The organism is Curtobacterium sp. ME26 (genome assembly GCF_903970945.1).
GTDB lineage: Bacteria > Actinomycetota > Actinomycetes > Actinomycetales > Microbacteriaceae > Curtobacterium > Curtobacterium citri.
The window spans coordinates 1-55144 of the sequence record NZ_CAJCKG010000009.1; the positions used below are offsets into that span (position 1 = coordinate 1).

Here is a 55144-nt window from a genome sequence, read left to right on the forward strand (position 1 = left end):
CTCCGACGCCGTGCTCGTCGGCCCCGGGCTCGACGAGCCCGACGGCGCCCGCGACCTCGTCGCCGGCATCGCCGATGCGGTCGGTCCGGAGGCGTTCGTCGTCCTCGACGCCTTCGCGCTCGGCGTGGCCGCGGACGTCGAGGACCGCCTCGCGCCCCTGCACGGTCGGCTCGTGCTGACGCCGAACAGCGGCGAGGCGGAGCGCCTCCTCGGGCGGGACTGCGGGGACGACGACGTCGCCGACGCCCGCGAGATCGCCGAGCGGTACGGCGCCGTCGTGGCGCTGTCCGACGTCATCGCCGCGCCGGACGGTCGTGCCTGGGTGAAGGGCACCGGTTCGGGCGGCCTGGGGACGAGCGGCAGCGGCGACGTGCTGTCCGGCGTGGTGGTCGGGCTGCTCGCCCGTGGAGCCGGACCCGCGCAGGCCGTCGCCTGGGCGTCCTACGTGCACGCGGCCGCGGGGGACCGCCTGGCCGTGCAGGTCGGGCCGCTCGGCTACCTGGCCAGTGAGCTCCTCGCCGAGATCCCGCGCGTCCTGGTCGAGCTCGGCGCCTGAGGCGGGGTGGACCCACCCCGCCTACGCACGCAACGACTCCACGGCCTTCTCGACCCGGCGCTGGCGCGTCTCCGGCGCCTTCGCCGCGAGCACCGGGTCCACGAGCGCCCGCTGCCGTGAGGCCGACAGGGTCTCGTAGGCCGCCCGGACCCCGGCCTCGTCGAACGCCGCCGCCAGGTCCGACGGCAGCTCGACCGTCCGCGGCAGGGTGTCGACCTCGAGCGTGACCTCGACGGTGTCCCCGGCGGCGATGCTCGCTGCGGTGCGGTGGGCCTCGGACAGCGGCACCAGGAACTGTCCGCCCATGACCCCGACCGTCGACCGGTAGGTGTAGCCACCGTCGATCGTGACGACCACGGCGGGGCGCTTCCCGGAGCCGAGGGCGTCGATGACCTCCTCGGGAACGGGCAGACCGGTGGCCGTCTTCCGTGCCTGCAGGACCGTCGTCGTGAACTGCACCCGTGCCTCCCGGCTGTCCGCGGTCGCGACCGCAGCGTGCGCCGCAGACGCGACCGACCATCACCGGGGACCGTCCCCGGCAGCGAAACCGTACAGCCGCACCCGCTGTTCCGCCACCGTTCACCGCCGCAGCACGACCCCGAAACCGGCCGCGTCCACGATCGTGCCGAACCCGGACCCCCGGACACCCGAACCCCCACAGCACCCGGAAGGCACACCCCGTGCAGCACACCCGCACCCTGGCCGGCATCGCCCTGGCCGCAGCAGCAGTCGTCACCCTGGCCGGTTGCTCGGCCACGAGCTCGGCGAGCACGAGCACCGGTTCCGGCGACACCGACTGGAAGACGGCCACCAGCGCCGAGGCCGCCGGCGGCATGGACGCCCTCGTGAAGGCCGCGAAGGCCGAGGGCCAGCTCAACGTCATCGCGCTCCCGCCGACGTGGGCGAACTACGGCAAGATCATCGCCGGCTTCGAGAAGCAGTACGACATCAAGGTGAACTCCGCGAACCCGAACGGCTCGAGCGCCGACGAGGTCGCCGCCGTGAAGTCGCAGCAGGGGCAGTCCACCGCCCCCGACGTGCTCGACCTCGGCAACGCGGTCATGCAGCAGAACCTCGGCCTGCTCACCGACTACAAGGTCGCGAACTGGTCGGACATCCCGGACACGCTGAAGGACGCCGACGGCAAGTGGACGCGTGACTACACGGGCCTGATGTCGATCGGGTACGACTCGTCGAAGATCCAGGACGCACCGAAGGACCTGAACGACCTGCTCGGCAGCGAGTACAAGGGCAAGGTCTCGATCGCCGGCGACCCGACGCAGGCGAACCAGGCCGCGAGCGCGGTGTACCTCGCGGCGCTGGAGAACGGCGGCTCGGCGGACGACATCACGAAGGGCGTCGACTTCTTCGGCAAGCTGAAGCAGGCCGGCAACTTCCAGAACGTGCTGCCGTCGCAGGCCACGGTCGCCTCGGGCGAGACCCCGGTCGTCGTGCAGTGGTCGTACAACAACCTCGCGTGGGGCCCGGCCGCCGGTGCCTCCGGCAACGAGAACTGGAAGACCGTCGTCCCCGAGGGCCAGGCCCTCGGCTCGTACTACTCGCAGGCGATCAACAAGGACGCCCCGCACCCGGCGGCGGCGCGCCTCTGGCAGGAGTACATCGCCAGCCCGGACGCGCAGAACCTGTACCTGCAGGCCGGCGCCTTCCCGTCGACCCTCGCGGCGATGGAGCAGTCGGGCAAGGTCGACAAGGACGCGCTCGAGGCCGCCGGCGGCATGCCGAAGGACTACGTCGAGCTGACGGACGCGCAGGTCACCGAGGCCGCGAAGGTCCTGGCGGCGAAGTGGTCCGCCACCATGGGGTCCTGATCCCGTGGCCCGCGCATCGGCCCCGAGCGGCGGCAGCGCGACCGTGCCGGGGCAGGCACCCGCCCCCGCAGCGACCAGTGCTGCGGCCACCAGCGCCGTCGGCTCGGTGGCCGATGCCGGCGGCACCCCCGCCTCCGGTCTGCAGGCCGCCCCCGGTCCGCAGCCCAATCCCGTCGCCTCGCACCCGCGGAACGGCCGGGGCCGCCGCGCCGGCATCGCCTGGCTCGGCCTCACCCCGTTCGCCGCCTACGTGCTGCTGTTCCTGGCCGTCCCGGCCGTGATCGCGGTCGGCAGCGGCTTCCTCACCGGCGACGGTGCGCTCACCGTCGCGAACCTCGCGGCCTTCACCGACCCGTCCGTGCTGCGCGCCTTCGGTGGCTCGTTCGGGCTGTCGGCCGTCTCCGCCGTGATCGGCGCGGTCGTCGGTGCGCTCGTCTGCCGGGCGCTCGCGGCGCTCCGCCCGGACGGACTCGTCCGCTCGGTGATCGACGCCGCCGCGAGCGTCCTCGCGCAGTTCGGCGGTGTCATGCTCGCGTTCGCCTTCATCGCGACGATCGGGGCGCAGGGCCTGGTCACGACGTGGCTCGTGTCCACGTTCGGGATCGACCTCAACGCCGACGGCACCTTCCTCTACACGGTCCCGGGGCTCGTCATCCCCTACGTGTACTTCCAGGTCCCGCTGATGGTCCTGACGTTCATGCCCGCCCTCGAGGGCGTGCAAGCGCAGTGGGGCGAGGCCGCGGCCACCCTCGGGGCCTCGCGCGCGACGTACTGGCGGCGCATCGCCGTCCCGGTCCTCGCTCCGGCCTTCTGGGGCTCGCTGCTGCTGCTGTTCGCGAACGCGTTCTCGTCGTTCGCCACCGCCGCCGCGCTCATCTCCCAGGGCGGCATCGTCCCGCTGACGATCCGCGCGCAGCTGACCAGCGAGACGATCATCGGCCTGCAGAACGTCGCCGGGGTGCTCGCGCTCGGCATGGTCGTCGTCATGGCGGTCGTCATGGCCCTGTACTCGCTGCTCCAGCGCCGGGCCGCCCGGTGGCAGCGGTGAGCGCCGTCGTGCGTCCGGCGACCCGGCCGGGAGGCGCTGCTCGCCCCCGCCGCTTCGGCGTCGCCCCGTCGCGGGGCACCGCAGCGGTCGTGCTCACCCTGGTCGGACTGGTGTTCGCGGTCCCGCTGGTCGCCCTGGCACAGTTCACGTTCCGGCAGGGCACCGACGGCGCCCTGACCCTCGACCACTACGCCGCGATCGTCGACCCGGCGAACGCCGTCACGTACCAGCCGGTCTTCGACGGCCTCGCCGCGTCGCTGCTCATCGCCGTCATCACCGTCGGGATCGTGCTGCTCGTCCTCCTGCCGGCGCAGATCGTCACGGCACTGCGCTACCCCCGCCTGCGTCGCGTGCTCGAGTTCGTGTGCCTGGTCCCGATCACCGTGCCCGTCGTGGTGCTCGTCGTCGGGTTCATCCCCGTCTACCAGGTCGTGGCCCAGGTCTTCGGCTCCGGCGCCTGGACCCTGGCGTTCGCGATCGGCGTCGTGTCGCTGCCGTTCGCGTTCCGTCCGATCGCGGCGGCCCTGACCGCGGCGGACGTCACGGTGCTGTCCGAGGCGGCGCGGTCCCTCGGCGCCTCGTGGTGGACGGTGACGTGGCGGATCCTGCTGCCGAACCTCCGCCGCGGCATCACCGCCGCGTGCTTCCTCACCGTGACGGTCGTCCTCGGCGAGTACACCCTCGCCTCGTTCCTCTCCCGCACCACGTTCCAGACCGCGCTGCTGCTCGTGCAGTCGACCGACCCGTACGTCGCAGCGGTCTTCTCGCTCGCCGCGCTGCTGTTCGGGTTCGTCCTGCTCGTGCTGATCGGCCGGGTCGGGACCGGCCGCCGGCGCACCCCGAAGGAGTCCGCATGACCACGACCGCCCCCGCCGCCCCGGCCTCGCTCTCGACCGAGGGCGCGACCGTCGAACTCGAGGCGGTCGAGAAGCACTACGGCACGCACCGGGCACTCGCCGGGCTGTCCCTGCGCATCGAACCCGGTGAGTTCGTGTCGCTGCTCGGCCCGTCCGGCTGCGGCAAGACCACCGCGCTCCGGGCCCTCGCCGGGCTCGAGACGATCGACGGCGGCGCCATCCGCATCGACGGCGCGGACGTCGCCTCGGTCCCGGTCGACCAGCGGGACATCGGGATGGTGTTCCAGCAGTACTCGCTGTTCCCGCACATGACCGTGCGGCAGAACGTCTCCTTCGGCCTGGAGATGCGTCGGGTGCCTGCGGCCGCACGACGCGAGCGGGTCGTCGAGGCCCTCGACATGGTGCACCTCGTCGACTTCGCCGACCGGTGGCCGCACCAGCTCTCCGGCGGCCAGCAGCAGCGCGTCGCCCTCGCCCGCGCCCTCGTCACCCGGCCCCGCGTGCTCCTGCTCGACGAGCCGCTCTCCGCGCTCGACGCCAAGGTGCGGGTCTCCCTGCGCGACGAGATCCGGCGCATCCAGACCGACCTCGGCATCACCACCGTGTTCGTCACCCACGACCAGGAGGAGGCGCTCGCCGTCTCCGACCGCATCGCCGTCATGAACGCGGGCGACATCGAGCAGGTCGGTACGCCGGAGGAGCTCTACCGCCACCCGGTGTCGGCGTTCACCGCGGACTTCGTCGGCCAGTCGAACCGGCTGCGCGGGGACCTGCGCGACGGTGACGTCTTCGTGTACGGGTTCCGGGTACCGGCCCTCGACGCCGGGACCGCCGACGGCCCGGTGACCGCGTTCGTCCGGCCCGAGGACGTCGCGTTCGCCGCCGAGGGCGTCACCGGCACGGTCGTCGCGTCGAGCTTCCTCGGCTCGATCCGCCGCACGACTGTCCGACTCGACGACGACACGGTCGTCACGGTGCAGCACGAGGTCAGCGACCGCCGCACCACGGGCGACGCCGTGGCCCTGCGGCTGCTCGGTGCACCGGTGGCGGTCGCGCCGCTCGCCTGACCGGCGACTCGGCCCGGGCCCTGCCCGTGCACCCCGCCGGCCTGGAGGCGCGTGGCGGGGCCGCCACGCGCCTCCCGTCCGCTGCGGTCAGCGCTCGAAGCGCGCCTCGCGCTCGTCGGCCAGGCCCGCCTCGACACGTGCGCGCATGTCCGCGGACATCGCGGGCAGGGCGTCGAGCCGGGCCCAGGTCGCCTCGGTGTTCTCGCCGTCCGCCGGGAACGGGTCCCCGGAGACGTACCGGCAGGCGAAGACGAGGTCGAGGTACTGCGCGCGGTCGCCGTTCGGGTACGTCATCTCGGGCAGGGTCTGCACCCACGCCAGGCGCTCGGCGACCGCGACGACGTCGGCCTCCTCGAGGACCTCGCGCTCGGCGGCCACCGCCGGTTCCTCGCCCGGGTCGACGATCCCCGTCACCGGCGTCCACGCGCCGGTGTCCGCGCGTCGGACGACGAGCAGCTCGCGCGCGGCGCCCTCGCCACGGGTGACCACGGCGGTGACCCCGGTCAACCAGAGCAGGTCGGTGCCGATCTTCTCGCGCAGGGACAGGACGAAGTCAGGGGTCGGCATGGGTCCACGCTACCGATCACCCCTGTCGCCGACTGGTCATGACCAGTAGGGTGGCCGCGTGGAGATCATCATCCTGCCGACGCCGGCCGAGGTCGGTCGTGTCGCCGCCGCCAAGATCGCCTCGGTCGTCGCCGAGAAGCCGTCCGCCGTCGTGGGACTCGCCACCGGCTCCAGCCCGCAGGGCATCTACGCAGACCTGCGCCGTCGGGTCGAGGCCGGCGAGGTCTCGTTCGCGGCCGCGCGCGGGTTCGCCCTCGACGAGTACGTCGGGATCCCGCTCGAGCACCCCGAGTCCTACGCGTCCGTGATCCAGCGCGACGTCGTGGAGCCGCTCGGCTTCGACCCGTCGCGCGTCCGCGTGCCGGACGGCCGCGCCGGCGACCTGGCGTTCGCGGCGAAGGAGTACGACGCCGCCATCCGCGCGGCCGGGGGAGTGGACGTGCAGATCCTCGGGATCGGCGCGAACGGGCACATCGGGTTCAACGAGCCGACCTCGTCGTTCGCGTCGCGCACCCGCATCAAGACGCTCGCGCCGTCGACGCGTGAGGCGAACGCGCGCTTCTTCGACTCCCTCGACGACGTCCCGACGCACTGCATGACCCAGGGGCTCGGCACGATACTCGAGGCGCGTGAGCTCGTCCTCGTCGCGCAGGGCTCCGCGAAGGCCGACGCCGTCGCGGCTGCGGTCGAGGGCCCGCTGTCGTCCTTCGTGCCCGGCTCGGCCCTGCAGCTGCACGAGCACGCGACCGTCGTCGTCGACGAGGAGGCGGCCGCCGGCCTTCGCCTGGCCGACTACTACCGGTACACGTACGCGAACAAGCCGGAGTGGCAGCGTTTCGAGTGAACGGCGGCGCGCCCGGCGGGCCGCGCTCAGCGGGCTGAGGCCAGCCGGGTGAGCCCCTCGCGCAGCGTCTCCTCGGAGCAGCCGAAGTTGAGCCGCACGTGGCCGGCGCCCTGGCGCCCGAAGTCCCGCCCGTCGGACAGCGCCACCGCCGCCCGCTCGAGCAGGACCACGGCGGGCCCGTCGCCCCACGGCAGGGCGCGCAGGTCGATCCAGGCGAGGTAGGACGCCTGCGGCTGCCGGTACCCGGCGCCGGGCAGGGCTGCACCGAGTTCCTCCGCGAGCACCCGTCGGTTCGTCGCGAGCTCGCCGAGCAGCGACGCGAGCCACGGTTCGCCGTCCCGGAACGCGGCGACGCTCGCGGTGTAGCCGAGGATCCCGGTCCGCTCGACGACCTCGACCGGCAGCCCGTCGAACCAGGCACGGGCCCGTTCCGATGCGCCGACCATGAGCGCGCACTTCGTCCCGGCGAGGTTCCACGCCTTGCTCGCGCTCGTCAGGGCGACGCCGTGCTCGACCGCTTCGGGACCGCACGTCAGGAACGGGGTGAAGGCGGCGTCGGCGTGGGTGAGCGGCGCGTGGATCTCGTCGGACACGACGACCGCGTCCCACTCGGCGGCCAGCCGTGCGAGCGCGACGAGGTCGTCCCGTGCGTGCACCAGGCCGAGCGGGTTGTGCGGGTTGCAGAGCAGGACCGTGCGGGCACCGCCGGCGAACGCCCGAGCGATGCCGTCGAGGTCGATGCGCCAGCCCGCCGTCGTGTCGAACGGGTCGGGGTCACCGTCGGGCGCGCGGAGCGGGACCTCGGTCACCGTGCCCCCGGCCTCGCGCACGTACTCCCAGAACGGCGGGTACACGGGCGGCATGACGACGACCTGGTCGCCCGGCTCGACCACGCGCCGGAGGACCTCGACCGCGGCCACCGACACGTCCGTGGTCGTCCGGACGAGGTCGGGATCGACGTCCCACCCCCACCGGCGTCCGGCGAAGTCGGCGAACACCTCGGGGAGCACCCGGGTGTGGCCGACGTAGCCGGTGTCACCGTCGCGGACCGCGCGCTCGAGGGCCTCGCGCACGGGCTCCGCCGGCACCGAGTCCATCTCCGCGACGAACATCGGCAGCACCTCGGGCGGGTAGGCCGTGTACTTCTCGCTCGTGCGCGTCCGCTGTGCTTCCGAGACGCTGACCATGACGCTCATGCGCACAGCCTGGCAGGCGGACCGCTCGCGTGTCGTCAGCGGACGGGTGCGCCGAGCAGCTGCTCCGACAGCTCCCACACGCGTCGGGCGTCCTCGGCGCTGCGCAGCGGCTTCCAGGGGTCGAGCGTCCCCGGTGCACCGCCGGCACCGCCCGGGCCGGTGGGGCCCACGAAGCCGCCGTCGCGCACGGCCGGGTCGGTCGCGGCGACGAGTGCCGGCAGTCCGGCGGTGCGCGGGGTCCCCACGAGCAGCCCGCGCCCGGACAACCAGCGGATGACCCGCACCGACGCGGTGTCGCCGCTCCGACCGAGTTCCGGACGGGCGGCGAGCAGGCTCGTCGGTGCGACGCCCGGGTGGGCGATGTTGCTCGTCACGCCCCACCCGTGCTCGTGGCTCCGCCGGGCGAGCTCGAGCCCGAACAGGCCGAACGCCAGCTTCGACTGCTGGTAGGCGCGCATGCCGTCGTAGCGGCGCTCCCAGTTCGGGTCGTCCCAGTTCATCCGACCGGTCCGTGCCGCCACGCTGATCTGGGACGTGACGTGCCCCCGTGCTGCGCGGAGCAGCGGCAGGAGCCCGCGGACGAGTGCGACGTGCCCGAGGTGGTTCGTGCCGAGCTGCAGCTCGAAGCCGTCCACGGTGGTCTGCCGCTCGGGCGGCGTCATCACGCCGGCGTTGCCGACGAGCAGGTCGACCGGGGTGCCGTCGGCCACCATCGCGCCGGCGAAGGCGTCGACCGACGCGAGCGAGGACAGGTCGAGCGTCCCGAGCGAGACCCGCGCGTCGGGGTGCGTGCGGAGGACACGGTCGCGTGCGGCGGCACCCTTCGCGGGGTTCCGGACCGGCAGCACGACCTCGGCGCCGGCGCCGGCCAGTGCGGTCGCGATGCCGAGTCCGATGCCGTCGCTGCCGCCCGTCACGACGGCACGGGTGCCGTCCAGGCGGGGGAGGGTGATCTCGATGGGTCGTCTCGGCACGGTGGTCTCCTCGTCGTCGTCGCCCGCGGACCGGGCCGGTCTCAGCCTGCGACGCCGCCGCACCGTGAACCAGGACCTGACGAGCCGTGGCTGCGGGGGCCGCGGACCCGGAGGATGGACGCATGACGGATCGATCGGAGTTCGGCGCCTTCCTGCACGGCCGACGGGAGGCGCTGCAACCGTCCGACGTCGGCCTCCCGCCCGGGCAGCGGCGCCGGACCGCGGGCCTCCGGCGCGAGGAGGTCGCCTCGCTCTGCCACATGTCCGCCGACTACTACGCCCGGCTCGAGCGGGGGACCGGACCGCAGCCGTCCGAGCAGATGGTCGCCGCGATCGCGCAGGGGTTCCACCTGACGCGGCAGGAGCGCGACCACCTCTTCCGCCTCGCCGGGCACCGGCCGCCCGAGTCCGGCGTCGGCACCGATCACGTCGGGCCCGGCATGATGCGCATCTTCGACCGGCTGGTCGACACCCCGGCCGAGGTCGTCTCGGAGCTCGGCGAGACCCTGCAGCAGACGCCGCTCGCCACCGCGCTGTTCGGTGACGCGAGCCTGCGCACCGGACACGAGCGGTCGAGCGGGTGGCGGTGGTTCACCGAGCCGGGCGCGCGCGACCTGTTCCCGGTCGAGGACCGCGAGGCAACCTCCCGGCTGTACACGTCGTCGCTCCGCGAGGTCGTTGCACGGCGCGGCCCGGACTCCGCCGCTGCCCGGCTCGCGGACGACCTGCTCGATCGCTCCGACGAGTTCCGCGCGCTCTGGGACCGGCACGAGGTCGGACTCCGGCCCGGCACCGTGAAGCGGTACGACCACCCGGTCGTCGGCCGGCTCGAGCTGCACTGCCAGGTGCTGCTCGACCCGGAGCAGGCGCACGTGCTGCTCGTCTACACCGCGGTCCCGGGCACCGAGAGCCACGACCGACTCCGCCTGCTCTCGGTGGTCGCCGCCTGAGGACGGTTGCGTGATCGTGACCATGCGCCGCCGCGGCATCGGCGACCATGGAGGCGTGCGACGGCGAGCGGGGACCGGGCCGGCGGCCGGGTCGGTCGTGGTCGCAGTGGTGCTCACGGTGGCGCTGAGCGGGTGCTCGGGGTTCTTCCGGGTGGCGTGCACCCTGCAGGGGTGGAGCAACTCGGTGGAGGTCCGTGTGCCGGGCTCGGCGGACCCGGCATCGGGTGTCGAGGGCGTCGGCTTCTGCCAGGAGCGCGGTTGCACCCCCGGACTCGTGGTCCGGGCTGCGCCGGTGCAGCCGGACGAGCCGGGGGACGCGACCCCTGCCGGTCCAGCAGACGCACCACCCGCGCCGACCTCGACCCTGCTGCCGTCGACCACGCACGAGGGGGACGTCTGGATCGTCTCGACGTCGATGGCGACGGCGGAGCGCGGCCGCGTCGCCCTGTTCGGCGCCGACGACCGGGTGCTCGTGGAGCGGGACGTGGACCTCACGTGGGTGCGGACGGGCGGCTCCGAGCAGTGCGGCGGACCGTCGACGGCATCGGTGACCGTCGAGCTCCCCTGACCGGTCCGCGCGGCTGACCCGACCGGCTCCCGACCGCGTCGGGTAGGCAGGGGGTGCAGCATCCGACGCACGAAGGAGTGCCCCATGCCGGACCGCCCCGCCCGCCTCGACCCGGAGTCGCTCCCCGACCCGGTCGACGTCAGCGACAACACCGAGGCCCTCCGCGCCGTCCGGGCCGTCGTCGACGCCGGTCCGTTCGACGCGACGTGGGAGTCCCTCGCCGCCTACGAGCCGCCTCGCTGGTACGAGGACGCGAAGTTCGGCGTCTTCCTGCACTGGGGCGTGTACTCCGTCCCGGCCTTCGGCAACGAGTGGTACTCCCGCGAGATGTACCGGGAGGGCACCGCGGCGTACGAGCACCACGTCGCGACGTACGGACCGCAGCGCGACTTCGGGTACAAGGACTTCATCCCGTCGTTCACGATGGAGCACTTCGACCCGACCGCCTGGGCAGCGCTCTTCCGACGGGCAGGAGCGCAGTTCGTCGTGCCCGTGGCCGAGCACCACGACGGGTTTGCGATGTACGACACCGCCCGCTCGCGGTGGAGCGCCGCGCGGATGGGCCCGGAGCGCGACGTGTTCGGGGACCTCTCGCGCGCCGTCGACGACGCCTGGATGGTGCGTGGCGCGTCGTCGCACCGCGCCGAGCACTGGTTCTTCATGAACGGCGGTGCGCGGTTCGAGTCCGACGTGCTCGACCCCCGGTGGAACGACTTCTACGGGCCGGCGCAGCGCGAGGAGACCGCCCCGACCGAGCGGTTCCTCGAGGACTGGCTGCTCCGCACCGTCGAGGTCATCGATCGCTACCGGCCGCAGGTGCTCTGGTTCGACTGGTGGATCGAACAGCCCGCGTTCGCGCCGGTGCTCCGGACGCTGGCCGCCTACTACTACAACCGGGCGGCCGAGTGGGGCCGCGAGGTCGTCATCAACCACAAGTGGGACGCCTTCGCACCGGGGACGGCCGTGTACGACATCGAACGCGGAGCGACGGCGAGGATCGAGCCCGTGGTGTGGCAGAACGACACGTCGGTGTCCCGGACCTCGTGGTGCTGGGTGGAGGGGCACGACTACAAGAGCGTGCGGGAACTCGTCGCCGAGCTCGTCGACGTCGTGTCCAAGCGCGGGGTGCTGCTGCTCAACGTCGGGCCGAAGCCGGACGGCACGATCCCGGTCGAGGAGCAGCGCCTGCTCGAGGGCATGGGTCGGTGGCTCGCACTGCACGGCGAAGCCGTCTACGGCACGCGGCCGTGGGTCGTGCCGTCGGAAGGGCCGACCGAGGTCACCGCGGGTTCGTTCGTCGACGAGGCCGCTCCGGTGTACACGGCGGAGGACGTGCGGTTCACGGTGCGGCACGACGTGACCGGTGACCACCTCTACGCGGTCGTGCTCGCGCAGCCCGGTGACGGGGTCGTGCGACTGCGGTCACTGCGGTCTGCGAGCGCGCTGCTGGACCGGGCGGTCAGCGACGTCGAGGTGCTCGGCTCCGGCACCGTGACGCGGTGGACCCGGACTCCGGACGCGCTCGAGGTCGTCGTCGAGGGATCGACGGCCGAGGACAGCGGACCCGTGCTGCGGATCTCGCTCACCCCGGTGCCGACGCAGCCCCGGCAGGACTTCCTGCACCAGTGAGGCCGTGCAGCCCCCGGTGCGTGCCGGCCTCAGGAGCCCGGGGTCGCGGCGGGGTCCATCCAGAACGGCGACCAGTGGTACCCGTCCGGATCGTCGAACTGCCGCTGGTACATGAACGGGTACTCGTCGGTGTCGCCGATCCGCCCACCGGCCGCACGGGCACGCTCGACCAGCTCGTCGACGGCCTCGCGGCTGTCGAGGTCGAACGACAGCGTGACCTTCGACGGGGTGTCCGGTCCGCCGACCAGGTCCTCGGTGCCCCCGACGCTGGCGTACGCCTCGCGGCTGCTGAGCATGAGGAACTGGTCGGTGCCGAACGCGATGCACGAGACGTCGTCGCGCGACATCGACTCGACCAGGGACCAGCCGAGCGCGGTGTAGAAGGCGGTCGCACGTTCGACGCTCTCGACCGGACAGGCGATGTAGAGGCTCATGCGGTGATGGTCCCGCCGCACGAACCCAGTGGTCAAGCGTCGGGTGGAGTCAGCTCGCGTCCGGCGCCCCACACCCGACGCACGTCGAGCGACGGGGACAGCGCGACGAGGTCGGCGGCGTACCCGGGGGCGAGTCGACCCAGGCGGTCGCCGAGCCCGAGCGCGGCGGCGGGCACGCTGGTCAGGGCCGCGACGGCCTGCGGCAGGGTCCGGCCCGCGCCGTCGACGGCGTTCCGGAGCGCGGTGTCCTGGGTCAGCGTCGACCCCGCGATCGTGTCCGTGCCCGCGACGAGGGCGACACCGTCGGAGACGGTCACGGCGAGGGACCCGAGCAGGTAGGAGCCGTCCGCCGAGCCGGCTGCGCCCATCGCATCGGTGATCAGCGCCACCCGGCCCGGTGCGGCGTCGAACAGCATCGCGGCCACGGACGGGTCCACGTGCACGCCGTCGAGGATGAGCTCGAGGGTCACCCGCTCGTCGGCCACGGCGGCGACGATCGGCCCCGGCGCCCGGTGGTGGATCCCCGGCATCGCGTTGAACGCGTGCGTCAGGACCGTCGCGCCGGCGTCGAACGCGGCCCGGGCATGGTCGGACGAGCAGACGGTGTGCCCCACGGCGACCGTGACCCCGGCGTCGACGAACCGGCGCACGGCGCCGAGCGCTCCCGGCAGTTCGGGCGCGATCGTCACCTGGCGGAGGAGCCCCGCGCCGGCCTCGAGCAGGGCGTCCACCGCGGTCGGGGTCGGGTCGACCAGGAACGACTCGTTGTGCGCGCCCTTGTTGTGCGCGGAGAGGAACGGTCCCTCGAGGTGGACGCCGAGCACGAGCGGGTCGACCGCGGCGACGGCGCGGATGTGCTCGAGCGACGCGGCGAGTGCCGGCACGGGGTTCGCGACGAGGGAGAGGACCGAGCGGGTCGTGCCGTGTGCCCGGTGCACCGCGAGGGCGGCGTCGAACGCCTCGTCCTCGTAGGCCGCTCCGCCCCCGCCGTGCCCGTGCAGGTCGACGAAGCCGGGCGTCAGCACCGCGTCGCCGAGGTCGACGACCTCGTCCGCCGCGGGCACCGCGGTGGTGCCGGACCCGACCGCGTCGATCACGTCGTCGGCGAGCAGGACCCAGCCGTCGGTCGTGGTGCCGGACACGTCGACGAGGTGACGGGCGCGGACCAGCGTGCGCCGCGCCTCCAGACCGGAGCCCGAGCTCACGCTGTCTCCCGGCGGAACGCGACCACCCCGGACAGCGCCGCGACCAGGACGAACACGAGGCCCACGAGCGGCAGGCCGATCGAGACCCAGCACGCGCCGGCTGCGATCACCAGGGCGGTCTCGACGATGACCTTGCCCACCACGTCCGTGTCGATCGGCGACCGCGGCGACCGGAACAGGTACCACACGACGGCCGCGAACAGCGGCGTCCCGATCGCGAAGAGGTAGCCCGGCCACGGCAGGATCCACGACCAGTACCCCCAGAACGCCAGCGAGAACAGGCCGAACGCGCACACGACGATCCGCAGCACCGTCCACCCGGACACACGACGGCGAGGACGGTCGGCGTCGACCGGCGGCGGGACCTCGCCCCAGTCGACCGGGCTCTGCGGTGCGTTCGTCATGCGCTGTGCCTACTTGAAGATGATCGTGCGGGCGCCGTCGAGGAGCACGCGGTCCTCGGCGATCCAGCGCACCGCCTGGGTGAGCGTGCGGGACTCCTCGTCCTGGCCGATGGAGACCAGCTCGGCGGGGTCCTTCGTGTGGTCCACGCGGACGACGTTCTGCTCGATGATCGGCCCCTCGTCGAGGTCGCTCGTGACGAAGTGCGCCGTCGCCCCGATGAGCTTCACACCGCGCGCGTGCGCCTGCCGGTACGGGTTCGCGCCCTTGAAGCCGGGCAGGAACGAGTGGTGGATGTTGACCGCGCGGCCCGCGAGCGCGGCGCACAGCTCCGGCGACAGGATCTGCATGTAGCGGGCGAGGACGACGAGCTCGATGTCGTGCTCCTCGACCGCCTCGAGGATGCGCTGCTCCATGGCCTGCTTCGAGGCCGCGTCGGTGACCGGCCGGTGCTCGAACGGCACGGAGTGGAACGCCGCCAGGCCGGCCAGGTCGCCGTGGTTCGACAGGACGAGCGGGACCTCGATCGGCAGCTGCCCGCCGCGCTGGCGGTACAGCAGGTCGTTCAGGCAGTGCCCCGCCTTCGACACGAGCACGAGCGTGCGCATCGGCCGACCCACGACGTCGAGCTGCACCCGGGCGTCGTAGCGCTCGACCACGGGCGCCAGGGCCTGCTCGAAGGTCTCGCGGTCGACGGGTGCCATGACCTGCAGCCGCATGAAGAACGAGTTCGTGTCGGCGCTCGAGAACTGCTGCGACTCGGTGATGTTGCCGTGTGCCGCGACGACGGCTCCGGACACGGCGTGCACGATCCCGGGCTGGTCGTCGCAGACGAGCGTGAGGGTCCAGTGCGTGGGGATCGGGTCGGTCACGGCATCAGGGTACCGGCCCGGGTCGGCACGTTCCGGCGGGCGTCGGGCGGCGGACGGGAGGCGCGGGGTGCGTCCGGTGCGCCGGCCGCCGGTCGCTTCGGAGCGTGGCCGGTGTCGTCAGCGTCGGTGCGCGAGGAGCCGGCGCACGAAGTACACCTCGAGGCAGACCGCGAGCACCGTGACGGCCACCGCCATGCCGACGTACGTCGCACCGCGTCCGGCGTTCACCACCGCGAAGACCGGGGCGGCGATGCAGATGATCCCGCAGATCACGACGTTCCAGACCGCGCCGGCCCTGGTGCTGCTGTCGAACCCGCCGCCGTGCGTCATGCCCGTCACGCTACCGGCGCACGGCGCCGGCGTCCGCCTGCTCAGCGGGCTGCGTCAGGCGGCATCCGCCCGGGCGAGCGCCCGGTCGGCCAGCGTCAGGACGCTGAGGAGCACGGCGATGCCGAGCATCACCCAGCCGAGCACGTGCAGGTCCGGGGTCGTCGGGGCCTGGCCGAACACCCCGCCGATGAGCGACGACGCCGCGATCGCCCCGATGTAGATGCTCGTGCGGGACAGGCCCGCAGCCGTGCCGATGTACTCGGACGGTACGACCTTGTAGAGCGCCGCCTGGTTCGACACCGAGGCGAGGGCCTGCGGCACCCCGAACAGCGCCGGGACGACGATCAGCAGCACGAGCGGCGACCCCGCGTGCAGGAGCAGGAGGAGCCCGGCGCCGAGGAGCGGCGTGAGCGCTGCGACGACGAGGGGCCGGCGGACCGCGGTCTTCCGGGCCACCAGGAACGAGACGACCCCGGCGACGACGGCGGCCGGCAGCTGCAGGTACCCGGCGACGTCGCTCGAGTAGCCCGCGACGTCCTGCACCCACTGCGAGAACCCGTAGGTCATCGTGTAGGCGAGCAGGTACGTCAGGAAGAGCCGGCCGTACGTGCGTGACAGCGCCCCGTTCCGGACGAGCAGCCGCACGTCGACGAACGGCCTCGTCGCCCGGAGCTCCCACAGTACGAGCGCGACGAGGAGCACGATCGCGGTCGCGAGCAGCCACCAGAGCCCGGCGGACAGGTCGAGCAGGAACACCAGGAGCGCCGAGACGGCCCCGGTCATCAGGACCATGCCGAGCGGGTCGAGCGCGGTGCGGACCGGGAGCCGGTCGGCGTCGCGCGGGCGGAGCCGGTCGGACGGCAGCCAGAGCGCCGCGACGACGATGCCGAACACCGCGAGGGGGACGTTCACCAGGAAGATCGCGTGCCACCCGAACGCCGCGATGAGGGCGCCGCCGAGGGGCGGTCCGGCGGCCGCGGACACGAGCGAGGTGATCGAGAGGGCCCCGAGGACCAGGGGCGGTGTCGGCTTCCCGATGCGTGCCGAGTGCTGCCGCAGCGTCGTGAGCGCCGCCGGGTACGCCGACGAGGTCCCGATGCCGATGAGGACCCGCGCGGTGACCGCCCCGCCGAAGCCGGTCAGGAGCTCGGGGACGACGCCGGCGACCCCGACGATGACGAGTCCGGTGAGGAAGACCTTCTTCGGGCCGAACCGGTCGGCGAGCTTGCCCATCGTCGGCTGTGCGATCGCGCTCGCCAGGTACAGCGCGGCGACGAGCCAGATCGCCTGGGAGGCACCGATGCCGAGGTCACGGGAGATCGGCGCGAGGGCCACCGACACCATCGTCGTGTTGATGGGGTTGAGGAGCGGACCGACCAGGACGGGGACGAGGAGCTTCGGGCCGAAGCCGCTGCCGGTGTCCCCGGGGGCGACGGTGGGCGAGGGGGAGGTCGAGGTGGACGTGGTGGGCTTCTTCCCGGGGTCGGAACGGTGCAGGTCGGTCGTGGGTGTGGGTCAGTCGTCGGTCAGCGGCAGGAGGATCGCGAGGGCCCGGGCGACGGCCGCGCGGTCGTCCTCGGGCAGCGCGGACAGCCGGTCGGCGAGCACGCGCGTGCGGGTGGTCCAGGCGTCCTCGCGCGCGCGGGACCCGGCGTCGGTCGCGCGGACGAGCGTGCGGCGGCCGTCGGCGGGGTCCGGTCGGCGGTCGACCAGGCCGAGGTCGACGAGCGCCTGCACGGTCGCACCCATCGACTGCGGGCGGACGCCCTCGGCCCGGGCGAGGTCGGCGACCGTGCTCTCACCGTGACGGAGCAGCCGACCGAGCGCTGCGGTCTGGGATGCGGTGACCTCGTCGGCCTTGCCCGTCAGGAGCGTGCGACGGATGCGCCCGTGCAGGGTCAGCAGGTCGTCGGCGAGCGCGAAGTCCGGTTCCACACCGGTACGGTACGCCTCACCAGGGCAACTTGCAAGGTTGCCTTCTGAAAGCGATCCTCAGCGCTCGTACACCATCCGCCGCTTCGTGACGGTGGCGCCCGCGCGCTCGAACGCCCGCCGCATCGGGACGTTGTCCGCGTCGGTCGTCGCCACGACCCGCGGCTCCCCGGCGGCGGTGTGGACGCGGAGCGCCTCGGCGAGGAGCCCGTCGACGATGCCCTTCCCGCGGTGCTGCGGCAGGACGCCTATGTAGCTGACCGCTGCGTCGTAGGCGGTCCGGGTCGCGAGCACGAAGCCGACGACGAGGCCGTCGTCGTCCTCGGCGATGCGCCAGTCCTCGCGCCGACCGGGCAGGCTGCGGTAGAAGTCGAGGTCGTCGAGCGCGGTGCCGCGCACCCCGAGCTCCGCGACGGTCGCGCGGGTGTGGGCGTCGAGCGACCCGACGGTCACCCGCGCGAACAGGTCGGTGAACTCGTCGTCGTCACCGCCGCGGAACCGGAGGCGCGGCGTCGTGGGCGCGACGGCGGCCGTGGGGTGCTCCCACGCGACGCTGACCCGCTCGGTCGACCGGGCGAGCCCCGCCTGCCGCGCCGCCTCGGTGCGCCAGGCCACCGCCGCGACCGCCTCCGGGTCGTCGTGCCAGTCCACCGCCAGGTCGACGATCCACTCGGGCACGGTGCCGAACGACGCGGTACCCACCCGGATCAGGGCCGCCGCGATCGTCACCCGGTCGTCCTCGTCCGACGGCGCCACCAGGAGGTCGTCCAGGGTCGACGGAGCACCGGCGTCGGCGCCGCCCCACCAGAGCGCCCGACCCACGGGACGGCGGTCGCGCACCGCGAGGAACGACCACTCCGGTCGGTGGTGCCGCAGGGCGGACTCCTGCCGGTACCGCTCCGGACGGGTCCACGAGACCGGAGCCGATGTCGAGAACGCGAGCAGGGCCTCCAGGTCGGCTGCCGTGGACGCCCGGACGCTGACGGTCACCGTGCGGACGTGAGCGTCGTGACCAGGTGCTCCTGCACGTACCCGAGCCAGTCGTAGACGTCGCGGAGTCCGACGCCGGTCGACCCGCCGGACGACGACTCCTCGGTCTCGGCGTCCACGATGCCGAGCCGCTCCGCGATGGTGAGCCGCAGGTCGGTGAGGCAGCGGAGCCACGCCTGCTCGTCCTCGGGCTCGAGCGCGCCGTCACGGGCGCCCGTCAGCCACGCGAGGACGACGCCCGCGTTCGTGGTCTTCTGCGTCAGGAGGTCCGAGCGGGTGTACCGCGCGAACTCCTCGCTCGCCTCGGCGTCCTGCGGGTAGGCGACCGGGAACATGCGCGTCGCGACCGGGTCCTCGTCGAGGTCGCCGCCGAGCACCTGCTGCAGCTGTTCGACCAGGCTCGCCAGCACGGAGCGCTCGCCGGAGGACAGCCCGAGGTGCACGCCGTCCCGACGCCGCACGAACGGGATCACGCGTCCGCTCCGGGGGCACGCTCGACGGTCGCCTGCAGGCCGAACCCGTGCATCGCCTCGACGTGCCGCTCCATCGCCTCACGGGCCCCGGTCGCGACGATCGCCCGACCGTCGACGTGCACCTGGCGCATGAGGCGGTCCGCGTGCTCGCGCCCGAAGCCGAAGTAGCTCTGGAAGACGTACGTCACGTAGGACATGAGGTTGACCGGGTCGTCCCACACCACCGTGCTCCACGGGACGTCGTACCGGGCGCGGAGATCGGTGCGCTCGTCGAGCTCCGGGCTGCTCAGGGTCATGCACCAAGGGTGACACGAACCGGCACGCTCGGTACGATCGACGGGTCGCGACTGGCGTTGGATGGGTCACCATCGGGGAGCGACACCTGACACGGAGCGCTGCCGTACGCCTGGGCAGTGTCCATTCCGAACGACTGGGCAGTGCCCATCCGTCCACCTCGTCGCGTCCGCGCGGCGATCAGACAACGAGGAGTCCCGTGTCCATCACCGATCTGCCCGCTGCGTCCACGCAGCCCACGAACGCCACGCCGACCAGCTTCAACGCCCCCCTCGCCGAGGTCGATCCCGAGATCGCCGCGGTCCTGCAGAACGAGCTCGGTCGCCAGCGCGACACCCTCGAGATGATCGCGTCCGAGAACTTCGTGCCGCGCGCCGTCCTCGAGTCGCAGGGCTCCGTCCTGACGAACAAGTACGCCGAGGGCTACCCGGGGAAGCGCTACTACGGCGGCTGCGAGTTCGTCGACGTCGCCGAGCAGCTCGCCATCGACCGCGCGAAGGCCCTGTTCGGCGCTGCGTACGCGAACGTGCAGCCGCACTCCGGCGCCAGCGCGAACGCCGCCGTCCTGCACGCCATCGCCTCCGCCGGCGACACCATCCTCGGTCTCGAGCTCGCCCACGGCGGCCACCTGACCCACGGCATGAAGCTCAACTTCTCCGGCCGCATCTACAACGCCGTGTCGTACGGCGTCGACCCGGAGACCTTCGAGGTCGACTACGACGACATCCGCGCGAAGGCGATCGAGCACCAGCCGAAGGTCCTCATCGCCGGCTGGTCGGCGTACCCGCGCCAGCTCGACTTCGCGAAGTTCCGCGAGATCGCCGACGAGGTCGGCGCCACGCTCTGGGTCGACATGGCGCACTTCGCCGGGCTCGTCGCCGCGGGCCTGCACCCGTCGCCGCTGCCGCACGCCCACGTCGTCTCGTCGACGGTGCACAAGACGCTCGCCGGTCCCCGTTCGGGCATCATCCTGTCCAACGAGGAGTCGCTCTTCAAGAAGCTGAACTCCGCGGTGTTCCCGGGCCAGCAGGGCGGCCCGCTCATGCACGTGATCGCCGCCAAGGCCACCGCGTTCCTGCTCGCGGCGACGCCCGAGTTCAAGGACCGCCAGGAGCGCACGCTCCGTGGCGCGAAGGCGCTGGCGGACCGGCTCACGCAGGACGACGCGAAGGCCGCCGGCATCGACGTCCTCACCGGTGGCACCGACGTGCACCTGGTGCTCGTCGACCTGCGCGAGTCCGAGGTCGACGGCAAGCAGGCCGAGGACCTCCTGCACGAGGTCGGCATCACCGTGAACCGCAACTCGGTGCCGTTCGACCCGCGCCCGCCGATGGTCACCTCGGGTGTCCGCATCGGCACCTCGGCGCTGGCGACCCGCGGCTTCGGCGACGCCGAGTTCACCGAGGTGGCGGACGTCATCGCGCTGACCCTCATGCCGGAGCCGGACATCGCCGCGCTGTCGGCCCGGGTGAAGGCCCTCACCGACGCGTTCCCGCTCTACGCGTGAGCGGCGCCGTGGCAGACCTGCCGCGAGCGCTCTGGGCGGGGGAGGGCAGTGCCGTCCGCATCGACGGCACCGCCCTCGCCGCCCGCACGCTCGACGACCTGAAGGTCCGCATCGACCGGTTGCACGACCACGGCTTCCGGCCCGGCCTCGGCACGATCATGGTCGGGCAGAACCCGGGTTCGGTGTCGTACGTCGCGGGCAAGCACCGGGACTCGGCGCAGATCGGGCTCGACTCGATCCGCATCGACCTGCCGGAGTCGGCCAGTGCAGCGGACATCCGCGCGGCGATCCTGCAGATGAACGACGACCCCCGGGTCACCGCGTTCATCGTGCAGCTCCCGCTGCCGCAGGGCATCGACCCGATCCCGATGCTCGAGCTGATGAACCCGGCGAAGGACGCCGACGGCCTGCACCCGACCAACCTCGGTGAGCTCGTGCTCGCCGTCCCCGGTGGTGCCGGCACGATCGACGCGCCGCTGCCGTGTACCCCGCGGGGCATCGTCGCGATGCTCGAGGCGTACGAGGTCCCGATCCGGGGTCGGCACGTCACGATCATCGGCCAGGGCCTGACGGTCGGGCGTCCGCTCGGCCTGCTGCTCACCCGGCTCGAGGCCACCGCCACCCTCACCCACTCCCTCACCGAGGACGTCGCCGCCGAGTGCCGTCGCGCCGACATCATCGTCGCGGCGGCCGGGGTCGCGGGACTCGTGCGTCCGGACTGGGTCAAGCCCGGGGCCGCGGTCATCGACGTGGGCATCAGCCGGATCGTCGACGAGACGACCGGCAAGGCGAAGCTCCGTGGTGACGTCGACCCGTCGGTCGCGTCGGTCGCCGGCTTCCTGTCGCCCACGCCGGGCGGCGTCGGCCCGATGACCCGCGCGATGCTCATGAAGAACGTCGTCGAGGCGGCCGAGCGCCACCTGCACTGAGACCGGGACGGTCGCCGCTGGAACGGTCGTCATCAGCCCCGGACGGGAGGCGCGGACCACCCCCGCCACGCGCCTCCCGTGGTGCTACGGTCACCCCATGGGGGAGACGCAGACGGTCCTGGCCGCTCCGGTGATGGCGCCCGAGGGGCGCCGGTTCCGGCCACGAGCCTGGGGGCTCGTGCTCATCGGCGTGGTCGCCGTCCTGACCTCCGGCACGACGATGTGGAGCGTGTCCTCCGGGTACGGCGGGGTCGACGCCGATGGCGGGTGGACCGACGGCGCGGGCAACCCCGTCACGACCGCGCCGCCCACCGTCGACGTCGTGGCGCACACGGCACCGGCAGCGCTCGCGGTCCTGTTGCTCGTGGTCGTCGTCGGCGTGGTCGTCCCGCCGACGCTCGCTCGTCGCGGACGTCCTGCGCTCGGCGAGGCGGTGCGCTGGGGGGCGTACGCGGCGGTCCTCGTGGTCGTCGTCGCCGGCACGCTGGTCTACACGGTGTGGCAGGGCGACGTCGTCGTGGACCAGGTCCATCGGCAGGTGCTCGAACCGCACGGCTTCCCGTGGGGCGGCGTCACCGTCACCACCGGGCACATGACGCGATGACGGTCAGCGCCGAGGGCGCGCCCCGCGAGTCCCTCTTCACCCGCGACGCCCGCAAGCTCGTGTGGATCACCCTGCTCTGCCTGTTCCTGCAGGTGCTCGCGCAGAACTGGACGGCCGGACCACCCCTCCCCGGCAGCACGGACGACGTCTCGCTCGGGTGGGTGACGTTCCAGGCGCGGCCGTGGATCGGCTGGACCGTCCTCACCGTCGGGTCCGCGGTCGCGGGCTTCGTCGTCGGGGTCGCCCGTCGCGGCGCCCGACGCTGGGACCAGGACCGCGTGCTGGCGCTCGGGCTCGGCGGCGTGATCGGTGTGACGGCGCTCGTCTGGGTGCTGTTCCTCGTGCAGTACGAGTGGGCGTTCTGGGCGGTGGACCACGGCGTGCTCCACCCGTTCATGCTCGGCGACGTGTCGATCACCGTCGAGTACCCGTCGCACGACGGCTGACGGGCGCCCGTGCCTCGGACGCTCGCGGGCGACCGGCACGGATCGAACCACGGATCCGACGTCGAACCAGCCTCGGGGAGTGGTTCGACGTCGGATCCGTGGTTCGACATGCGAACGCCAGCGGACCAGCGCGCGCAGCGCGTCAGTCGCGTCGGGCGCCCTGCGCGGCGTGCACCGTGAACACGGTGGGCTCGCGGTACCCGGCCGCAGCGAAGGCGGACGTGACGGCCGTCGTGATCGCGTCACGGGCCTCCCGGTCGACCAGCGCGATCGCCGCACCACCGAAGCCGCCACCGGTCATCCGGGCACCGACGGCGCCGTGCTCGAGGGCGGTCGACACCGCGAGGTCGAGCTCCGGCACCGAGATCTCGAAGTCGTCGCGCATCGACGCGTGCGAGGCGACGAGCAGGTCACCGATCGCGCGCGGCCCCTGCTCGCGGAGCGTGCGGACGGTGTCGAGGACCCGCTGGTCCTCGGTGACGATGTGCCGCACACGGCGGAAGGTCTCGTCGTCGAGCAGCTCCTGGGCGCGGGGCAGGTCGTCGACGGACACGTCGCGGAGCGCCTCGACGCCGAGCACCTGCGCGCCCCGCTCGCACGAGTCCCGACGGGCCTTGTAGCCGCCGGTGGCGTGGGCGTGCTCGACGCGGGTGTCGATGACCAGGACCTCGAGCCCGTTCGCCTCGAGCGCCAGGTCGACCACGGCGGTGTCGAGCGTCCGGCAGTCGAGGAACACGACCGCGTCCTCCTCACCGAGGAGCGACGCGGACTGGTCCATGATCCCGGTCGGGGCGCCGACGGCGTGGTTCTCGGAGTACTGCCCGACGCGGGCCAGCGTCTTCCGGTCGAGGTCGAGCTCCCACAGGTCGGTGAACGCCAGCGCGACGCCGCACTCGATCGCGGCGCTCGACGACAGGCCCGCGCCGACCGGGACGTCCGACTCGATGAAGACGTCGAGCCCGGTCTTGTCGGACAGGTCGGCTCCGGCCTGCTCGCGGAGCGCCCAGGCGATGCCGAAGACGTAGGCGGACCACCCCTGCATGCGCGACGGGTCCAGCTCGTCGAGCGAGAGCTCGTGGACTGCGTCCGGCTCGAACGCCGATGCGACGCGGATCAGCCGGTCGTCGCGCTGCCCGATCGAGGCGACCGTGCGCCGGTCGATCGCGAACGGCAGGACGTAGCCGTCGTTGTAGTCGGTGTGCTCGCCGATCAGGTTGACGCGACCGGGGGCGGAGTACCGCACCGCCGGCTCGTACCCGTACACCTGCTGGAACGTCATGCGCGTTCGATCCCTCCTCGGATGAACTCGGCCGCCTTCTCGGGCACGAGGTCCCCGATCCAGGCGCCCATGGCGGCCTCGCTGCCGGCCAGGAACTTGAGCTTGTCCGCCGCGCGGCGCGGGGACGTGATCTGCAGCATGAGCCGCACCGTGTCGCGCGCGGTGTGCACCGGCGCCTGGTGCCACGCCGCGATGTACGGCGTCGGGGTGTCGTAGAGCGCTTCGAGCCCGCGGGTGAGCCGCAGGTGCATGTGCGCGAGCTCGTCCTTCTCGGCCTCGGTCAGGCCCGCGAAGTCGGGGACGTGCCGGTGCGGCAGCATGTGGATCTCGATGGGCCAGCGCGCAGCGAACGGCACGAACGCGGTGAAGTGCTCGCCCTGCAGGACCACGCGCTCGGAGGCCCGCTCGTTCGCGAGGTGCTGCTCGAACAGGTCCGGACCGAAGCGCTCGATCGACGCGAGCAGGCGCTGTGTGCGGGGCGTGACGTACGGGTACGAGTAGATCTGCCCGTGCGGGTGGTGCAGGGTGACGCCGATCGCCTCGCCGCGGTTCTCGAACGGGAACACCTGCTGGATGCCGGGCAGCGCGGACAACGCGGCGGTGCGGTCCGCCCACGCCTCGACCACGGTGCGAGCGCGGGACTCGGAGATCGAGGCGAACGAGCCGCTCGTCTCGGGGGAGAAGCACACGACCTCGCAGCGGCCGACGCTCCGGAGCTGGCGGTTCAGGCCGACGTCGGACAGCGAGTCGAGCGACTCCGGGGCGTCCTCGGCCTCGAGCAACGGGCCGAAGGACGGCGAGCGGTTCTCGAACACCGCGACGTCGTAGCGGCTCGGGATCTCGGACGGGTTCGCCGCGGTCTGCGGTGCGAGCGGGTCCTGGTCGGCCGGGGGCAGGAACACGCGGTTCTGCCGGCTCGACGCGATGGACACCCACTCGCCGGTCAGGACGTCCTGCCGCATCCGCGCGGTCTCGGGCCGGGGGTCGAGGACGCGCTCGTCGATGCTGCGCTCGGCGGGCAGCTGCGTGTCGGCGTCGTCGAAGTAGATGAGCTCGCGGCCGTCGGCGAGCGTCGTCACGCGCTTGGTGATCACCGCACGAGCCTAGCGCGTCCGTGAAGCGTTGCGAAAGCCTCCGCAAGTGCGCGAAACTCGTCCCGTGCGCGACGACGACCTCTTCCTGGCAGGCTCGCTGCCCGCGCCCCTCCGACAGGACCGGATCGTGTCCATCGTCGAGGGAGCCCCCGGTCTCGTCCGCACCGCGGCGCTGGCCGCCGCGCTCGGCACGAGCGAGGTGACGGTCCGGCAGGACCTCGCGACGCTCGGACTGGAGGCCCGCATCCGCCGGGTGCGCGGCGGTGCCGTCCGCCTCGGGGCCGGCTCCGGCGAGCGTCCGCTCGAGGAGACCGCCGTCGAGCACCAGGTGGCCAAGGCCGCGATCGGGCGCGCCGCGGCGGACCTCGTCCGCTCCGGACAGTGCGTGGTGCTGGACGTCGGCACGACGCCGGCCGCCGTGGCGTCGGCCCTGGTCGCGCGCGAGGACCTGACCGACGTCACCGTCGTCACCAACTCGCTCACGACGGCGCTCGCCCTGGAACCGGCCGTCCCACGCTTCACGGTGGTCGTCACGGGCGGCACCCTGCGCCCGCTCCAGCACTCCCTCGTCGCACCGTTCATGGGTGCCGTCCTGCCCGCGATCGCCGCCGACCTGGCGTTCATCAGCGGGACCGGGCTCGACGTCGAGCACGGGCTCACCAACGTGAACCTGCCCGAGACCGAGGCGAAGCGGATGCTCGCCGCGACCGCCGGGCGTACGGTCGTGGTGGCGGACGGCTCGAAGTTCGGCCGGGCACACCGAGGCCGCGTCCGCCCGCTCGAGGACATCGACGTCGTCGTCACCGCAGGGGTCACCGCGGACGCGGTCGCCCCGATCCGGGCGGCCGGGGTCGAGGTCGTGGTGGCCGACGGTGCACAGGACGACGAAGCAGCACGGAAGGACGGGACCGCATGACCGCAGCAGCACCCACCGGAGGGCAGTACCACCTCCGTCACGCCGGACCGGACGGCGTCGTCGAGGCCGTCGTCACCGAGGTCGCCGCGGGCATCCGGGAGCTCCGGGTCGCCGGCTTCGACCTGACCGAGCCGTTCCCCGTGACCACGCTCCCGCCGGGCGCGGACGGCATCGTGCTCGTCCCGTGGCCGAACCGCGTCGCCGGTGCCGTGTGGGAGCTCGACGGGAAGCGCCAGCAGCTCGACGTGACCGAGCCGAAGTACGGCAACGCCTCGCACGGCCTGCTCCGGTTTTCGCCCTACCGCGTGGTCGAGCAGACCGGGTCGGGCATCGTGCAGCAGGCGACGATCCACCCGCAGCACGGTTGGCCGTTCACGCTCGAGACCCGCGTGCACCACGAGCTCGTCGAGGACGGCATCCGCGTGACGCACACGATCGTCAACCGGTCCGGCGTCCGCGCGCCGTTCGCCGTCGGTGCGCACCCGTACCTGCGCGCTGGGGACACCCCGGTGGAGGACCTCGTCGTGACGCTCGACGCGGCGACGGCCTTCACCGTCGACGAGCACAAGATCCCCGACGGCACGGTCCCGGTCGAGGGCACGCCGTACGACCTTCGGGGCGGGCAGCGGGCCGGGGACGCCGACCTCGACACCGCGTACCGCGACGTCACGCCCGACGCGGACGGTGTGCGACGGACGGCGCTGCACGGCCCCGAGGGCGACGGCGTCGAGCTCTGGCAGGACGCGTCGTTCCCGTACGTGCAGGTCTTCACCTCGCGGGAGTTCCCCCGTGGCGACGGCACCGGACTCGCCGTGGCGGTCGAGCCCATGACGGCGCCCGCGAACGCGCTCAACTCCGGCGAGGGGCTCCGGTGGCTCGAGCCGGACGAGTCGTGGACGGGTACCTGGGGCATCCGCCGCGTCTGGTCCTGACCGACCGCTGCGGATCCGAGGCGCTCAGGCGCGGCGCATCCGGAGTGCCTCGACCGCGAGGGACTCGGTGCCGTAGCGGCCGATCTCCTGCGCCCAAGCCGGGTCGTCACCACGGAGGGCGACGTACGCCTTGCCCTGTCGGCAGACGTAGCCGAGCACGGTCGTGGCCGTCGCGACCTCGAGGAAGTCCGTGCGGATGTGCCGCGTCGTGACGCGGGCGTTGCGGCGGAGGGTGTCGAGGAGGAGCTGGTTGCTCATCGTGGTGTTCGTCGCTGCTGCGAGCTCCACGATGCGGCGCGCGTCACCGGTGGTGCTGGCCTGCGTGGCGTCGATGGGCTCGGTCACGGTGTACCCCGTCCGTTCTGTCGTCGTGCGTTCGTGCTCGGTCCGCTGATCGGGACCGGGCACGACACTATCGGCGCAGGGCCAACAGTCCGCTGAACGGCGACTGAACTGTGCACAAGACGCGCCATGAACCTGCTGAGGACGACTTGTACCCCGCTCAGCGCTCGACGTCGGCGCACGAGAGGGTGGTCGTCCACGGCGCCCGGTCTGGGCTCTGGCGCAGGTCGACGCTCGTGGCTCCCGGCAGTGCCCAGGAGGCCGCCGTCGCGACGACCAGGACGACCACCGCGACGAGCCAGGGGAGCACCCGATGCAGCGTCGGAGGAAGAGCGCGCATGTGGGCCCCGTGGGGCTCGAACCCACGACCCTCGGATTAAAAGTCCGGTGCTCTACCGACTGAGCTAGAGGCCCTCACCCTCAGGCTAGCGGTTGGTGCCCCACGTGCGGGACCGGGTGTGCCTCAGCTCCGGCGCCCGGTCAGGGCACGCACGATCCACGCGACGAGCGCGACGACGAACAGCACGATCCCGACGAACAGCAGGAGCTTCAGGCTCGCGACGATGCCGCCGATGAACAGCAGGACGACCGCGACGACCGCCAGGACCACGAGCAGGGCGTTCATGGGGTGACCTCTTCCTCACTCCGGGTTCCTCACGTCGGGGAGGGACCGCCTCCCCGCCCGAGCACGGTACGCGGAGGGTCGGGGTTGCGTCCAGGGCGAACGGGGGGCGCGCGCGTCGGCGGCCGTGCCTACACTCGCCGGGTGCCTCGCGATCACCACCGCCCCGTCCACTTCACCGACAAGGAGTTCGCCGCGATCCAGGGCGGCGACGACCCGGCGCTGGTGAACCGCGTCGCGCACGAGACCGCGAACGCCCTGCTGCACCGCGTGCGGGAGGACCCGGACCCTGCGGTGGTCGAGCGCCTGGTGACCTACACGGACGTGCACGGCATCGACGCGATCGCCGAGCTCTGGGCGCGCGTGGGGGCGCACACCCTGCCGGGCGCCCTGTGGCGCATCTACCTCGTCCGCGTCGTCATCCGGCAGAACCCGGAGGAGATCGCGTACTTCTTCGAGCGCGGCACGGAGCGGATCGGCACGATCGACGAGGCCGTCGCGGGCGCCGAGCAGCCGACGGGTCCGGCGGAGATCCTCACGCTCGCGGACCGCATCCTGCACGGCCTGTACACGGGCGACCTCGCGGTGGCACTCGACCGCGGAGCGGCGTTCTGCCGGCTGACCGCGGCGGGCGCGACGTCGGTCGCCGACGACGCCGACCTGACGGCGGGACCGCGTGCGAGCGAGCTGACCCGGCGCGCACTCCGGCTCACGGAACTCGCCGCGGACCTCACCGAGGCGGCGGCGCTCTGGCGTCGCGACAGCCTGGACTGACTCGAGCGCGCTGCCGCAACCGACTGCGCTGACGCGACCGCGGACGCGTCCGCCCGGACAGGCAGGACACCGCCCGGACAGCAGAAGACCGGGCCGCAGAAGCGCCTCTCGGCGCGAGGCCGCTCGAAGCGGCGAATTTTGGAGCCCGGGGCTTGCTGCGGCCCGGCGACATCCATCGTACGAGACGCTCGCTGGACGAGCGACCGTGTTCACTCTCGGTGGACACGATGCGCGGCCGGGCGTGCCCCGACGCCCCCGGCGTGCCCCGACGGCCGTGTCCGGGACGAGCGTTCGTCGCAGCTGCTCCCAATCCGTTCAGGGGACGGTGCCGAAGAGAGGGTGTGACGCTCCTCGCGGACGTCACAGTGAGGGCCAGCGTGACCCGGTCCGGTACCCGCCGGTCAATTCCCTGCGGGTCGCGCTGCCCTCGCCCACGTACCCGCCGCGAGGACCCGACCACCCGAACCCGACCCTGCGAAGTGAACGCGTGTGTCGACCCTGATGCCACCGAGAGGGGGGAAACCTGCAATGCTAGCGCTCGTGGAACATGACACCGAGGCCTGGCGCTCCGACGAGCCCGCACCCGTGTCGCCCGACGACCTGCTCGCCCGCGTCGCCACCGGCGACCAGCCTGCCTTCTCCGAACTCTACGACGCCCTGTCCGGCCGCGTGCTCGGACTCGTGATCCGGCTCCTCAAGGACCGGGCGCAGTCCGAGGAGGTCACGCAGGAGGTCTTCCTCGAGGTCTGGCAGCAGGCCACCCGGTTCGACCGCTCCCGCGGGACCGCCGCAAGCTGGGTGCTCACCATGGCCCACCGACGGGCGGTCGACCGGATCCGGGCGTCGCAGGCGTCGCACGACCGGGACACCCGGATCGGGATCCGCGACCTCGAGGCCGGTTTCGACCAGGTGTCGGAGTCGGTCGAGATCCGGATCGAGCACGAACGCGTCAGTCGGGCGCTCGGCAAGCTGACCGAGTTCCAACGGCAGGCCGTGCAGCTCGCGTACTACGGCGGCTACTCGCACAGCGAGATGGCCGAACGGCTCGGTGTCCCGATCGGCACCGTCAAGACCCGTCTCCGTGACGGGATGATCCGACTCCGAGACGAGATGGGAGTGACGTCATGAACACCCGACACGACGACCCCGCCCTGCTCACCGGGTCGCACGCACTGGACGCCCTCTCGGACGACGAGCGCGCGCTGCTCGAGTACGCACTCACGACGTCGCCCGAGCTGCAGGCCGAGGCGGACTCGCTCCGCGAGACCGCGCTGCAGCTGGCCTACGCCGTCGAACCGATCGAGCCGCCGTCGTCGCTGAAGACGTCGCTGATGGCCCAGATCGCCCGGACCCCGCAGGCGGCCCCGGTCGCCGAGCAGATCGCTCCGGCGTCCGACCTCGGCACCGACGCTCCGGTCACCGGCCTGGAGGCCCCGGCCGAGCCCGTCACGTCCCTCGCCTCGTCCGCTCCCACGGCTCCGGTCGAGGGTCGCGCCGCAGCGACGGCTCGCCGCCGCTGGTTCCAGCGCCCGGCCGCCGCACTCGCGGCGTCGGCCGCCGTCGCCGTCGTGTTCCTCGGCGTCGGGCTCGGCGTCGGGACGAACTTCGGCCAGTCCGAGGGCACCGGCCCGGGCACCACGCAGGCCTCCGGCACGCTCGACTCGATCTACGCCGCGGCGGACTTCCAGCGCTCGACCGCGAAGGTCGCCGGCGGCGGTTCGGCCACGGTCGTCTGGTCGCACGACGTCGGACGCTCGGCGGTGATCCTCGACGGTGTCGAGCAGGCGCCCGAGGGCAAGACCTACGAGCTCTGGTACATCGGCAGCGAGGGCGGGAAGATCGTCCCGGCCGGCCTGGTCGACGGTGCCCGCAACGGGGTGCACACGGCGGTCCTCGACGGACAGCTGGCGCAGGGCGCGACCATCGGCATGACGGTCGAGCCCGAGGGCGGCTCCGACCAGCCGACCACGACGCCGATCATGGCGGTCCCGACCACGCAGGCCTAGCAGCACAGCACAGCACGACACGGGCGGGCAGCGGAGCATCCGCTGCCCGCCCGTCGTCGTCGGTGGGCGTGCCGTGCCAGCCGAAGCGTCGTACCGGCAGACGCGTCCCACCAGCAGACGCAGCGAGGCCCGGTGCCGTCCGTGGCGGACGTGCACCGGGCCTACAGGCCGACCGTCAGGCGACGGTCCGACGGCAGATCAACCGAAGCGACCCGAGACGTAGTCCTCGGTCGCCTGCACCGACGGGTTCGAGAACATCGTCGCCGTGTCGTCGAACTCGATGAGCTTGCCGGGTGCACCGGTGCCCGCGATGTTGAAGAAGGCGGTCTTGTCGCTGACGCGCGACGCCTGCTGCATGTTGTGCGTGACGATGACGATCGTGAAGTCCTTCTTGAGCTCCTCGATCAGGTCCTCGATCGCGAGCGTCGAGATCGGGTCGAGCGCCGAGCACGGCTCGTCCATGAGCAGGACGTCCGGCTGCACCGCGATCGCGCGCGCGATGCAGAGACGCTGCTGCTGACCGCCGGACAGGCCCATGCCGGGCTTCTCGAGGCGGTCCTTGACCTCGTTCCAGAGGTTCGCGCCCTGCAGCGAGCGCTCGACGATGTCGTCGGACTCGGACTTCGACATGCGCTTGTTGTTGAGCTTCACACCGGCCAGCACGTTGTCGCGGATGGACATCGTGGGGAACGGGTTCGGGCGCTGGAACACCATGCCGACCTGACGGCGGACGAGCACCGGGTCGACCCCGGCGCCGTACAGGTCGTCGCCGTCGATCTTGACCGAGCCCTCGACGTAGGCGCCGGGGATGACCTCGTGCATGCGGTTGAGCGTGCGGAGGAAGGTGGACTTGCCGCAGCCCGACGGGCCGATGAAGGCGGTGACGGTGCGGGGCTCGATCGTCATGTCGACGCCCTCGACGGCCTTGAACTTCGAGTAGTAGACGTTGAGGCCGTCGACCTCGATGCGCTTGGACACGTGGTTTCCTTCGGGGTGGGGTGGTCTGACCGTGCGTGCTCGGCGCTAGCGCGGGAGCCGGGGGGCGAAGAGGCGGGTGATGAAGCGGGCGAGCAGGTTGAGCACCATCACGATGAGGATGAGCACGAGCGCAGCCGTCCAGGCCCGGTCGACGAACGGTACCGGGTTGGCGCCCTGCTGCGAGTACTGCGTGTAGGCGAACACCGGCAGGGTCATCATCGGGTTCTTGAACAGGTCGTAGTTCATGCTCGCGGTGAAGCCGGCGGTGACGAGCAGCGGCGCGGTCTCACCGATGACGCGGGCGATCGAGAGCATGACGCCCGTGGTGATGCCGGCGAGGCTGGTCGGCAGGACCACCTTGAGGATCGTCAGGTACTTCGGGACGCCGAGGGCGTACGAGGCCTCGCGGAGCTCCATCGGGACGATCTTCAGGACCTCCTCGGTGGAGCGGACGACCACGGGGATCATCAGCACGCTCAGGGCGATGGAGCCGACGAGGCCGAAGCGGGCGCCCGGGCCGAGGAAGAGCGCGAAGAGCGAGTATGCGAAGAGGCCCGCGACGATCGAGGGGATGCCGGTCATGACGTCGACGAAGAACGTGATGCCCTTCGCCAGGGCGCCCTTGCCGTACTCGACGAGGTAGATCGAGGTGAGGAGGCCGATCGGCACCGAGATGAGCGCCGCGAAGAGCGTGATCTCGAGCGTGCCGATGAGGGCGTGCAGGGCCCCGCCGCCCTCGGAGATGACGCCGCGCATCGAGGAGCTGAAGTACGTGGCGTCGAAGCGGGCGACACCGTCGGCGACCACGGTCCAGAGGAGCGACACCAGCGGCAGGACGGCGACGACGAAGGCCGTGGCGACCAGCGACGTCACGAGGCGGTCGACCGCCTTGCGGCCGCCCTCGACGATGCGCGAGACGACGACGATGAGCACGTCGAAGAGGACCGTGCCGAGGAACAGGGCCGCGACGACGTTGAAGTCACGGACGGCACCGCCCGCGTTGAGCAGGGCGAAGACCGCGATCAGCGCGACCCACGAGCCGATGAGGAGCAGCCACGGCACGGACTTGTGCAGCTTGCCGTTGGCGTAGACGTTGCCGGCGACGCCGGTCTGACGGAGAGCGAGGGACATCGGGGCGCGACCTCTCAGGAGACCCGCTTGCGCACGATGTAGCGCGCCAGCATGTTGATGAGCAGGGTGATGACGAAGAGGATCAGGCCCGACGCGACGAGGGCGTTCAACGCGGTGCCGGACGCCTCGGCGAACTGCAGCGCGATGTTCGCCGCGATCGTCGAGGGGTTGAGCGAGGTCAGCATCTGGAACGTGACGTTCGTCGACACCGAGAGCACCAGGGCGATCGCCATCGTCTCGCCGAGCGCGCGGCCGAGGCCGAGCATGATCGCGGACACGATGCCGGACTTGGCGAACGGCAGGACCGACAGACGGATCATCTCCCACCGGGTCGCCCCGAGGGCGAGCGCGGCCTCCTCGTTGAGGGTCGGCGCCTGCAGGAAGATCTCGCGCATGACCGCGGTCATGATCGGGATCGCCATCACCGCGAGCACGATCGACGCGGTCAGGATCGTGCGGCCGGTACCGGACACCTGGCCGGAGAACAGCGGGAACCAGCCGAGGTACTCGTTGAGGAAGCCGTAGAACGGCTTGACGAACGGCGCCAGGACCACGATGCCCCAGAGCCCGTAGACGACCGACGGCACCGCGGCCAGCAGGTCGATCACGTAGCCGAGCAGCGGCGCGATGCGTCGCGGGGCGTAGTGCGAGATGAACAGGGCGATGCCGAGCGACAGTGGCACCGCGAAGACGAGTGCGATGAGCGCGGACCAGATCGTGCCGAAGACGAGCGGACCGACGTAGTCCCAGAAGCTCGTCGCGTTGTTCGGCAGCTCGCCGACCTTCGCGCTGAACGCGGGGATGCTCTGCCAGACCAGGAAGGCGGCGACGAGCACGAGCACGAAGAGGATCAGGCTGCCCGCGACCACCGAGGCGGTCGAGAAGACCCGGTCGCCGACGCGGACGACGGCCTTCGGCTTGGTGGGCGAGACGGTGGCCCCTGGCTGGGCCGGTGCGGTCGTCATGGGACTCCTGTCGGAGGGGAGGCCGTGCTCCGTCAGGAGCGGCCGGGGGAGGCGACGGGGTGGTGCGGGGTTCCCGGCCTCGGGCCGGGCGGTCGTCGGGCGCTGGGCCGGACTGGCGTCGGGCGCGGGGCCGGACGGTCGTCGGGAGCTGGGCCGGACGGGCGAGAACCCGGACGCCGGTCGATTGGGTGGGACCGGCGTCCGGGTGCTCAGGGGGCGTTACTTGATGGAGGCGACGGCCTTCGCGGCCTTCTCCGCGAGGTCGCTCGAGAGGGCGGCCGACTTGGCCTCCTTCGCGGCGGCGTCCTGCGCGTCCTTCGAGACGACGTAGTCGAGGTAGCCCTTCACGAGCTCACCCTTGGCGGAGTCCTTGTACTCCTGGCAGGCGATCGCGTAGGAGACGAGGACCAGCGGCCACGCACCCTCGGCGGTGTCCTTGCGGTTGATGTCGATCGCGAGGTCGTTGTCCTCACGGCCGGAGACCGTCTCGGAGTCCGCGACGACCTTGGCAGCGCCCTCGGCCGAGATCTCGGTGGCCTTGTCGCCGACCATGAGCTTGGCCTTGTCGAGGTCACCGGCGCCGGAGTCGTCGATGTAGGTGATGGCGTTCGAGGCGCTGGCCATCGCCGACGCGACACCCGAGGTGCCCTTCGCCGAGTCACCGACCTGGTACGGGAAGGTCTGGCTCGGAGCCTCGGTCCAGACGTCCGACGCGTTCGCCGACACGTACTCGGAGAAGTTCTGCGTGGTGCCCGAGTCGTCCGAGCGGTGCACGACCGTGATGTTCGCGTCCGGCAGGTCGACGCCGTCGTTCAGCGCGGCGATCTGCGAGTCGTTCCACTTGGTGATCTTGCCCGAGAAGATGCCCGCGATGGTCTTCGCGTCGAGGGTCAGGTCGCTGACGCCGTCGATCTTGTAGGCGATCGCGATCGGGGAGATGTAGACCGGGATGTCGATGGCCTTGGCGTTGCACAGGTCGAAGGAGCCGGAGAGCTCCTCGTCCTTGAGCGCGGCGTCGGAGCCGGCGAAGTCCGCCGCACCCGAGATGAAGTTCTTGCGGCCGGCGCCGGAGCCGTCCGGCGAGTAGTTGACCGTCACACCGGAGGCGACGTTCTGGAAGCCGGCGGCCCACGTGGCCTCGGCGGTCTGCTGTGCGGAGGAGCCGGAGCCGGTCAGCGTGCCCGAGAGCTTCGAGTAGTCGGTGCCGGAGCTCGAGGTCGGAGCCGCGGACTCGCCGCTGCCGCCCTCGTTCGCCGCGCAGGAGGAGAGCACGACGGCGCCGGCGATCGCGATCGCTGCGATCGAACCGAATCGCTTGATGTTCACAGGGGTCCCTTCGGGAATGTCATTGCAGGTGGGACCGCTGCTGGTCCCTCGGGCCGGTGCTGACCCGGGAGCGACTGTAGGGACGCGAGGTGACGGGGATGACGCTCATCGGTGAACGGGAGGTGAACGAGGGGTTGTGCCCGGTCCGGAACACGTGCGCGGACGCGCGAGCGGGTGCATGATCGGTCTCACTGTGCGCCGATCCGGATGATGCAGACGCATCGGTCTGGAGGCGCGGCGCAGCTCCGCCACGTCGGTCCGCTTCCGGTCAGGCCGGGACGGTGTTCCGGTGGGTCTCGACCGCGACGAGCTTCTCGCCGGCGATGTGCAGGACCGCGAAGTCCCCGACGGACAGCATGGCGGCCCGCCGGAGGTCGAAGCGACGGCGGTCGTCGGCCGTCGCCGCGGCGATGCGCGCGACGATGTCCGGCAGGACCGGCCCGTGCGAGCACAGGACGGTCGACTTCGCCTTCGCGATGCGCTTCTGCACCACGCCCTTGACGTCGGCCGCGCCCCGGTCGTGGGCGTCCTGGCTGATGTCGGCCGTGCTCGAGACACCGATCTTCGTCCGGGCCGAGAGCGGCTCGACGGTCGCGAGGCACCGCGCCGCCGTGCTGCTGACGATCTTCTTCGGGCCGAAGGCCGCGACCGGGGCGGCGGCGGCCCTGGCCTGCGACCGTCCGACGGGCAGCAGCGGCCGGGTGGCGTCGGGGCCGTCCCAGTCCGATCCGGGCACGGTCTTCGCGTGCCGGAGCGCGATGAGCGCGAACGTGCGGTGCTCGCCGGCCGCGACGCGCTCGGCGAAGCGGTCGAGGATCGCGACGTCCCGCTCGTACGTGAGCCGGGCGCGGGCGTCGTCGATCGTCACCCAGTCGATGGCGGCGACCTCGTCGTTGGGGCGGAACCGCCCGGCCCGCTCGAACTCCTTCGAGCCGACGCGCGCCGACCAGTAGTGCACGACCTTGTCGCGGCCGCTCGGCAGGACGTACTCCGCCGTGCCGAGGGGCGCACCGAGGTGCACGCGGTACCCCGTCTCCTCGGCGATCTCGCGGACCGCGGTCGTCGGGACGCTCTCGCCCGGGTCGACCTTGCCCTTCGGCAGGGACACGTCCTGGTGGTGGTCACGGTGCACGAGCAGCACGAGCGGGACGCCGTCGCGCTCGCGCCAGACGACCGCCCCCGCCGCGACGACGGGGCCCGAGGGGCCGCCGCTCACCGAGCCGAGCGCTTCCGGGCCGAGATCTTCCGCATGAGCACATTCTGCACGTCCGCGAGCGGGCGGCCGTCGTCGTCCGTCGAGTGGCGTGTCCACTCGCCGTCGGACTCGAGGTGCCACGAGCTCGTGGTGTCCGCCATCGCGAGGTCGAACATCTCCTGGACCTCGGCGGTGTGCGCGGGGTCGACGAGGCGGACCAGTGCCTCGACGCGGCGGTCGAGGTTGCGGTGCATCATGTCGGCCGACCCGATGAAGACGAGCGGGTCGCCGTCGTTGTGGAACGTGAAAGCCCGCGAGTGCTCGAGGTAGCGGCCGACGACGCTGCGGACGCGGATGGTCTCGCTCACACCCTCGATGCCGGGCTTCAGCGAGCAGATGCCCCGGACCCACACGTCGACCGGCACCCCGGCCTGGCTCGCGAGGTAGAGCGCGTCGATGACCTGCTCGTCGACCATCGAGTTGACCTTGATGCGGATGCCGGACGGCTTCCCGGCGCGGGCGTTCTCGGCCTCGGCCTGGATGCGCTTCACGAGCCCCTTGCGGAGGTGCAGCGGCGCGACGAGCAGGCGCTTGAACTTCTTCTCGATCGCGTAGCCGGACAGCTCGTTGAACAGCCGCGTCAGGTCCTTGCCCACGGTGTCGTCCGCGGTGAACAGCCCCATGTCCTCGTAGATGCGCGAGGTCTTCGGGTTGTAGTTGCCCGTGCCGATGTGGCTGTAGTGCTTGAGGGTGCCGCCCTCCTGCCGGATCACGAGCACCAGCTTCGAGTGCGTCTTCAGCCCGACCAGGCCGTAGACGACGTGCACGCCGGCCTTCTCGAGCTTCCGGGCCCACCCGATGTTGTTCTGCTCGTCGAAGCGCGCCTTGATCTCGACGAGCGCCAGCACCTGCTTGCCCGCGGCGGCGGCGTCGATCAGTGCCTCGACGATGGGGCTGTCACCGGAGGTCCGGTACAGCGTCTGCTTGATGGCCAGCACGTTCGGGTCCGCGGCGGCCTGCTCGAGGAAGGCCTGCACGCTCGTCGCGAAGGACTCGTACGGGTGGTGCACGAGCACGTCGCGCGCCGCGATCGCGCGGAACAGGTCGGGCTTCGTGTTCGGCTCGCCCGGCTGGAACTGCACCGGCGTCGTCGGCACGTGGCGCGGGTAGTGCAGGTCGGGACGGGCGATCTTGGCGATCTCGAACAGTCCGCCCAGGTCGAGCGGCGACGGCAGGCGGTAGACCTCCTGCTCGGTGACGTCGAGCTCGCGCACGAGCAGGTCGAGGGTCACCGGGTCCATGTCCTCGGTGATCTCGAGACGGATCGGCGGTCCGAACCGACGGCGGAGCAGTTCGCGCTCGAGGGCCTGGATGAGGTTCTCGGCCTCGTCCTCCTCGATCTCGACGTCCTCGTTGCGGGTGACCCGGAACACGTGGTGCTCGAGGACCTCCATCCCCGGGAACAGGTCGTCGAGGTGGTTCGCGATGAGGTCCTCGAGGGGGATGAAGCGCATCCGGCCGGAGCCGTCGTCGGGCAGCGCGATGAAGCGCGAGAAGTTCTGCGGGACCTTGAGGCGCGCGAACTCCTGGCGCTGCGACTTCGGGTTCCGGACGCGGACCGCGAGGTTGAGCGACAGCCCGGAGATGTACGGGAACGGGTGCGCCGGGTCGACCGCGAGCGGCATGAGCACCGGGAAGATCTGCTCGTTGAAGTACTCGCGCATGCGCAGCCGGTCGGCCTCGTCGAGGTCGGACCAGTGCTCGACGTGGATGCCCGCCGCGTCGAGGTCCGGCTTGAGCGAGTCGATGAACGCCTGGGCGTGCCGGTCCTGCAGCTCGTGCGCCTTCGCCGCGATGTCCCGCAGGACGTCGCTCGGGGCGCGGCCCACGTTCGTCGGCACCGCGATGCCGGTGTCGATGCGGCGCTTCAGCCCGGCCACCCGGACCATGAAGAACTCGTCGAGGTTCGAGGCGAAGATCGCCAGGAAGTTCGCGCGCTCGAGGAGCGGCTGCGTGCGGTCCTCGCCGAGCTCGAGCACGCGCTGGTTGAAGCGCAGCCAGCTCAGCTCGCGGTCGAAGTAGCGGTCCGAGGGCAGCGACTCGTGCTCGATCTCGACGACCTCGTCGAAGTCGTCGAGGTCGGGGGCGACGGATTCGCCGTCGAGCTGCGGTTCGGTGTCCATGTCGCCATCCTGCCACCCGCCCGGCACGGTCGGTGGAGCGCGGGTGGACGCCGGGGAGCGCGCGGGTGAACGAGGGGTCTCGGGAACGGCCCGGTCAGGACCGGCCCGGTCAGGACCGCTCGGCGTCGTCCGCGGCGTACTGCACGTCGATCGCGTGCCGGGTGAAGCCCGACCGGCGGTAGAGCGCCAGCGCCGGTTCGTTGTCGCCCTCGACGTAGAGCGCCGCCGCGGTCAGGCCCCGGCCCGCCAGACGCGCCGTCCCCGCGCGCATCAGCACGCCGCCGAGACCCTGCCCCTGCAGGTCGGGCCGGACGGCCACCGCGTAGAACTCCCCGATGCCGTCCTCGACCTTGAGCCAGCACGATCCGGCGAGCGCCCCGTCGGCGTCGCGGAGGAGCAGGAGGTCGTCGCCGGAGAACCACGCCTCGGCCTCGCGGGCACGGAGGTCGTCGAGCGTCATCCGACCCTGCTCGGGGTGGTGCGCGAAGGCCGCCGCGTTCAGGGTCAGCCAGGCGTCCTCGTCGGCCGGGTCCCCGGCGCGGAAAGCGTCGAGGCTCCAGCCCTCCGGCACCCGCGGGTCGACGGGCTCGGTGGCGATCGGCGCCCGGAGCTGCAGGAGCGTGCGGACGGCGGTCCAGCCGTACCGGTCGGCGAGCGCGCGTGCGGCCGGGTGGTCCCCGTGCGCCCACGCGAGCCGGGGCGTGGGGTCCGGCGGCGTCGCGGCCCCGCCGCCCGGGGCGAGCACCTGCGCGACGAGGGCCGAGCCGACGCCCTGGCCACGGGCCTCCCGGGCGACCACGAGCTCCAGCTCGCCGTCACGGACGACCGCCACCCCGCGCTCGTCGCCGACCACCGTCGCGCGGCCGGCGCGCACGTCGACCAGGGTCTGGTCGGAGAACGGCGGCGCCTCGCCCGAGGCGACCGACGCGCTCGCGAGCATCTCGACGACGGCGAGCACTACCGGTCCGCCAGGCGCTCGGCCTCGTCGTCGTGGACGTTGAAGCGGTAGCCGACGTTCCGGACGGTGCCGATGAGCGACTCGAGGTCGCCGAGCTTCGCGCGGAGCCGTCGCACGTGCACGTCGACCGTGCGCGTGCCGCCGAAGTAGTCGTAGCCCCAGACCTCGCTGAGGAGCTGCTCACGCGTGAACACCCGCGACGGGTGCGTTGCGAAGAAGCGGAGGAGTTCGAACTCCTTGAAGGTCAGGTCGAGCGGGCGTCCGCGCACCTTCGCCGAGTAGCTGGCCTCGTCGATGACCACGCCGGACGCCTGGATCTTCGAGCCCGTCGGGTTCTTGGCGGCGCGACCCGTGGTCAGGCGGATGCGCGCGTCGACCTCGGCCGGACCTGCGGTCTCGAGCACGACGTCCTCGACGTTCCACTCGCTGTTCACGGCGGTCAGACCGCCCTCCGTGACGACGAGGACGATCGGCGTCGTCGACCCGCTCGTCGCGAGGATCTTGCAGAGGGCCTTCGCGCTGACCAGGTCGGTGCGGGCGTCCACGAACATCAGGTCGCTCTGCGGCGCGTTGACCAGCTGGGCGGCCTCGGCGGGGACGTGACGGATCCGGTGGCTCAGCAGACCGAGGCTCGGCAGGACGTCGCCGGGCGCGGCTGAGGTGAGTACCAGGAGCTGGGCCACAGGACCTCCAGAACGAGGGGGAGTCGTGGAGCCATCCTAGTGATGCCCGCGCAACCGCCCGCCGACCGGCCGGTCGGTCCGACGCCCACGCGGGCACGGCCCTGTCATGATGGAGCGCGTGACCGAGCCCGTCCCGCCCCTCGACCAGCGCCGTCTGCGGCTGACCTCCGTGCTGCCGGTGTGGGTGCTCGCGGTCGTCGGCGCGGTGCTCGTCCTCACCCTCACGCGGCAGGACTCCTTCGCGTGGCTGCTCCTCGTGTTCGTGCTGTGCGTGCTCGTCAGCTTCGTGCTGCAGCTCATCACCGCGACGAAGGACGGGCTGGTCGAGCGGATCAGCATCGCGTCCTCCGGGGCGTTCGTCGTCGTGCTCGTGACCGCCGTGGTCCTGCTGGCGCGCTGACCGCCCGCGCGACCCGCGGTGCCCGGCCCTGGCGCCGTCAGGCGTCCCGCGTAGACTCGCGGCATGGATTCGCTGCTTGCGCTCGAGCTGTTCTACGTGGGCCTCCTCGGCCTGGCGTCGCTCGCGATCGCGTTCATCTCGGTCGTCGTCGTCGTGAAGCTGTTCAAGGGTCAGCGTTGATCGAACTGCCCGAGGGCCTGGCACCCGAACTCGTTCCGCTGTCGTGGCTCGTCGGTGTCTGGGAGGGCACGGGCGTCGTCGAGTACCCCGTGGACGGCGAGGACGAGCCCCGGAAGTACGAGTTCGGCCAGCGCGTGAGCTTCAGCCACGACGGGCTGCCCTACCTCAACTACTCGTCGACCTCGTGGCTGCTCGACGACGAGCACACGCCGCTGGCCGCCGAGATGGGCTACTGGCGCATCGACCGCCCGAGCGAGCCCGGTGACCGCGGTCCGGCGATGCTGATGGGCGACGGTCCGGTGCCCTTCACCACGGTGGAGAGCGTCGAGGCGCTCCGCAACACCACCGACGGCTTCGACGTCGAGGCCGCGATCATCCACCCGACGGGCGTCAACGAGCTCTACGTCGGCCGCGTCAGGAAGGGCCGGATCGACCTGGCCACCGACGCGGTGATGCGCTCGCCGAACGCGAAGGACTACTCGGCCGCCACCCGGCTCTACGGCCTGGTCGAGGGCAAGCTGTTCTGGGCCTGGGACATCGCCGCACTCGGGCAGCAGCTCACCTCGCACGCCTCGGGGCAGCTCGCGAAGGTCGACTGATGGCCGTCTTCGCCGACCGTCCGGGCTTCGTCGCCGCACCGGAGGGGCCCGCGGCGCACTTCGGCAACCCGACCGGCGAGCAGCGCGCGCTCGCCGCCGGTCGCGCGGTCGTCGAGCTCGGGCTCGGCGTCGTCACGGTCAGCGGTCCCGACCGGCTCTCCTGGCTCAACTCGATCACGTCGCAGCTGCTCACCGGGCTCGAGCCGGGAGCGAGCACCGAGACGCTCGTGCTCGACCAGTCCGGTCGGGTCGAGCACGCCGCCCGCGTCGTCGACGACGGATCGGTCGCGTGGCTCCTCACCGAGCCCGCCGACGCGGCACCGCTCGCCGCGTGGCTCGACACGATGCGCTTCATGCTCCGCGTCGAGGTCGCCGACCGCTCGGCGGACCTCGTCACGCTCGGCCGCTTCGACGGGTCGTCCGCCCCGGACGACGTGGTCGTCGAGTGGGTCGACCCGTGGTCGTCGGTCGCGCCCGGTGGGTGGGGCTACGCCGCAGGGGAGGCCCACCCCGGCTCCGACTGGACCCTCCGCATCGACGTGGTCACCCCGGAGGCCGCGGCCGCGCTGGCAGCGACGGGTGCGCCGGTCGCGGGGCTGCTCGCGTTCGAGGCGCTGCGGATCGCCGCCTGGCGCCCGACCCTGACCGACGTCGACGACCGGACGATCCCGCACGAGCTCGACTGGCTCCGCTCCGCCGTGCACCTGTCGAAGGGCTGCTACCGCGGGCAGGAGACCGTCGCCAAGGTGCACAACCTCGGTCATCCGCCGCGTCGGGTCGTCATGCTCCACCTCGACGGCTCCGACGGCGTGCTCCCAGCGCCGGGCACCGCGGTCGAGCTCGACGGGAACGAGGTCGGGCGGCTCACCGCGTCGGCGCTCCACCACGAGCTCGGGCCGATCGGTCTCGCCGTCGTGAAGCGCTCGCTCGACCCCGAGGCGACGCTGACGCTCACCGTGGACGACGTCGTCGTCACCGCCGCGCAGGAGGTCATCGTGCCGCCCGGCGCCGGCGCGACGGCGAACGTCCCGCGCCTGCCGCGACTCGGCGCCGTCCGCCGCTCGTAGCCCGGGCGCCGGGCCGGTCCTCCGCGTCTCAGGCGGGGGCGACGGCCGACCAGGGGACGCTGAGCTCGCCGAGGCGCCACCGGGACACCCCGTGCAGCACGGGCCAGCCCCGGTCGCGCACGCCCTGCACCGTGGCGATCCAGCGCTGCCGCGGGCCGTACGTGCCGAGCGGGGCGGCGACGGCCCACGCCCGGTCGAGGTCGAGCAGGAACGCGTGCACCCGCTCCCCGGGGACGTTCCGGTGGATGAGCGCCTTCGGCAGCCGCTCGGCGACGATGCTCGGCAGTTCGAGGTCGGCGACCCGCAGCGACACCGTGAAGGTGTGCGGCGCGTGCTCGTCGAGCGTCACCCAGGACGCCACCCGGCCGACCTCGTTGCAGGTGCCCTCGACGAGCGCCCCACCGGGCTGCAACCGGTCCTGCATGATCCGCCACGAGTCGACCACGGCGGACTCGTCGTACTGCCGCAGGACGTTGAACGCGCGGATCACGACGGGCCGGCGACCGCCGGGCGTCGGCGTCTCGAAGCCGCCGAGCCGGAAGGTCACCCCGTCCCGGGTGCCTGCATTCGCGAGCGCGACCCGGGCCGGTTCGATCTCGATGCCCGTCACCTCGACGTCGGGACGGACCCGCACCAGCCGGTCGCGGAGCTCGAGGGTGGTCGTCGGGCGGGCGCCGTAGCCGACGTCCGCGACGAGCGGGTCGGCGGTGCGCCGGAGCGCCGGCAGCGTCGCGATCCACCGGTCGACGCGACGGAGCCGGTTGTACCCGGTGGTCCCGCGCGTGACGTTCCCGATGGGCATGCAGCCCAGGGTACCGAGGCGCACCCGCTCGGTAGACTCGGGGCATGACCTCCACGCTCGTCCTGCTGCGTCACGGCAACAGTGACTGGAACCAGAAGAACCTGTTCACCGGCTGGGTCGACGTCCGACTCAGCGAGCTGGGCGAGAAGGAGGCGAAGCGCGCCGGCGAGCTCATCGCCGGGTCGGGCATCGTTCCGGACGTCCTGTACACGTCGCTGCTGACCCGGGCGATCCAGACCGCCGACATCGCGCTGCTCGAGGCCGACCTGGCCTGGCTGCCGGTGAAGCGCGACTGGCGCCTCAACGAGCGCCACTACGGCGACCTGCAGGGCAAGGACAAGGCCCAGACGCTCGAGCAGTACGGCGAGCAGCAGTTCATGGAGTGGCGTCGGTCGTTCGACGTCCCGCCGCCCCCCATCGCCGACGACGCCGAGTGGTCGCAGGCCGGGGACCGCCGCTACGCCGAGCTCGGCGACCAGCTGCCCCGCACGGAGTCGCTCAAGCTCGTGATCGACCGTCTGCTGCCGTACTGGGAGTCGGACATCACGAAGGACCTCGGCGAGGGGAAGACCGTCCTCGTCACGGCCCACGGCAACTCGCTGCGCGCGCTCGTGAAGCACCTCGACGGCATCTCCGACGACGACATCGCGGGCCTCAACATCCCGACGGGCATCCCGCTCGTGTACGAGCTCGACGACGACTTCCGCCCCACGAAGCCCTCGTACTACCTCGACCCCGAGGCCGCCGCCGCCGGTGCCGCGGCGGTCGCCGCACAGGGCGCCAAGAAGTAGCACCAGCACGACGACGAACGCCCCGCCGGTCTCCGGCGGGGCGTTCGGTCGTCCGGGGCGCGATCTCAGACGAAGTGCGCGGCGATCTCCTGCACGAGCGCACCGACGTCGTACGGCCGACCGGTGTCGACGCGCACGACGGGGACGCCCGGCAGCGCGACGGGCTCGGCGGTGTCGCCGTGCTCGTCCCAGAACGCGAGCACGTCCGTCAGGTCGCCGTGCACCTCGTGCCGGACCGGGAGGGTGCCGGGCTCGTACCGGTCGCGCAGCCGCTCTGCGGCGGTGACCCGGTCGACGTGGCACCAGACCTCGACGGCGCGCGGCGAACCGGCGGTGGCGAGCCCGGCCTCCAGGCGGTCGCGGTCCCGTGACGGCAGCCAGACGGCGTCGAGGACGACCCCGTTCTCGACGGCCCGTGCCATCGACCACATCGTGTCCATGGCGATGCCCCCGAGCTCGCGGGAGCCGATCATCGGACCGACCACGTCGGCGAGGGGCTCCTTGACCCGGTCCTTCGACAGGAAGGGGCAGCCGAGCACCTCGGCCAGGGCGGCCCCGACCGTGCTCTTGCCCGAACCGGGCATCCCGTTGACGACGATCGCGACCTGAGCCATGCCACGATCCTGGCAGAACCCGTCAGGCGGGGGAGGTCGTCACCGACGCGGCGCCGGCCCAGTCGCCCGTCGCCAGGTACTCGACCTTCTTCGCGATCGAGACCGCGTGGTCGGCGAAGCGCTCGTGGTAGCGCGAGGCGAGGGTCGCGTCGACCGTGTCGATCGGGTTGCCCTTCCAGGTCTCACCGAGCACGAAGTCGAACACGCTCGCGTGCAGCTCGTCGACGGCGTCGTCCTCGTCGCGGATCTCCGCGGCCAGGGCGATGTCCTCGGTGGCGAGCAGGCGCGTGAGCTTCTGGGCCATCTGCACGTCGTGCGCGCCCATCTGCTTGAACGTGGGGCGCAGGCCCTTCGGCACGACCTTCTCGGGGAAGCGCTGGCGGGCGAGCTGCGCGATGTGCTCGGCCATGTCGCCCATGCGCTCGAGCGAGGAGCTGACGCGGAGGGCGGTCACGACGACACGGAGGTCGCGGGCGACCGGGGCCTGGCGGGCGAGGATGTCGATCGCGATCTCGTCGAGGCTGTTCGCCGCCTGGTCGATCTTGGCGTCGTCGGCGATCACCTCCTCGGCGAGGGCGACGTCGGACTCGCTGAACGCCTGGGTCGCACGGGTGATCGCGGACTCGACGAGCCCGGCGATCTCGGTCAGACGCTCCTGGACGTCCTGGAGCTCCTGCTGGAAGACTTCGCGCATGGGGGATGTGCCTCTCTGATGCGTACCGGACGAGTGTCGTCAGCCCAGGTGAACGAACGGTGACCTGCGGCTGAACACCTCGTCCCGAGCAGCGGGAGAGCAGGCCCGGGCGGGTGAACGGCGTCGGAACCCCGTGTGACCGTCCCTACACTGGCGGCATGGACAACGCGTGGCTCGTGCCACTGTCGATGCTCCTCGGCGGGGTGTTCGGCGCGGGTGTCGTGGTGCTGATCATCACGGCCGAGCGCACGGCCCGGGCAGCCGACGTCGCCGAGCGGACGCTGCCCGACGGTGTCGCCGCGGTCATCGCCACGATGCACAACCCGGCCGTGGTCGTCGACCCGTCGAACACGGTCGTCGCCGCGTCCCCGCAGGCGCTCACGGTCGGGCTGGTGGTCCGGCGCAAGCTCGTGCACGACGAGCTGGTCGAGCTCGTCGACCGGGTCCGTCGGAGCGGCGAGATGGGCTCCGAGGACCTCGAGCTCCCGCGCGGCCGACGCGGGGAGCTGATCGGCTACCTGAGCTTCCGGGCCGCGCAGCTCGGCAACCGGTACGTGCTCCTGACGGCGGACGACCTGACCGAGAGCCGGCGCATCGACGAGGTCCGTCGCGACTTCGTCGCCAACATCTCGCACGAGCTCAAGACGCCCATCGGCGCCATCGGGCTGCTCTCCGAGACCCTCGTGCTCGCAGCCGACGACCCGGACCACGTGAAGAAGTTCGCTTCGCAGCTCGTCACCGAGTCCGAGCGGCTCGGCGCCCTGACGAAGGACATCATCGAGCTGTCCCGCCTGCAGTCCGTCGACACGCTCGAGAACAGCGAGGAGACGTCGATCGACAAGGTCGTGCAGGCCGCCGTCGACGCGAACGAGGTCGTCGCGCGGGCACGGTCGATCGAGCTGGTGCGCGCGAAGAAGTCGAAGCTGCGGGTCATGGGCGACCCGGGGCTGCTGCAGGTCGCGGTGTCGAACCTCATCGCGAACGCCGTCAAGTACTCCCCGGACCACACACGCGTCGGTGTCGGCGTGCGGCTGTCGAAGGGGTTCGTCGAGATCGCGGTGACCGACCAGGGCGTCGGCATCCCCGAGTCCGATCTCGACCGCGTGTTCGAGCGGTTCTACCGCGTCGATCCGGCACGGTCGCGAGCCACCGGCGGGACCGGACTCGGACTCGCGATCGTCAAGCACGTCGTCGGCAACCACGGCGGCGACGTGCGCGTCTGGTCCCAGCCCGGCAAGGGCTCGACCTTCACGATCCGCCTGCCCGAGGCGGATCCCGACCTCACCACCGCACTCGAAGAGCAACTGGAAGAGCAGCCATCGTGACCAAGATCCTCATCGTCGACGACGAGCCGGCCCTGAGCGAGCCCCTGGAGTTCCTCCTGCAGCGAGAGGGCTACGAGACCTCCGTCGCCGCGGACGGCGTGACCGCGCTGTCGAAGTTCGACGCGGAGGACCCCGACCTCCTGCTGCTCGACCTCATGCTGCCGGGGCTGAGCGGCACCGAGGTGTGCCGCCAGGTCCGCACCCGGTCGAACGTCCCGATCATCATGCTCACCGCGAAGGACTCCGAGGTGGACATCGTCGTGGGGCTCGAGCTCGGCGCCGACGACTACGTGACGAAGCCGTACTCGACGCGGGAGCTGCTCGCGCGGATCCGGGCGGTGCTGCGCCGTCGGACCGAGGACGACCCGGGCGACAGCGGCATCCTGCAGGTCGGTGGCATCCGCATGGACGTCGAGCGCCACACGGTGTCGGTGGACGGGTCCGAGACGCCGATGCCGCTCAAGGAGTTCGAGCTCCTCGAGCTGCTCCTCCGCAACGCCGGCCGGGTGCTGACCCGCGGGCAGCTCATCGACCGGGTGTGGGGCTCCGACTACTTCGGCGACACGAAGACGCTCGACGTGCACATCAAGCGGATCCGCTCGAAGATCGAGCGGGTGCCGAGCGCCCCGGAGATCCTGGTGACGGTCCGCGGTCTGGGGTACCGGATCGAGGGCTGACGCGAGCTGTCACGCAGTGGAGGCCCGGTGCCGGTCCGGAAGGCCGGCACCGGGCCTCCGGTGCGTTGCGTCTGGTGCGCGCCGGTCCGGCGCGCAGCGTGGTCAGTTCGAGCCGCTGTCGCCCTCGGACGAGTCGGTCTGCGAGTCGCTCGGCTGCGTGCCCGGAGCGGTCGCGTCACCGGTCGGGCGGCTGCCGCTCTCCGACGGCGAGGTCGCGGAGCTCGACGGGGTGGGGGTCGGTGCGAGGGTCTGGTACTCCTCGAGCGAGCTCGTGAGGACGGGGACGGACGCCGAGACGCCCTCGGCACCGGAGTACGAGAAGTAGGTCTTCACGAGGGACCCGGCGACGACGTCGGAGGCGTCGAACAGCACGGCCTTCGAGTCCGCGACCTCGGAGCCCTGCGAGCCGGCGCCCTCCTGCGAGTCGCCGCCGGCGGTGCTCGCCGAGGACGGGGTGTTCGCGCCGAGGTCGACGCGACCGTTCGCCGGGACCACGACGGTCTGGGTGTCGCCCCCGACCTCGATCGACAGGGTGATGTCGTCCGAGGCGTCGCGGTTGATGAGCGTGCCGATGAAGCGGGCGTCGTCGGCGTCGTCCGAGATGAAGAGCGCGTTGCGGATGTCGAGGTCGCCGGTCGTCACGTTCACGCCGTCGGTGATCTGCTTGATCTCCTTGGTGTGCGCGGGCGACATGAACTCGCAGCCGGTGGCGCCGAGCGCGATGGATGCCGCAACGGCGACGGACACGAGTACCCGAGCTCGCAAGAGATTCCTCCGGAAGATCACGTTGTGGACCGGACGGTCCGGCTCCATCCTAGCGATCGCCGGGGAGGGCAGGTGCCCAGGCCCCCGTGGCCGAGGTGCCCCTGTGGTAAACTGGGGATCCTGGGAACGGAGCCTGATACATGCAATTCGAGGTCGGCGAGACCGTCGTCTACCCCCATCACGGGGCGGCAACCATCTCTGAAGTCAAGACGCGCGTCATCAAGGGTGAGGAGAAGGTCTACCTGAAGCTGCGCGTGACGCAGGGCGACCTGACGATCGAGGTACCGGCGGACAACGTCGACCTGGTCGGCGTCCGCGACGTCATCGGCAAGGAGGGCCTCGACAAGGTCTTCGAGGTCCTGCGAGCGCCCTTCACCGAGGAGCCCACGAACTGGTCGCGTCGGTACAAGGCGAACCTGGAGAAGCTGGCGTCGGGTGACGTCATCAAGGTGTCCGAGGTCGTCCGCGACCTCTGGCGCCGCGACCAGGACCGCGGGCTCTCCGCGGGGGAGAAGCGGATGCTGGCGAAGGCGCGGCAGATCCTGATCTCCGAGCTCGCCCTGGCCGAGAAGACCGACGAGGACAAGGCATCGACCGTCCTCGACGAGGTCCTCGCCTCCTAGCGCGGGCCACCACTGGACCACACGACGACCGTCCTGCTCCCCGACCGGGTGAGCAGGGCGGTCGTCGTCGTTGCGGCGGGCTCGGGGACCCGGCTCGGCATCGGCGACGCCAAGGCGTTCGTGCCCGTCGCCGGCGAACTCATGCTCACCCGCGCGGTCCGCACGGTGTTCACGTCGGCCGAACCGACCTTCGTCGTGGTCGTCGCCCCGGCTGCACGGCTCGACGAGTGCCGCGCACTGGTCGGCGCCGTCGCCGGTCCGGCCGCGGGGCTGACCGCGGTCGTGCCGGGCGGCGCCGACCGGCACGCGTCCGTGCAGGCGGGGCTCGACGCCCTGCCCGACGGCGTCGAGTGGGTGGGCGTGCACGACGCCGCGCGGTGCCTGACGCCGGCGGCGCAGTTCGACGCGGTGTTCGACCGGGCTCGTGCGACCGGTGACGGCGTGGTCCCGGCGCTGCCCGTGACCGACACGGTGAAGCGCGTCGACGGCGACGAGGTCGTCGAGACCGTCGACCGCTCGGCGCTCGTCGGGGTGCAGACCCCGCAGGTGTTCCCGCTCGGAGCACTCCGCGCGGCCTACGCGTCCTCGCAGCGGTCGGAGACCGACGACGCCGGTGTCTTCCGCGCGGCCGGTGGCACGGTCCGCACCGTGCCGGGCAGCGCGGACGCTTTCAAGATCACGACCCGGTGGGACCTCGCCCGGGCCGAGGCGCTCGTCGCCGGTGCCGCGGCGTCGACGGTGCGGATCGGCCTCGGAGTCGACGTGCACGCGTTCGACGCCGCATCGCCGTGCCGCGTCGGACTCCTCGACTTCCCCGGCGAACCCGGCCTCTCCGGGCACAGCGACGGCGACGCGGTCGCGCACGCGGTGTGCGACGCCCTGCTGTCCGCCGGCGCGCTCGGCGACATCGGCGGCCGCTTCGGCACGTCGGACCCGCGCTACGCCGGTGCGGCGGGCGACGTGTTCGTCCGCGGCGCCGTCGAGCTCCTGCGGCAGGCCGGCCTCGTCCCCACCTCGGTGACGGTGCAGGTCGTCGGCAACCGCCCCCGCATCGGCGGCCGGCGGGACGAGATGCAGGCCGCACTCGCCGCCGTCGTCGGCGCTCCGGTCGCCGTCTCCGGCACGACGACCGACGGCCTCGGGCTGACCGGCCGCGGTGAGGGGCTCGCCGCGATCGCGACGGCCGTCGTCCGACCGGCCTGACGTCCTAGGGTGGTGGGCGTGACCGTTCGCCTCCACGACTCCCGCGCCGCCGCCGTCGTCGACCTCGTCCCGCTGGTCGACGGACAGGTCAGCATGTACGTGTGCGGCCCCACGGTGCAGTCGTCGCCGCACATCGGGCACCTGCGCTCCGCCCTCGTCTACGACATCTGGCGGCGGTGGCTGACGTACCGCGGCTACCGGGTGACCCTCGTCCGGAACGTCACCGACATCGACGACAAGGTGCTCGACCTGGCCGCCGGCACCGACGAGGAGTGGTTCGCCCGCGCCTACCGCGTCGAGCGGGAGTTCACCGCCGCGTACGACGCCCTCGGCATCCTCGCCCCGACCTACGAGCCGCGGGCGACGGCGAGCGTGCCGCAGATGCACGACATCATCGAGCGTCTGATCGAGCGCGGGCACGCCTACGCGGCGGCCGACGGCTCCGGCGACGTGTACTTCGACACCGGGAGCTGGGAGGCGTACGGCGCCCTCACCCGACAGCGCCGCGAGGACATGGTCGAGGCGGCCGACGCGGACCCGCGCGGCAAGCGGGACCCCCGCGACTTCGCGCTGTGGAAGGGCGCGAAGCCGGGCGAGCCGGGCACGGCCACGTGGGACTCCCCGTGGGGTCCCGGGCGACCGGGGTGGCACATCGAGTGCTCCGCGATGTCGCGGCGGTACCTCGGTCCGGCGTTCGACATCCACGGCGGTGGACTCGACCTGCGCTTCCCGCACCACGAGAACGAGCTCGCGCAGTCGACCGCGGCCGGTGACCCCTTCGCGTCGTACTGGCTGCACAACGGGCTCGTGACCGTCGAGGGGCAGAAGATGTCGAAGTCGCTCGGCAACTCGATCTTCGCCGCCGACTTCCTCGCTGCCGCCCGACCCGCCGTGGTCCGCTACTTCCTCGGCGCCGCGCACTACCGGTCGTCGATCGACCACCACGAGGGCTCCCTCGTCGAGGCCGAGGCGGCCTACGACCGGATCGCGGGCTTCCTCGAGCGCGCCGGTGCCCGGCTCGCAGGTGTCCCGATGCGGGACGCCCCGGGCGTGCCGGAGGCCTTCGGGACCGCGATGGACGACGACCTCGCGGTGCCCCAGGCCCTCGCCGTGCTGCACGAGACCGTCCGGGCCGGGAACGCCGCCCTCGACGCCGACGATGCGGATGCGCTCGGAACCGCGTACCATCAGGTGGCTGCGATGGTCGAGGTGCTCGGCATCGACCCGCGCGCAGCCCACTGGTCCGGCACCGGCCACGACGTCGCTGCCGCACCGCTCGCCGCTCTCGTCGAGCGTCTCCTGCAGGAGCGCACCGACGCACGGGCAGCACGTGACTTCGCGGCCGCCGACCGGTACCGCGACGATCTCGCAGCAGCGGGCATCACGATCGAGGACACACCGTCCGGAACACGCTGGAGCATCGCCTGACCACGGCAGTGCCGAACAGGAGCTACGCATGAAGAACGTCTCGGGGAGCAGGAAGGGCCGGCCCGGCGCCGTCCGCTCCGGCCGCAAGGGCAACAAGCAGGTCGGCTCCGGCGGCCAGGGCGCCCAGGCGCTCGAGGGTCGGAAGCCGACGCCGAAGGCCGAGGACCGCCCGTACCACCCCGCCGGCAAGCGCAAGGCCGCCAAGGAGCGGCTCGACGCCGCCCGTGGTCGTCACGGGGCGTCGAGCTCGCCGCAGCAGCGCACCGGTCGCCCGCCGCAGCGGAAGTCCGACGACTCGGAGCTCGTGACCGGCCGCAACTCGGTGCTCGAGGCCCTCCGCACGAAGACCCCCTCCACGACCCTCTACATCGCCGCCCGCATCGAGGTGGACGATCGCGTCAAGGAGATCCTCGCGCTCGCCAACCACCGCGGCGTCCCGATCATGGAGATCATGCGGCCGGAGCTCGACCGCATCACGGGGCACGACAGCGTGCACCAGGGCGTCGCCCTCAAGGTCCCGGCGTACGAGTACGCCGTGGCGGAGGACCTCGCCGAGCGCGCCTTCGGGCGGGACGAGGTCCCGCTCATGGTCGCCCTCGACGGCATCACCGACCCGCGCAACCTCGGTGCGATCATCCGCTCGACGGCGGCGTTCGGCGGCCACGGCGTCATCGTCCCGCAGCGCCGATCGGTCGGCGTGACGGCGAGCGCGTGGAAGACCTCCGCCGGCGCGGCTGCCCGCACGCCCGTCGCGATGGCACCGAACCTGACCCAGACCCTGAAGTCGCTCAAGTCGATGGGGCTCTTCGTGCTCGGTCTCGCGGGCGACGGCGACGTGCAGCTCGACCAGCTCGAGCTCGCCGACCGGCCGATCGTCATCGTCGTCGGCTCCGAGGGCAAGGGGCTGTCCCGACTCGTGACCGAGACCTGCGACGCGGTCGTCTCGATCCCGATCTCGAGCGCGACCGAGTCCCTCAACGCTGGCATCGCCGCGAGCGTCACGCTGTGGGAGGTCGCCCGGCGCCGTCGCGCCGAGTAGCAGCCCGCACCAGCGCACCAGCGAACCAACGCACCGCGGGAGGCCCGGTGCCGGTCCACGGGACCGGCACCGGGCCTCCCGTCCGAGCGGGCGGGGGCCGTCAGACGGAGGCGCGCCAGTCCTCGACGTCGTCGGACTCGTCCGCCGACCCGTCGTCGTCCACCACGGGGATCGGCAGGGTCATCGACGACGTCGGCGGGTTGATGAGCAGGCGCTCGTCACGACGGTGGCGCAGCACGTCGTTGATGTACGCGGTGGTGGCCTCGGGCAGCGAGACCGAGCGCTCCTCCTCCTGGGACATGTACCAGCGGTGCTCGAGCAGCTCGTGGAACACCTCGGCGGGTTCGAGCCGTCCCCGGAGGTCCCGCGGGATCGAGCGGACGACGGGCTCGAACACCCGCGACACCCACTCGTGCGCCACCATCTCCTCGTCGAGCTGGTCGCGGCCGTTGCGTGCCCGGTACGCGTCGAGGTCGTTCAGCAGTCGGCGGGCCTGGTTCTCGCCGGCGTCGAGGCCGGTCAGGCGCAGCAGCCGACGCTGGTGGTGCCCGGCGTCGACGACCTTCGGCTGGATGCGCACCTGCGACCCGCCCTCGGTCGTGTGGATCGAGAGCTCCTCGATGTCGAAGCCGAGCGCGTTGAGCCGTTCGACGCGGTCGTTGATGCGCCACCGCTCCTTGACGTCGAACTGCTCGGTGCCGGTGAGCTCCTTCCAGAGCGTCCGGTACTGGGCGACGATCCGGTTCGAGACGTCGACGGCGTCGGCGTTCTCGTCGAGGCGCCCGCCGGCCTCGAGGTCGAGGAGCTCACCGGCGATGTTCACGCGGGCGACCTCGAGGTCGTTCTCGCGCTGCCCGTTCGACAGGCCGCCGGGGTAGAGCTTCCCCGTCTCGGCGTCGACCAGGTACGCGGCGAAGGCTCCGGCGTCGCGGCGGAACAGGGTGTTCGACAGGGAGACGTCGCCCCAGTAGAAGCCGATGACGTGCAGGCGGACGAGCAGCAGGGCGAGCGCGTCGACGAGGCGCGTGGCGGTCTCGGGGCGGAGCGTCTGCGAGTACAGCGCGCGGTAGGGCAGCGAGAACCGCAGGTGCCGGGTGACGAGCACCGGGTGCAGCGGCTCACCGTGCTCGTCGACGCGGTTCGTGATGACGGCGACCGGGTCCACGCACGGCACGTCCATGCGCTGCAGGGTGCGGAGCATCTCGTACTCCGAGCGTGCGACCTCCTCACCCGTCTCCTTCACCGCCGCGACGTACCCGCTGAGGTGCACGAAGCGGACGAGGTGCCGCGAGATGCCCTTCGGGAGGGCGACGATGACGTCGTCCGGCCAGTCCTCCAGCGGGACGTCCCACGGCAGGTCGAGCAGACCGGGGTCGACCGTGGCGGCGGTGATGGCGAGGGAGTCGGGCACGGGTGGCTCCTGTCGGTGCGGTGTCCGGTGTCGGTCCGGCGGTCTCACAGACGGGAGGCGCGGTGCCAGCTGGCACCGCGCCTCCCGTCCGGCTGTTCGCGCGTCAGGCGCTGATGACGGCCTTGTCGTCGAGGCGCTCGCCCGACTCGGTGTCGAAGGCGTGCACGTGGCCCTGCTTCGGCGCGATGACGATCGTGTCGCCGATCGAGGGGTGCGAGCGGCCGTCGACGCGCGCGACGATGTCGGTGCGCTGGCCGTTCACGTCGGCGTGACCGTAGAGGTAGCCGTCGGCGCCGAGCTCCTCCACGACGTCGACCGTGACGGGCAGGCCCTCGCCGGAGGTCGACACGATGACGTCCTCCGGGCGGATGCCCACCGTGACGTTGCCCGAGCGGGCGTTCGACAGGGTGTCGCGGTCGATCGGGTGGTTGAGCGTGCCGAACTTGATGCCGCCCTCGATGACGTCGGCCGGGAGCAGGTTCATGGCCGGCGAACCGATGAAGCCGGCGACGAACACGTTGTTCGGCTTCTCGTAGAGGTCGCGCGGCGAGCCGACCTGCTGCAGGATGCCGTCCTTGAGCACCGCGATGCGGTCGCCCATGGTGAGCGCCTCGGTCTGGTCGTGCGTGACGTAGACCGTGGTGACGCCGAGGCGGCGCTGGAGCGACGCGATCTGGGTGCGGGTCTGGACGCGGAGCTTGGCGTCGAGGTTCGACAGCGGCTCGTCCATGAGGAACACCTGGGGCTGACGGACGATCGCGCGACCCATCGCGACGCGCTGACGCTGACCACCGGAGAGCGCCTTCGGCTTGCGGCCGAGGTACTGCTCGAGGTCGAGGAGCTTGGCGGCCTCCTGCACGCGGGTGGCGCGCTCCTCCTTGCCGACGCCGGCGATCTTGAGCGCGAAGCCCATGTTCTCGGCGACGGTCATGTGCGGGTACAGCGCGTAGTTCTGGAACACCATCGCGATGTCGCGGTCCTTCGGCGGGACGTCGGTGACGTCGCGCTCGCCGATGCGGATGGCGCCGGAGTTGACCTCTTCGAGGCCGGCGAGCATGCGCAGGGAGGTGGACTTGCCGCAGCCCGAGGGGCCGACGAGGACGAGGAACTCGCCGTCGGCGACGTCCAGGTCGAGGGAGTCGACCGCGGGGCGGGTGCCTCCGGGGTAGAGACGGGTTGCCTTGTCGTAGGTGACGGACGCCATGAGCGTTCGATCCTTCCTTCACCGGCAGGTACGTGCCGGACGATCCGTTGTGAAGCGGTTGCCCGAGGGGGCCCCGGATGGTCGCCGTCGACCATCGCTGCTCATACAACACGACTTCCCCGGGCAGCGCCAGTGTCGGGGACGACCTGGTTGGCTGGTCCCAGGAAGGACCACTACCATCGGTGGGTCCGTCCGGCGTACCGGGGGAAGGCCGCACGGACGTCAGGATCAACGTGAGGACCATCGACGCATGACCAACCGCCCCGAGGGTGACGCACGCGCCGCGCGCAACGAACGACGAGAAGCCGCACGGCAGCGTGCCCAGCGAGCACGGACGCAGCAGAAGCGTCGGCAGCGCGGGACGCGGCTCGGGCTCCGGATCGGGCTCGGTGTGGTGCTCCTCGCGGCGGTCGCCGTCGTGACGCTGGTGCTCGT

General features: G+C 72.1%; 62 protein-coding genes, 1 tRNA gene and 1 riboswitch (1 of these 64 cut by a window edge). Of the genes, 29 read left to right on the top strand and 34 right to left on the bottom strand.

All coding sequences use genetic code 11. The features are described from left to right. Positions 1–556: NAD(P)H-hydrate dehydratase (locus tag H7A69_RS05310; protein WP_182046117.1), on the top strand; the 556-nt coding region annotated here is incomplete at its 5' end. A 21-nt stretch (positions 557–577) separates the two neighbouring features. On the opposite strand, the gene H7A69_RS05315 is transcribed toward H7A69_RS05310, so the two are convergent. Beyond that, a complete protein-coding gene (locus H7A69_RS05315; protein ID WP_182046118.1) occupies positions 578–1015 on the bottom strand; it encodes a YdeI/OmpD-associated family protein in 438 nt (145 codons plus the stop codon). Between the two features lie 221 nt (positions 1016–1236). Here H7A69_RS05315 and H7A69_RS05320 point away from each other — a divergent pair, with 221 nt between their 5' ends. The 4 genes from H7A69_RS05320 to H7A69_RS05335 all read left to right on the top strand — a co-directional run bounded on the left by H7A69_RS05320 (position 1237) and on the right by H7A69_RS05335 (position 5357). Continuing rightward, entirely contained in the window at positions 1237–2385 is a 1149-nt protein-coding gene (locus tag H7A69_RS05320; protein WP_182046119.1) for an ABC transporter substrate-binding protein, read from the top strand. Between the two features lie 214 nt (positions 2386–2599). Continuing rightward, positions 2600–3433, top strand: coding sequence for an ABC transporter permease (locus H7A69_RS05325; RefSeq protein WP_259346103.1), 834 nt, complete (start codon positions 2600–2602; stop codon positions 3431–3433). Then, positions 3430–4290, top strand: a complete 861-nt coding sequence (locus H7A69_RS05330) for an ABC transporter permease (protein ID WP_259346098.1) — start codon at positions 3430–3432, stop codon at positions 4288–4290. The genes H7A69_RS05325 and H7A69_RS05330 overlap by 4 nt, the downstream gene beginning before the upstream one ends. Next, complete coding sequence (locus tag H7A69_RS05335) at positions 4287–5357, top strand: ABC transporter ATP-binding protein (RefSeq protein ID WP_182046120.1); 1071 nt, start codon at positions 4287–4289, stop codon at positions 5355–5357. The genes H7A69_RS05330 and H7A69_RS05335 overlap by 4 nt, the downstream gene beginning before the upstream one ends. 87 nt (positions 5358–5444) lie before the next feature. On the opposite strand, the gene H7A69_RS05340 is transcribed toward H7A69_RS05335, so the two are convergent. After that, positions 5445–5924: an NUDIX hydrolase gene (locus H7A69_RS05340; protein ID WP_182046121.1), complete on the bottom strand. Its 480-nt coding sequence runs from the start codon at positions 5922–5924 to the stop codon at positions 5445–5447. A 58-nt stretch (positions 5925–5982) separates the two neighbouring features. Between H7A69_RS05340 and nagB the strand changes: the two genes are divergently transcribed. Beyond that, entirely contained in the window at positions 5983–6768 is a 786-nt protein-coding gene (nagB, locus tag H7A69_RS05345) for a glucosamine-6-phosphate deaminase (protein ID WP_182046122.1), read from the top strand. A 26-nt stretch (positions 6769–6794) separates the two neighbouring features. Here the strand turns inward: nagB and H7A69_RS05350 are convergent, their stop codons facing one another. Together H7A69_RS05350 and H7A69_RS05355 are read right to left on the bottom strand one after the other, a co-directional pair. Beyond that, positions 6795–7964, bottom strand: a complete 1170-nt coding sequence (locus H7A69_RS05350) for a MalY/PatB family protein (RefSeq protein ID WP_182046123.1) — start codon at positions 7962–7964, stop codon at positions 6795–6797. Between the two features lie 35 nt (positions 7965–7999). After that, complete coding sequence (locus H7A69_RS05355; RefSeq protein WP_182046124.1) at positions 8000–8938, bottom strand: SDR family oxidoreductase; 939 nt, start codon at positions 8936–8938, stop codon at positions 8000–8002. A 122-nt stretch (positions 8939–9060) separates the two neighbouring features. On the opposite strand from H7A69_RS05355, the gene H7A69_RS05360 reads away from it, so the two are divergent. The 3 genes from H7A69_RS05360 to H7A69_RS05370 all read left to right on the top strand — a co-directional run bounded on the left by H7A69_RS05360 (position 9061) and on the right by H7A69_RS05370 (position 12085). Further along, positions 9061–9888, top strand: coding sequence for a helix-turn-helix transcriptional regulator (locus H7A69_RS05360; RefSeq protein WP_182046125.1), 828 nt, complete (start codon positions 9061–9063; stop codon positions 9886–9888). Between the two features lie 10 nt (positions 9889–9898). Continuing rightward, positions 9899–10456, top strand: coding sequence for a hypothetical protein (locus H7A69_RS05365; RefSeq protein ID WP_182046126.1), 558 nt, complete (start codon positions 9899–9901; stop codon positions 10454–10456). Between the two features lie 84 nt (positions 10457–10540). Then, a complete protein-coding gene (locus H7A69_RS05370; RefSeq protein ID WP_182046127.1) occupies positions 10541–12085 on the top strand; it encodes an alpha-L-fucosidase in 1545 nt (514 codons plus the stop codon). A gap of 29 nt (positions 12086–12114) precedes the next feature. Here H7A69_RS05370 and H7A69_RS05375 read toward each other — a convergent pair whose 3' ends face one another. From H7A69_RS05375 to clpS, 10 genes are all read right to left on the bottom strand, one after another. After that, positions 12115–12519, bottom strand: coding sequence for a VOC family protein (locus H7A69_RS05375; RefSeq protein WP_182046128.1), 405 nt, complete (start codon positions 12517–12519; stop codon positions 12115–12117). Between the two features lie 32 nt (positions 12520–12551). Next, on the bottom strand, positions 12552–13724 hold the full coding sequence (gene nagA, locus H7A69_RS05380; RefSeq protein WP_259346099.1) for an N-acetylglucosamine-6-phosphate deacetylase: 1173 nt from the start codon (positions 13722–13724) through the stop codon (positions 12552–12554). Further along, positions 13721–14128, bottom strand: coding sequence for a YrdB family protein (locus H7A69_RS05385; RefSeq protein WP_182046129.1), 408 nt, complete (start codon positions 14126–14128; stop codon positions 13721–13723). The genes nagA and H7A69_RS05385 overlap by 4 nt, the downstream gene beginning before the upstream one ends. 9 nt (positions 14129–14137) lie before the next feature. After that, positions 14138–14998 (bottom strand): formyltetrahydrofolate deformylase, encoded by an 861-nt coding sequence (gene purU / locus H7A69_RS05390; RefSeq protein WP_259346100.1) that lies wholly within the window; start codon positions 14996–14998, stop codon positions 14138–14140. Positions 14999–15115: 117 nt separating this feature from the next. Further along, on the bottom strand, positions 15116–15328 hold the full coding sequence (locus tag H7A69_RS05395) for a hypothetical protein (RefSeq protein ID WP_141719001.1): 213 nt from the start codon (positions 15326–15328) through the stop codon (positions 15116–15118). A 54-nt stretch (positions 15329–15382) separates the two neighbouring features. Continuing rightward, positions 15383–16825 carry an MFS transporter gene (locus H7A69_RS05400; RefSeq protein ID WP_310648880.1) on the bottom strand — a complete coding sequence of 481 codons (1443 nt, stop codon included), beginning with the start codon at positions 16823–16825 and terminating at the stop codon, positions 15383–15385. Positions 16826–16843: 18 nt separating this feature from the next. Then, the gene (locus H7A69_RS05405; RefSeq protein ID WP_182046131.1) at positions 16844–17263 is read right to left on the bottom strand and encodes a MarR family winged helix-turn-helix transcriptional regulator; all 420 of its coding nucleotides are present in this window, start codon (positions 17261–17263) and stop codon (positions 16844–16846) included. A 57-nt stretch (positions 17264–17320) separates the two neighbouring features. Further along, positions 17321–18250 (bottom strand): GNAT family N-acetyltransferase, encoded by a 930-nt coding sequence (locus H7A69_RS05410; protein WP_182046132.1) that lies wholly within the window; start codon positions 18248–18250, stop codon positions 17321–17323. After that, a complete protein-coding gene (locus H7A69_RS05415; protein WP_069713276.1) occupies positions 18247–18723 on the bottom strand; it encodes a DUF2017 family protein in 477 nt (158 codons plus the stop codon). The genes H7A69_RS05410 and H7A69_RS05415 overlap by 4 nt, the downstream gene beginning before the upstream one ends. Then, on the bottom strand, positions 18720–19019 hold the full coding sequence (gene clpS / locus H7A69_RS05420) for an ATP-dependent Clp protease adapter ClpS (RefSeq protein WP_182046133.1): 300 nt from the start codon (positions 19017–19019) through the stop codon (positions 18720–18722). The genes H7A69_RS05415 and clpS overlap by 4 nt, the downstream gene beginning before the upstream one ends. Before the next feature lie 37 nt (positions 19020–19056). After that, a riboswitch (ZMP/ZTP riboswitch) is annotated at positions 19057–19142 on the top strand. 74 nt (positions 19143–19216) lie between these two features. On the opposite strand from clpS, the gene glyA reads away from it, so the two are divergent. The 4 genes from glyA (at position 19217) to H7A69_RS05440 (ending at position 22503) form a co-directional block, all read left to right on the top strand. Then, complete coding sequence (glyA, locus tag H7A69_RS05425) at positions 19217–20524, top strand: serine hydroxymethyltransferase (protein WP_411469349.1); 1308 nt, start codon at positions 19217–19219, stop codon at positions 20522–20524. Further along, positions 20521–21453: a tetrahydrofolate dehydrogenase/cyclohydrolase catalytic domain-containing protein gene (locus H7A69_RS05430; protein ID WP_259346101.1), complete on the top strand. Its 933-nt coding sequence runs from the start codon at positions 20521–20523 to the stop codon at positions 21451–21453. Before glyA ends, H7A69_RS05430 begins: the two co-directional genes overlap by 4 nt. 97 nt (positions 21454–21550) lie before the next feature. Continuing rightward, positions 21551–22057 carry a hypothetical protein gene (locus tag H7A69_RS05435; protein ID WP_182046134.1) on the top strand — a complete coding sequence of 169 codons (507 nt, stop codon included), beginning with the start codon at positions 21551–21553 and terminating at the stop codon, positions 22055–22057. Beyond that, positions 22054–22503, top strand: coding sequence for a hypothetical protein (locus H7A69_RS05440; protein ID WP_182046135.1), 450 nt, complete (start codon positions 22054–22056; stop codon positions 22501–22503). Before H7A69_RS05435 ends, H7A69_RS05440 begins: the two co-directional genes overlap by 4 nt. A 142-nt stretch (positions 22504–22645) precedes the next feature. On the opposite strand, the gene galK is transcribed toward H7A69_RS05440, so the two are convergent. Next, the gene (gene galK, locus H7A69_RS05445; RefSeq protein WP_182046136.1) at positions 22646–23782 is read right to left on the bottom strand and encodes a galactokinase; all 1137 of its coding nucleotides are present in this window, start codon (positions 23780–23782) and stop codon (positions 22646–22648) included. After that, complete coding sequence (gene galT, locus H7A69_RS05450; protein ID WP_182046137.1) at positions 23779–24876, bottom strand: galactose-1-phosphate uridylyltransferase; 1098 nt, start codon at positions 24874–24876, stop codon at positions 23779–23781. The genes galK and galT overlap by 4 nt, the downstream gene beginning before the upstream one ends. 64 nt (positions 24877–24940) lie before the next feature. On the opposite strand from galT, the gene H7A69_RS05455 reads away from it, so the two are divergent. Together H7A69_RS05455 and H7A69_RS05460 are read left to right on the top strand one after the other, a co-directional pair. Next, entirely contained in the window at positions 24941–25792 is an 852-nt protein-coding gene (locus H7A69_RS05455) for a DeoR/GlpR family DNA-binding transcription regulator (protein ID WP_182046138.1), read from the top strand. Beyond that, the gene (locus H7A69_RS05460; protein ID WP_182046139.1) at positions 25789–26724 is read left to right on the top strand and encodes an aldose 1-epimerase family protein; all 936 of its coding nucleotides are present in this window, start codon (positions 25789–25791) and stop codon (positions 26722–26724) included. The genes H7A69_RS05455 and H7A69_RS05460 overlap by 4 nt, the downstream gene beginning before the upstream one ends. Before the next feature lie 24 nt (positions 26725–26748). On the opposite strand, the gene H7A69_RS05465 is transcribed toward H7A69_RS05460, so the two are convergent. From H7A69_RS05465 to H7A69_RS05480, 4 genes are all read right to left on the bottom strand, one after another. After that, complete coding sequence (locus H7A69_RS05465) at positions 26749–27069, bottom strand: hypothetical protein (RefSeq protein ID WP_069713283.1); 321 nt, start codon at positions 27067–27069, stop codon at positions 26749–26751. A gap of 157 nt (positions 27070–27226) precedes the next feature. Then, positions 27227–27376, bottom strand: coding sequence for a hypothetical protein (locus H7A69_RS05470; protein ID WP_182046140.1), 150 nt, complete (start codon positions 27374–27376; stop codon positions 27227–27229). 31 nt (positions 27377–27407) lie between these two features. After that, positions 27408–27480 (bottom strand) — tRNA-Lys (locus tag H7A69_RS05475). 49 nt (positions 27481–27529) lie between these two features. Then, positions 27530–27691 carry a hypothetical protein gene (locus H7A69_RS05480; protein WP_182046141.1) on the bottom strand — a complete coding sequence of 54 codons (162 nt, stop codon included), beginning with the start codon at positions 27689–27691 and terminating at the stop codon, positions 27530–27532. Between the two features lie 141 nt (positions 27692–27832). On the opposite strand from H7A69_RS05480, the gene H7A69_RS05485 reads away from it, so the two are divergent. The 3 genes from H7A69_RS05485 to H7A69_RS05495 all read left to right on the top strand — a co-directional run bounded on the left by H7A69_RS05485 (position 27833) and on the right by H7A69_RS05495 (position 30468). Next, positions 27833–28462 carry a DNA-directed RNA polymerase subunit beta gene (locus tag H7A69_RS05485; RefSeq protein WP_182046142.1) on the top strand — a complete coding sequence of 210 codons (630 nt, stop codon included), beginning with the start codon at positions 27833–27835 and terminating at the stop codon, positions 28460–28462. A gap of 528 nt (positions 28463–28990) precedes the next feature. Then, positions 28991–29590 (top strand): ECF RNA polymerase sigma factor SigK, encoded by a 600-nt coding sequence (gene sigK, locus H7A69_RS05490; protein WP_069713285.1) that lies wholly within the window; start codon positions 28991–28993, stop codon positions 29588–29590. Then, positions 29587–30468 (top strand): anti-sigma factor domain-containing protein, encoded by an 882-nt coding sequence (locus H7A69_RS05495; protein WP_182046143.1) that lies wholly within the window; start codon positions 29587–29589, stop codon positions 30466–30468. Before sigK ends, H7A69_RS05495 begins: the two co-directional genes overlap by 4 nt. A gap of 198 nt (positions 30469–30666) precedes the next feature. On the opposite strand, the gene pstB is transcribed toward H7A69_RS05495, so the two are convergent. The 8 genes from pstB to H7A69_RS05535 form a co-directional block, all read right to left on the bottom strand. Continuing rightward, complete coding sequence (pstB, locus tag H7A69_RS05500) at positions 30667–31446, bottom strand: phosphate ABC transporter ATP-binding protein PstB (protein ID WP_182046144.1); 780 nt, start codon at positions 31444–31446, stop codon at positions 30667–30669. Between the two features lie 45 nt (positions 31447–31491). Beyond that, a complete protein-coding gene (pstA, locus tag H7A69_RS05505) occupies positions 31492–32577 on the bottom strand; it encodes a phosphate ABC transporter permease PstA (RefSeq protein ID WP_182046145.1) in 1086 nt (361 codons plus the stop codon). Positions 32578–32591: 14 nt separating this feature from the next. Further along, on the bottom strand, positions 32592–33542 hold the full coding sequence (gene pstC, locus H7A69_RS05510; RefSeq protein WP_069713289.1) for a phosphate ABC transporter permease subunit PstC: 951 nt from the start codon (positions 33540–33542) through the stop codon (positions 32592–32594). Between the two features lie 219 nt (positions 33543–33761). After that, positions 33762–34868 (bottom strand): phosphate ABC transporter substrate-binding protein PstS, encoded by a 1107-nt coding sequence (gene pstS / locus H7A69_RS05515; RefSeq protein ID WP_069713290.1) that lies wholly within the window; start codon positions 34866–34868, stop codon positions 33762–33764. A gap of 268 nt (positions 34869–35136) precedes the next feature. Then, the gene (locus tag H7A69_RS05520) at positions 35137–36084 is read right to left on the bottom strand and encodes an NUDIX hydrolase (protein ID WP_182046146.1); all 948 of its coding nucleotides are present in this window, start codon (positions 36082–36084) and stop codon (positions 35137–35139) included. After that, positions 36081–38246 carry an RNA degradosome polyphosphate kinase gene (locus H7A69_RS05525; RefSeq protein WP_182046147.1) on the bottom strand — a complete coding sequence of 722 codons (2166 nt, stop codon included), beginning with the start codon at positions 38244–38246 and terminating at the stop codon, positions 36081–36083. Before H7A69_RS05525 ends, H7A69_RS05520 begins: the two co-directional genes overlap by 4 nt. 109 nt (positions 38247–38355) lie before the next feature. Further along, positions 38356–39204 carry a mycothiol synthase gene (mshD, locus tag H7A69_RS05530; RefSeq protein ID WP_182046148.1) on the bottom strand — a complete coding sequence of 283 codons (849 nt, stop codon included), beginning with the start codon at positions 39202–39204 and terminating at the stop codon, positions 38356–38358. Then, positions 39204–39887 (bottom strand): DNA-binding response regulator, encoded by a 684-nt coding sequence (locus H7A69_RS05535; RefSeq protein WP_069713293.1) that lies wholly within the window; start codon positions 39885–39887, stop codon positions 39204–39206. Before H7A69_RS05535 ends, mshD begins: the two co-directional genes overlap by 1 nt. A 118-nt stretch (positions 39888–40005) precedes the next feature. Between H7A69_RS05535 and H7A69_RS05540 the strand changes: the two genes are divergently transcribed. From H7A69_RS05540 to H7A69_RS05550, 3 genes are all read left to right on the top strand, one after another. Further along, positions 40006–40287, top strand: a complete 282-nt coding sequence (locus tag H7A69_RS05540) for a hypothetical protein (RefSeq protein ID WP_182046149.1) — start codon at positions 40006–40008, stop codon at positions 40285–40287. 176 nt (positions 40288–40463) lie between these two features. Further along, a complete protein-coding gene (locus tag H7A69_RS05545; RefSeq protein ID WP_182046150.1) occupies positions 40464–41066 on the top strand; it encodes an FABP family protein in 603 nt (200 codons plus the stop codon). Further along, positions 41066–42133: a YgfZ/GcvT domain-containing protein gene (locus tag H7A69_RS05550; protein ID WP_182046151.1), complete on the top strand. Its 1068-nt coding sequence runs from the start codon at positions 41066–41068 to the stop codon at positions 42131–42133. The genes H7A69_RS05545 and H7A69_RS05550 overlap by 1 nt, the downstream gene beginning before the upstream one ends. 28 nt (positions 42134–42161) lie before the next feature. Here the strand turns inward: H7A69_RS05550 and H7A69_RS05555 are convergent, their stop codons facing one another. After that, the gene (locus H7A69_RS05555; RefSeq protein ID WP_182046152.1) at positions 42162–42935 is read right to left on the bottom strand and encodes a class I SAM-dependent methyltransferase; all 774 of its coding nucleotides are present in this window, start codon (positions 42933–42935) and stop codon (positions 42162–42164) included. Positions 42936–42979: 44 nt separating this feature from the next. On the opposite strand from H7A69_RS05555, the gene H7A69_RS05560 reads away from it, so the two are divergent. Beyond that, positions 42980–43726, top strand: coding sequence for a phosphoglyceromutase (locus H7A69_RS05560; RefSeq protein WP_069713296.1), 747 nt, complete (start codon positions 42980–42982; stop codon positions 43724–43726). Positions 43727–43791: 65 nt separating this feature from the next. On the opposite strand, the gene H7A69_RS05565 is transcribed toward H7A69_RS05560, so the two are convergent. Together H7A69_RS05565 and phoU are read right to left on the bottom strand one after the other, a co-directional pair. Continuing rightward, entirely contained in the window at positions 43792–44340 is a 549-nt protein-coding gene (locus H7A69_RS05565) for an AAA family ATPase (RefSeq protein WP_182046153.1), read from the bottom strand. A 22-nt stretch (positions 44341–44362) separates the two neighbouring features. Continuing rightward, complete coding sequence (gene phoU / locus H7A69_RS05570; protein ID WP_069713298.1) at positions 44363–45034, bottom strand: phosphate signaling complex protein PhoU; 672 nt, start codon at positions 45032–45034, stop codon at positions 44363–44365. 158 nt (positions 45035–45192) lie between these two features. On the opposite strand from phoU, the gene H7A69_RS05575 reads away from it, so the two are divergent. Both H7A69_RS05575 and H7A69_RS05580 read left to right on the top strand, forming a co-directional pair. Continuing rightward, positions 45193–46359, top strand: coding sequence for a sensor histidine kinase (locus H7A69_RS05575; protein WP_069713299.1), 1167 nt, complete (start codon positions 45193–45195; stop codon positions 46357–46359). After that, a complete protein-coding gene (locus H7A69_RS05580; RefSeq protein ID WP_182046154.1) occupies positions 46356–47036 on the top strand; it encodes a response regulator transcription factor in 681 nt (226 codons plus the stop codon). Before H7A69_RS05575 ends, H7A69_RS05580 begins: the two co-directional genes overlap by 4 nt. A gap of 102 nt (positions 47037–47138) precedes the next feature. On the opposite strand, the gene H7A69_RS05585 is transcribed toward H7A69_RS05580, so the two are convergent. Next, the gene (locus H7A69_RS05585; RefSeq protein ID WP_182046155.1) at positions 47139–47783 is read right to left on the bottom strand and encodes a hypothetical protein; all 645 of its coding nucleotides are present in this window, start codon (positions 47781–47783) and stop codon (positions 47139–47141) included. A 158-nt stretch (positions 47784–47941) separates the two neighbouring features. Here H7A69_RS05585 and H7A69_RS05590 point away from each other — a divergent pair, with 158 nt between their 5' ends. From H7A69_RS05590 to rlmB, 4 genes are read left to right on the top strand one after another with little or no spacing between them, the layout of a single operon-like run. Beyond that, positions 47942–48424 carry a CarD family transcriptional regulator gene (locus H7A69_RS05590; RefSeq protein ID WP_017888066.1) on the top strand — a complete coding sequence of 161 codons (483 nt, stop codon included), beginning with the start codon at positions 47942–47944 and terminating at the stop codon, positions 48422–48424. 48 nt (positions 48425–48472) lie between these two features. After that, positions 48473–49627 carry a 2-C-methyl-D-erythritol 4-phosphate cytidylyltransferase gene (gene ispD / locus H7A69_RS05595; RefSeq protein ID WP_182046156.1) on the top strand — a complete coding sequence of 385 codons (1155 nt, stop codon included), beginning with the start codon at positions 48473–48475 and terminating at the stop codon, positions 49625–49627. An 18-nt stretch (positions 49628–49645) separates the two neighbouring features. After that, positions 49646–51055 (top strand): cysteine--tRNA ligase, encoded by a 1410-nt coding sequence (gene cysS / locus H7A69_RS05600; protein ID WP_182046157.1) that lies wholly within the window; start codon positions 49646–49648, stop codon positions 51053–51055. 28 nt (positions 51056–51083) lie between these two features. Next, positions 51084–52094: a 23S rRNA (guanosine(2251)-2'-O)-methyltransferase RlmB gene (rlmB, locus tag H7A69_RS05605; RefSeq protein ID WP_069713303.1), complete on the top strand. Its 1011-nt coding sequence runs from the start codon at positions 51084–51086 to the stop codon at positions 52092–52094. Between the two features lie 100 nt (positions 52095–52194). Here rlmB and H7A69_RS05610 read toward each other — a convergent pair whose 3' ends face one another. Both H7A69_RS05610 and H7A69_RS05615 read right to left on the bottom strand, forming a co-directional pair. Continuing rightward, the gene (locus H7A69_RS05610) at positions 52195–53505 is read right to left on the bottom strand and encodes a DUF4032 domain-containing protein (protein WP_069713304.1); all 1311 of its coding nucleotides are present in this window, start codon (positions 53503–53505) and stop codon (positions 52195–52197) included. Between the two features lie 103 nt (positions 53506–53608). After that, positions 53609–54709, bottom strand: coding sequence for an ABC transporter ATP-binding protein (locus tag H7A69_RS05615; RefSeq protein ID WP_182046158.1), 1101 nt, complete (start codon positions 54707–54709; stop codon positions 53609–53611). 250 nt (positions 54710–54959) lie between these two features. Between H7A69_RS05615 and H7A69_RS05620 the strand changes: the two genes are divergently transcribed. Then, positions 54960–55144: the 5' end (the start) of a DsbA family protein gene (locus H7A69_RS05620; RefSeq protein ID WP_182046159.1), read on the top strand. 730 nt of this gene lie beyond the right edge of the window; 185 of the gene's 915 nt are visible here — the first part of the coding sequence; it begins with the start codon at positions 54960–54962; its stop codon lies beyond the right edge, outside the window.

Excerpts from the sequence above, each read along its gene's own strand:
- H7A69_RS05335 (WP_182046120.1), top strand. The coding sequence starts at position 4,287 with ATGACCACGACCGCCCCCGCCGCCCCGGCCTCGCTCTCGACCGAGGGC.
- H7A69_RS05340 (WP_182046121.1), bottom strand. The coding sequence starts at position 5,924 with ATGCCGACCCCTGACTTCGTCCTGTCCCTGCGCGAGAAGATCGGCACC.
- H7A69_RS05350 (WP_182046123.1), bottom strand. The coding sequence starts at position 7,964 with ATGAGCGTCATGGTCAGCGTCTCGGAAGCACAGCGGACGCGCACGAGC.
- H7A69_RS05360 (WP_182046125.1), top strand. The coding sequence starts at position 9,061 with ATGACGGATCGATCGGAGTTCGGCGCCTTCCTGCACGGCCGACGGGAG.
- H7A69_RS05370 (WP_182046127.1), top strand. The coding sequence starts at position 10,541 with ATGCCGGACCGCCCCGCCCGCCTCGACCCGGAGTCGCTCCCCGACCCG.
- H7A69_RS05375 (WP_182046128.1), bottom strand. The coding sequence starts at position 12,519 with ATGAGCCTCTACATCGCCTGTCCGGTCGAGAGCGTCGAACGTGCGACC.
- H7A69_RS05385 (WP_182046129.1), bottom strand. The coding sequence starts at position 14,128 with ATGACGAACGCACCGCAGAGCCCGGTCGACTGGGGCGAGGTCCCGCCG.
- H7A69_RS05395 (WP_141719001.1), bottom strand. The coding sequence starts at position 15,328 with ATGACGCACGGCGGCGGGTTCGACAGCAGCACCAGGGCCGGCGCGGTC.
- clpS (WP_182046133.1), bottom strand. The coding sequence starts at position 19,019 with ATGACCCTGAGCAGCCCGGAGCTCGACGAGCGCACCGATCTCCGCGCC.
- H7A69_RS05435 (WP_182046134.1), top strand. The coding sequence starts at position 21,551 with ATGGGGGAGACGCAGACGGTCCTGGCCGCTCCGGTGATGGCGCCCGAG.
- H7A69_RS05440 (WP_182046135.1), top strand. The coding sequence starts at position 22,054 with ATGACGGTCAGCGCCGAGGGCGCGCCCCGCGAGTCCCTCTTCACCCGC.
- galK (WP_182046136.1), bottom strand. The coding sequence starts at position 23,782 with ATGACGTTCCAGCAGGTGTACGGGTACGAGCCGGCGGTGCGGTACTCC.
- H7A69_RS05460 (WP_182046139.1), top strand. The coding sequence starts at position 25,789 with ATGACCGCAGCAGCACCCACCGGAGGGCAGTACCACCTCCGTCACGCC.
- H7A69_RS05480 (WP_182046141.1), bottom strand. The coding sequence starts at position 27,691 with ATGAACGCCCTGCTCGTGGTCCTGGCGGTCGTCGCGGTCGTCCTGCTG.
- sigK (WP_069713285.1), top strand. The coding sequence starts at position 28,991 with ATGCTAGCGCTCGTGGAACATGACACCGAGGCCTGGCGCTCCGACGAG.
- H7A69_RS05495 (WP_182046143.1), top strand. The coding sequence starts at position 29,587 with ATGAACACCCGACACGACGACCCCGCCCTGCTCACCGGGTCGCACGCA.
- pstA (WP_182046145.1), bottom strand. The coding sequence starts at position 32,577 with ATGTCCCTCGCTCTCCGTCAGACCGGCGTCGCCGGCAACGTCTACGCC.
- pstC (WP_069713289.1), bottom strand. The coding sequence starts at position 33,542 with ATGACGACCGCACCGGCCCAGCCAGGGGCCACCGTCTCGCCCACCAAG.
- H7A69_RS05525 (WP_182046147.1), bottom strand. The coding sequence starts at position 38,246 with ATGGACACCGAACCGCAGCTCGACGGCGAATCCGTCGCCCCCGACCTC.
- H7A69_RS05550 (WP_182046151.1), top strand. The coding sequence starts at position 41,066 with ATGGCCGTCTTCGCCGACCGTCCGGGCTTCGTCGCCGCACCGGAGGGG.
- H7A69_RS05555 (WP_182046152.1), bottom strand. The coding sequence starts at position 42,935 with ATGCCCATCGGGAACGTCACGCGCGGGACCACCGGGTACAACCGGCTC.
- H7A69_RS05560 (WP_069713296.1), top strand. The coding sequence starts at position 42,980 with ATGACCTCCACGCTCGTCCTGCTGCGTCACGGCAACAGTGACTGGAAC.
- H7A69_RS05565 (WP_182046153.1), bottom strand. The coding sequence starts at position 44,340 with ATGGCTCAGGTCGCGATCGTCGTCAACGGGATGCCCGGTTCGGGCAAG.
- phoU (WP_069713298.1), bottom strand. The coding sequence starts at position 45,034 with ATGCGCGAAGTCTTCCAGCAGGAGCTCCAGGACGTCCAGGAGCGTCTG.
- H7A69_RS05575 (WP_069713299.1), top strand. The coding sequence starts at position 45,193 with ATGGACAACGCGTGGCTCGTGCCACTGTCGATGCTCCTCGGCGGGGTG.
- H7A69_RS05590 (WP_017888066.1), top strand. The coding sequence starts at position 47,942 with ATGCAATTCGAGGTCGGCGAGACCGTCGTCTACCCCCATCACGGGGCG.
- rlmB (WP_069713303.1), top strand. The coding sequence starts at position 51,084 with ATGAAGAACGTCTCGGGGAGCAGGAAGGGCCGGCCCGGCGCCGTCCGC.
- H7A69_RS05615 (WP_182046158.1), bottom strand. The coding sequence starts at position 54,709 with ATGGCGTCCGTCACCTACGACAAGGCAACCCGTCTCTACCCCGGAGGC.